This window comes from Variovorax sp. VRV01, from assembly GCF_014852545.1.
Classification (GTDB): Bacteria; Pseudomonadota; Gammaproteobacteria; order Burkholderiales; family Burkholderiaceae_C; genus Variovorax; species Variovorax beijingensis_A.
On the sequence record NZ_JACVBS010000027.1, the window covers coordinates 1 to 56,456 of the forward strand.

The following is a 56,456-nucleotide window of genomic DNA, read 5'->3' on the forward strand; positions in this document are numbered from 1 at the left end:
CGAAGACGGTGATGTCGTACAGGTCGGGCGCGAGCTTCAGGAGCTCCTCCAGCGTGCGCACGCCGGCCATGCCGTTGCCGACCATCACGAGCTTGAGTTTCTTCATCATGGGTGGGCCTTTCGGGGATTAAGCAATCGGAAGCGCACGGCGCGCGTAGAGAATCGCGCCATGAGCTTTGAAGTGGACATCGGCTACAGCAGCCAGCGCGGACCGCGCGACGTGAACGAAGACTTCGCGGGCGCCGTGAACGCACCGCCGGGCGAGGAGTCGCGCGGGCTCATCGCGGCCATTGCCGATGGCGTGTCCACCGGCGGGCGCGGCCTCGAGGCGGCGCAGACCACCGTCATGGGCCTGCTGGCCGACTACTTCGCGACGCCCGACACCTGGGAGCCGACTGCCGCGCTCGACCGCCTGGTCGCGGCGCAGAACGCCTGGCTCGCCGACCACAACCGCCGGCGGCAGGGCGGCGCCACCGCGCTCACCACGCTGACGGCGCTGGTGCTGCACGGCCAGAGCTACACGCTCGCGCACGTGGGCGACACGCGCGCCTGGCGCGTGCGCGCCGGCGGCGAGCCGGCCATGCCGCTGACCCAGGACCATGCCTTCGAACACCCCGACATGCGCAGCCGCCTGACGCGCGCCATCGGCCTCGACGACCAGGTGCGTGTCGACTACGCGCAGGGCGACGTGCGCGTGGGCGACTGCTTCGTGCTCAGCACCGACGGCGTGCACGGCGTGCTCAAGCCGCAGCGCCTGGCCGCGCTGGCCCTGCAGGGCGGTGCCGAGGAGGCGAGCGAGGCGCTGGTGCGCGCGGCGCTCGATGCCGGCACGCGCGACAACGCGACCGCGCTGGTCATCCGCGTCGTCGGCCTCGATGTGCGGCAGCTCGACGACGAGCTCGGCGATGGCCGCCGCCTGGCGCCGCCGCCTTTCTTGAAGGTGGGCGACGTGCTCGACGGCTACGTTGTCACCGGGCTGGTGGCCGACACCGGCGTGCACCTGCTCTACCAGGCGCGCAATGCGGCCACGCGCGAACTGGTGGCGCTCAAGACGCTGCATCCCTCGCGCGCCAGCGACCCGCAGGAGCGCGCGATGCTCGCGCACGAGGCCTGGCTGGGCCAGCGCGTGGGCAACAGCGGATTCGTGCGCGTGCACGAGCGCGCCGAGAACGCCAGTGCGCTCTACATCGTGTTCGACTGGCACGGCGGGCGCACGCTGGAGCAGATGCGCAAGTCCGGCACGCGCGGCGCGGTGGCCGAGGTGGTTGCCGCGGCCATCGATGTCACCAAGGCCCTGGGCCGGCTGCACCGCCACGGCGTGGTGCATCGCGACATCAAGCCCGGCAACCTGCACCTGGGCGACGACGGCCGCTGGCGCATCCTCGACCTCGGCGTGGCGCTGTCGGGCCGCGAAGGCGCGGCCCAGCGGGAGCTGCATGCCGGCACGCCCAGCTACATCAACCCCGAACAGTGGGAGGGCGCCGAAGCCGACACCGCGAGCGACCTGTTCGCGCTCGGCGTCACGCTGTACCAGTGGCTCGGCGGCCACCTGCCCTATGGCGAGATCGAGCCCTACCAGGTGGCGCGCTACCGGCGCGATCCGGCTGCGCTCTCGCGCCTGCGGCCCGACGTGCCCGTGTGGCTCGACCACCTGGTGCGCAAGGCCGTCGCGCGCGATCCGCGCGAGCGCTTCGAAACCGCCGAGGAAATGCTGCTCGCCCTGGAGCGCGGCGCTTCCCGCCCCGTGAGCGCGCCCGCCGCCACGCCGCTGATCCGCCGCGATCCGGCTGCGCTCTACAAGATCGCGCTGGCCGTGTCGCTGCTGTTCAACGCACTGCTCGTGGTGTGGCTGCTGTTTCTGCCACGTTGAGAGATGGGATGGCGCGCGCTTCATCGGATGCCTTTTTGTCTACGGCCGCGCTCCGCGCTTAACTTCGCCGGAGGCGAAGTTAGCCTGCGACGAAAAGGCGGTCGTGCGGGCACGGCCGCCTTTTTCGGCCCAGGTGCGGGTCCAGCGGATCTGCATCACGCGCATGACGCCCAGCATCACCAGCGACAGCGCGCCGAAGAACACGAAGCCCCAGACGTAGCTGCCCAGGTACTGCTTCGACAGGCCCATGGCGTTGGGCACCAAGCCGCCGCCCAGCGCGCCGATCTCCCCGATCATCGAGCCGGCCACCGCGGTGCTCGTGGGCCAGCGCAGCGGCACCAGCTGGAACAGCGCGCCGTTGCCCGCACCCAGCGCGGCGAAGCACACGATCAGCAGCAGCGTGGTGAGCGCGAGCGATGCCGACGAGATGCCCACCAGCACGAGCCCGAGCGCCACCACCAGCAGCACCACGGTCAACGTGTTGACGCCGCCCCAGCGGTCGGAGATCCAGCCGCCGACGATGCGCACCGCGGCGCCCATGAAGGCGGCCAGCATCGTGAGCTGGCCGGCCTGCACCTTGCTCACGCCGAACTGGTCGTAGTAGTAGGAGGGCAGGAAGGTGGTGAGCCCGATGAAGCCGCCGAAGGTCACGCCATAGATCAGGCTGAACACCCAGCCGTCCTTCTCGAACAGGCAGGCGATGTGTTCGCGGAAGCTGGCGTGGCTGTCGACGTCGGGTGGTTCCTTGGCAAAGACGATCATCACGATCATCGGCACGAGGATGGCGCCGGCCGCCACGCCGTACACCGCCTGCCAGCCGAGCCACTGCGCGAGCGGCGGCGCCACCAGCACCGACACCGCCGTGCCCACGTTGCCGGCGCCCACCAGGCCCATTGCCAGGCCCTTGTGCTGCGGCGGGAACCAGCCCGAGCCCAGCGACAGCGCCACGCCGAAGCTTGCGCCCGCAATGCCCAGCAGCACGCCCATGGCGAGCAGGTCGTTGAAGCTCTTCACGAAGAAGAAGCCGAACAGCATCGCCACCGCGATCAGGCCCATCTCGACCAGCGTCGCGTTCTTGCGGCCGATGTACTGCGACAGGATGCCGAGCGGAAAGCGCATCAGCGCGCCCGCGATGATCGGCACCGACAGCATCAGCCCCTTTTGTGCGGGCGAGAGGTCGAAGCTCTCGCCGATGAAGGGCGCCATCGCGCCGTTGAGCACCCAGATGCAGCACGAAAACGAGAAGTACAGGAAGGACGCAAACAGCGTCGGCCCGTGGCCGGAATGCAGAAAGGTCTTGAAGCTGGACATGGCGTTCAATCGTGCGAAATGCCGCGGCGCGGCCTTGCAGGAGCCGTGTCGGCGGACGGGGTTGGGGCGGGATGCCGGCGGCGGACGCTGTCGGCGTGGGGGTGCTTCCCGGCACGTGCAGTGCCGGGATGGATGCAGGAGCCTGCAGCCTCACCAAAGCGGTGCTTCGTTACACCGCACCCCGTTCGATGCAAGAGGCGTGCCTGCGAAAACGCGCGGGCCTGGCCTATGCTTGCGCTGCTCTCCGACACCTCGCCATGATTTCCCTTCTCGCCGTTCTGCCCAATGAATTCGCCGGCTCCGCGCCCTTGCCGGAGCTGCCGGAGCCGCTGCGGCTGGCGCTGGAGGGGACGAATGCCACCATGCTCGGAGTGGCCACCTGCCACACGCTGGTGCAGCAGGTGGGTGCGCTTGCACCGCAACAGGCATGGGTCCATCTGCCCGAGCCGGCGGATCAGCTGCCGGCGCTGGTCGAAGCACTGCAGGCCTGGGGCGGCGCGCCGCCTTGCGCGCTGAGCCTGGCCAGCGCGCCGCTGAGCAGAGAACAGCACGAGGCGCTGGCTGCGCTCGGCGTGCATGCCTGGGCGCCCATCGATGCGCTGGACGCCGTGTCGCTTGCTGCACTGCTCGCCCGCGCGCAGGCCCGCTGGCAGCGCGAGGCCGCGCTGCGCACCGAGCTCGACGCGCTGCGCACGCGCATGGACGAGCGCAAGTGGGTCGACCGCGCCAAGGGCCTGCTGATGTCGGCGCGCGGCATCGGCGAAGACGAAGCCTTCGGCCTGCTGCGCGGTGCCGCAATGCATGCCAACCTGCGGCTGGGCGAGGTGTCTCGCTCGGTCATCGAGGCCGCGCAGTGGGCCGATGCGATCAACCGCGCCGGCCAGCTGCGCATGCTCTCGCAGCGGCTGGTGCGCGTGGCGGCGCAGCTGCTGTCGGGCATCGACGTGCAGCGCGCGCGGGTTCTGCGCACGCAGTCGACCGAGCGGGTGCAGCAGAACCTCGATCATCTGGGCACCCTCGAGCTGGGCGCGGCCGGCGTGCTCGCGCTGGGCGAAGTGCAGGCCGCCTGGAGCGCGCTCGCCGCGTCGCTGGCCGCGCGTCCCGCGCAGCAGGGGCTGGCCGAGATCGACGCGCGTGGCGAGGCCTTGCTGTCGGCGGCCGAGGCCATGACGGAGGCGCTGGAAGCATCCGGCGCGCGGCGTGCGCTGCGCATCGTCAACATCTGCGGGCGCCAGCGCATGCGCGCGCAGCGCCTGGCGAAGGACGCATTGCTCGCGTCGATCATCGGGGCAGAGGCTTCGCGCGGCCGGCTGCTGCCGACCATGAACGAGTTCGAGGCCGCGCTGCTGGAGCTGGAGCGCGCGCCCCTCAGTTCACCCGAGATCCGCGCCGCGCTGGCGGCCGCGCGCGACGAATGGCTGCGCCTGGTAGGCGGCGTGCAGGCGCTCGAAAGCCCCGAAGGCCGCGCAACGCTGGTGCGTTCGAGCGAGGCGCTCGTCGACACCTTCGAGCGCCTCACGGGTTGGTACGAGCACAGCCTGCAGGTCATCATGTCCTGAGCCTGGCTCACTCCCAGTCTGCGCGCACTTCGTGTCGCTTCGCCAACCCCCTCACCGGGGGCAACACCAGCGGCCCGGCGAAGCCGGTTCCGCGGTGTTCCACGAAGGGCTGGCATCGCGTCATGCGCCTTGCGCGCCGGGTCAGGCTGCGACTTTTTCTACGTGCGCCTGGCGCGTGTAGAGGAAATCGATCACCGCCTTGCGGGCGTGCACATAGGCCGGGTCCTCGGCCAGCTCGACGCGGTTGCGCGGCCGGGCGATGTCGACCTTCAGCACCTCGCCGATGGTGGCGGCCGGGCCGTTGGTGAGCATCACGATGCGGTCGGAGAGCAGCACCGCCTCGTCGACGTCGTGCGTGACCATGACGACGGTGCTCTGCGTCTTCTGGACGATGGCGAGCAGTTCGTCCTGCAGCTTGGCGCGCGTGAGCGCGTCGAGGGCGCCGAAGGGCTCGTCCATCAGCAGCACCTTGGGTTCCATCGACAGCGCGCGCGCAATGCCCACGCGCTGCTTCATGCCGCCGGAGATTTCGCCGGGGCGCTTCTGCGCGGCGGCCGAGAGGCCGACCATCGCCAGCGCCGCATCGGTGCGCGCGCGCAGCTGCGCCTTGCCTTCGCTGGCGGCAAAGACGCGCTCGACCGCGAGGTACACGTTCTCGAAGCAGGTGAGCCAGGGCAGCAGCGAGTGGTTCTGGAACACCACCGCGCGCTCGGGGCCGGGGCCCTTGATTTCCCTGTTCGCGCACAGCAGCACGCCCTGCGTTGGCGTGGTCAGGCCGGCGATGAGGTTCAGCAGCGTCGACTTGCCGCAGCCCGAATGGCCAATTAGCGTGACGAACTCGCCCTTGGCCACGTTCAGGTTGACGCCCTGCAGCGCAAGGAAGCTGCCCTTGGCGGTCTTGAAGCGCTGCTCGACGTTGTGGATCTCGATGTACTTCGAATCATCGTTCATGACTTCACCTCTTCGAACGTGAATGCGGTTGCAAGCTTGATGAGCGCGAACTCCAGCACCAGGCCGACGATGCCGATCACGAAGATCGCGATGATGATGTTGGCGACGTTGAGGTTGTTCCACTCGTCCCACACCCAGAAGCCGATGCCCACGCCGCCGGTCAGCATTTCGGCCGCGACGATCACCAGCCAGGCGGTGCCCACGGCCAGGCGCACGCCGGTCAGCATGTAGGGCAGCACGGCCGGGAACAGAATTTTCGTGAAGATCTTCCACTCCGACAGGTTCAGCACCTTCGCCACGTTCATGTAGTCGCTCGGCACGCGCTGCACGCCCACCGCGGTGTTGATCACCATCGGCCAGATCGAGCAGATGAAGATGGTCCAGATGGCCGCCGGGTTGGCACCCTTGAACACCAGCAGGCCGATCGGCAGCCAGGCGAGCGGCGAGACCGGGCGCAGCAGGCTGATGAGCGGATTGAACATGCGCGAAAGGAACTCGAAGCGCCCGATCGCAAAGCCCGCCGGAATGCCGACCGCCGCGGCCAGCCCGAAGCCCAGCGCCACGCGCTGCAGCGACGAGAGTACGTTCCAGCCCACGCCCTGGTCGTTCGGCCCCTTGCTGTAGAACGGATCGCTGAACACCGTGAGCGCCTGCTGCCAGGTGGCCAGCGGCGATGGAAAGCCGGTGGTGCTCTTCATGGCCACCAGCTCCCAGATCAGCACCAGCAGGCCGAAGCCCGCGAGCGGCGGCAGCACGCGCATCCAGAAGGCGCGCAGGTCGATGGGGGTGCGCGGCTTGGGCTCCCTGGCGGCAGCGGCGGGTTGCGAGGGCGCCTCGGCGCGGGGCACACCCTCGCTCCGACCCTCTCCCGCACGCGGGAGAGGAAGGGATGCGTCCATCGGCGAATGAAATACAGCGCTGACCATGATGTGTTTCTCCTCAGGCATGCAGCTTGAAAGACTCGGCGTACTTCTTCGGATCCTTGCCGTCCCACACGGTGCCGTCGAACAGCTTGCTGCTGCGCATCACGTCCTTGGGCACCGGGGTCTGCGTGGCGGCGGCGGCCTGCTTGTAGATGTCGATGCGGTTGATCTCGGTGGCCACCTTCAGGTAGTCCGGATGCTCCTTCAGCAGGCCCCAGCGCTTGTGCTGCGTGAGGAACCACATGCCGTCCGACAGGTAGGGAAAGCTCACGGCGCCGCCGTTGTAGAACTTCATGTGGTTGGGGTCGTCCCAGCTCTTGCCCATGCCGTTGACGTAGCGCCCCAGGATGCGCTGGTTGATCGCGTCCACACTGGTGTTGACGTAGCTCTTGTCCGCGATGGTCTCGGCCATCTTGTTCTTGTTCTGCAGGCCGGTGTCGATCCACTTGCCGGCCTCGATGATGGCCGCGGTGACGGCGCGCGCGGTGTTGGGGTACTTCTTGACGAAGTCGGCCGTGGTGCCGAGCACCTTCTCGGGGTGGTCCTTCCAGATGTCCTGCGTCGTGATGGCCGTCACGCCGATGCCGTCCATGATCGCGCGCTGGCCCCAGGGCTCGCCCACGCAGTAGCCGTCCATGTTGCCCACGCGCATGTTGGCCACCATCTGCGGCGGCGGCACCGTGATGTTCTTGACGTCCTTGAAGGGGTCGATGCCGGCCGATGCAAGCCAGTAGTAGAGCCACATTGCATGCGTGCCAGTGGGAAAGGTCTGCGCGAAGGTGTATTCGCGCTTCTCGCTCGCGATCAGCTTGGCGAGCGAGGCAGCATCGACCGCGCCCTTGTCGGCCAGCTTCTTCGAGAGCGTGATGGCCTGGCCGTTGTTGTTGAGCGTCATGAGCACGGCCATGTCCTTCTTCGGGCCGCTCAGGCCCAGGTGCATGCCGTAGACCAGGCCGTAGAGCACGTGCGCCATGTCCAGGTCGCCGTTGGAGAGCTTGTCGCGCACGCCGGCCCAGCTGGCTTCCTTGCTGGGCACGATCTTCACGCCGTACTTCTTGTCGATGCCCAGCACCGAGGCCATCACCACGCTGGCGCAGTCGGTCAGCGGGATGAAGCCGATCTTCACTTCTTCCTTCTCGGGCTTGTCGGAGCCCTGGGCCCAGACTGCGGCACGCAGCGCAGGATTGACTCCCACGGCGCCGATGGCGGCGGCTTGCAGTACGCGGCGGCGGCTGAGGCGGGTTTTCAGCGGGTCGGTCATGTGGCGGGCTCCGGTTGAAGAACAACAAACAAAGGAAGGCAAAAAACAAAAAGGCGTCCCGCACCGCGCAGGGGCTGCTCGAAAACGAGCCCTTGCGGGATGGGGGACGCCTTTGTCCGATCTCGGCGGGCAACACCCGCCGTTGGGTGCCACCTGCCTGGGACCCGAAGGTCCATGTACTACTTCAGCAAACTGTGTGCCAGCTTTTGCCGCCGCCAATTGCTATCGAATCGGCAGCAGGAGAGCGGTTGCCGGCATGAGCGCAAGGGCCACAGGGCGGAAATCCGGATGCATGCACGGTTGTTGTGCACTGCACCAATCCGAACGCTTTTTGGGGCGGCGCTCAGCGCCGGGGCGCCGCATCGAGCGGCAGGTAGTCGGCCATCGCGAGCATCGACTCGGCCACGTCGACCAGGCGGCGCTTCTGGTTCATGGCGGTCTGCAGCAGCATCTTGTGCGCTTCGTTCTCGCTCATGCGGCGGTGCGCCATCAAGAGGCCCTTGGCGCGCTCGACCAGCTTGCGCTCGTTGAGGGAGGCGCGCACGGTCTCGAGCTCGTCGCCCATGGCCTGCAGCCGGCGCGACTGCTCCTGGACCATGTCGAGCACCGAGCGCTCCAGGTGGCGGCCGTATTGCGCGGGCTCGGTGGCCCGGGTGTCGGCGTCGTCGAAGAACAGCGCGCCCTCGGGCTGCGGCGCGAGGTTGCCGAGCACCTGCTGGTAGCGCTGCAGTTCGCTGCGCGCCTGCGCGGTCTTGCGCGCGCAGAGATCGCGCAGGTCGGCGGCCAGCCGGTCCTCGACGGTTTTCATGGCGTCGATGCGGCGCGTGCACCAGTCGAACCAGGCCTGGCTCAGCCGCGGGTCGGGAGCGGCCGCCGAGGCCGTCTGGGCCGGGCTCACGCTCATGCGGCGCTGGCGCTCGATCTCGGCCATGACAGCCTCGGACTGGCTTTGGTGCCAGAGCGCCAGCACGCCGCTGCTCGAAAACTCGGTGAAGACCTGGAAGCAGCGCTCCTGCAGTTCGATGAGATGCAGCCATTGCTGGCGCTGCGCCTCGTCGCTGCGGCCCACGGCCAGCGAGGCGGCGCCGAAAGCACGCTCCTGGCCGGCGAATTCCTTGCCCTGCATGAAATTGAACATCGCCACCAGCAGGCGCGAGATCTCGGGATCGGTGGCGCCGTCGGCTGCCTCGAACACCACCGCCAGCAGGCCGGCCACGAGCTTGGCGAAGGCGGCGGTGGCCTGCGCGGGCGTCAGCTCAAGCGCGCCGATGCGGCGGCGCAGGGCGGGCAGGCCGTCCAGTCCCGGAAGCACCCAGGCGATGCGGCTGAAGAGGCGGGCGCTGTTGCCTGCGGTGGCGCCGGGGTGCGCTTCGGTCTCGAGCTGGTCGAACCCGGCGCGCACCTCCTGCTCGAGCGCCAGGCATTCGGCGATCTGCGGATCGCGCTGCTCGGCGAAGCGGCCGCCGCGCGAGGCGAGGAACACGTTGGACATGCCGCGCTCCCGCTGCAGCGCATGGACCAGCCGCGCGATCAGGCCGACCAGGTCGCTGGTGCGCGCGAGCTGGTCCAGCTCGTCGATTTCGCACCTTCGGGCGGCGATCAGAAAACTCAGTCCGGATTTCATGGCGGGGGAGGGGGAGCACAAGGCCCGCTGCAACATCCGTGCCGCACGGGCATTCCGCGCCGCCTACACTCCCGGGCATGCTCCTCCTGGGAATCGAATCATCCTGCGACGAAACCGGCGTGGCGCTGGTGGAAACGCATGGCGACGCACTGCCGCTGCTGCGTTCGCACGCGCTGCACAGCCAGATCGCCATGCACCAGGCTTATGGCGGCGTGGTGCCCGAACTGGCCAGCCGCGACCACATCCGCCGCGTGCTGCCGTTGACCGAGGCCGTGATGGCCGAAGCAGGCCGCTCGCTGGCCGAGATCGACGTGGTCGCCTACACGCGCGGGCCGGGCCTGGCCGGGGCCTTGCTGGTGGGCGCCGGCGTGGCCTGCGCGCTGGGCGCGGCGCTGGGCAAGCCGGTGCTCGGGGTGCATCACCTCGAGGGGCACCTGCTGTCGCCGTTCCTGAGCGCCGATCCGCCGGAATTCCCGTTCGTGGCGCTGCTCGTGTCGGGCGGCCATACGCAGCTGATGCGGGTCGACGGCGTGGGTCGCTACGAGCTTCTGGGCGAAACCATCGACGATGCGGCCGGCGAGGCCTTCGACAAGAGTGCCAAGCTCATGGGTCTGCCTTATCCAGGCGGCCCCTGGCTGGCCAAGCTGGCCGAGGCGGGCAACCCCGCGGCGTTCAAGCTGCCGCGGCCGCTGCTGCACAGCGGCGACCTCGATTTTTCGTTCGCGGGCCTGAAGACGGCGGTGCTGACGCAGGCCAAGAAGCTCGGCGCTGAACTCGAAGCGAACAAGGCCGACCTGGCCGCGTCCACGCAGGCGGCGATCGTCGAGGTGCTGCTGAAGAAATCGCTGGCCGCGCTCGGGCAGACGGGCCTCAAGCGGCTGGTGGTGGCCGGCGGCGTGGGCGCGAACCGCAGCCTGCGGGAGCAGCTGAACGCCGCCTGCGCCAGGCGCGGCGTGCGCGTGCACTATCCGGAAATGCACCTGTGCACCGACAACGGCGCCATGATTGCGATGGCGGCCGCCATGCGGCTGCAGTCGGGCCTGGCCCAGGCGAGCGAGCGCTATGCCTTCGACGTCAAGCCGCGATGGCCCATGGCTTCGCTGATGGCGCCATCCGAGACGCCGCGGCCGGTGCCCGCGTAGCCGCCGACGGGCGCGAGCGGCCGAGCGACGGCAACGGCAGCACGTCGAGCACATTGCGCCAGAGCTGGCGCCATTGCGGCCAGTCGTGGCCGCCCTCGGTGGTGAAGACGCGGCCTTCGGGCAGGGCGTCCGCCAGCAGCTTGTGGTTGCTGGCAAAGCGGTCGCTGAGGCCGAAGCCGAGGTAGAGCTGGGGCAGGCTCTGCGACTTCTGCGGCTCCAGGTACTGCTGGAACCAGGGCCAGAGTTTGCGGTCGACTTCCTCGTCGGGCAGGGGGCCAGCCGGCGCCTGCCAGGTGCGCAGGCCGCCGGCCTTGAGGATCTCGGCGCCCAGCACGCGGCGCCCCAGGTAGGGCGCCAGCGCGACGATGCCGTCGACCGAGCCCGGCCGCGACAGCTCGTGGATCAGCGCGCCGAAGCCGCCAATGGAAATGCCGACCAGCCAGATCGACTTGTAGCCCCTGGCGCGCTGCGGCTCGATGACGTCCGCATGCAGGCGCTCGCTGAGCGTCTGGTCGTAGTAGTAGGAAACATCGGCATCCACCAGCAGCGAGTCGGCCGCCAGGTGGCGCTCGCGCACGGCGCTGATGAAGCCCTCGCGCTCGAACTCGTCAGGTTTCAGGTAGGCGCCCGGAAGGAAGACCAGGAGCGTATCGGACCGTTCATCGTCTTTGGCTGACTTGAGGTGCGTGATCATGGCGTGCCTTGAGGGGCACCCGAATCCGCACCGTCATGGATTCGGTGCGTCTGTCGAAACGCCCACGAAGAAAGAAAATGTGAAAACGTCACATGATGTGACGTTATTCGCTGTCGTATTGTGATTAGGGAGCGTCTTCAAAGTCAAAAACAATAGATAACGACACTTTCCTCTTGTGGGCTTTGCAGGCTCAGTTGATCTGCAGCTGCGAAACCTGGCTGACCGGCACCCGCTTGCCCAGCTTCAGCGTGAGCACGCCGTTCTCGAGCTTGGCTTCGCTCGAGGACACGTCGATGTCCAGCGGCAATTCGTAGGCCGCCTTGAACTGGCGCTTGGCTTCTGCCTTGCTGTCGATGCGGACCACGGCGCCTTCGATGCCGATGGCGAGGTCTTCGCGCGAGAGGCCCGGCACGTCGACGGAAAGCGTCCAGCTCTTGTCGTCCTGCTCGACGAGCGGCGAGGGGCGCGTGCCGGCGAAGGCCTCGTTGACGAAGCGCTCGAAGGCGCGGTCGTACGAACGGGGTGCAAAGCGGGCGGTGCGAAGGGTGGGTGCGAAAAACATGTGAGAACTCCTGAATGAACACAATGGGGACAAGGAATGTGTGTCCCTTACACTGCGCGGCCATTCCATCCTGAGTGCCGCTTGTCACCTCATCTAGGCACAGCCGCACTCGTTTCAAGACAATGAATCCTCCCTTTATTTGGCGTCGCAAGGCCTTGAAATTTGCGGCGCTGGCGCTATGCGCGGCGCCCTTCGCAGCACAGGCGCAGGCAGCGCCCGCGCCGATCCGCCTCGCGCTGATCGAAAGCATGAGCGGGCCGTTCGCCAACACCGGCGAGGCGGTGTTCCGCAACCTGCTGTGGGCCGTGGAGCGCGTGAATGCGCGCGGCGGCATCAAGCTGTCCGGCGGCGCGCGGCCGCTGCAGCTCGACCGCTACGACAGCAAGGGGCAGAACGAGGAAGCGCTGTCGGCGCTGCGCGCAGCCATCGACGACGGCGCGCGCATCGTGCTGCAGGGCAACTCGTCGGCCACTGCCGCGGCGCTGATCGATGCCATCGAGAAGAACAACGAGCGCGACCCCGCGCGGCGCGTGATCTTCCTCAACTACGCGGCGGTCGACCCGGCGCTGACCAACGAGCGCTGCAGCTTCTGGCACTTCCGCTTCGACGCGCATGCCGACATGCGCGTGGCCGCGCTCATGCAAGTGGTGAAGGACGATGCAGCCATCAAGCGCGCCTACCTGATCGGGCAGGACTACAGCTTCGGCCAGGCGGTGCTGCGCGAATCGAAACGCCAGCTTGGCGTGCAGCGGCCCGACATCGAGATCGTCGGGGAAGAACTCCATCCGATGGGCAAGGTGAAGGACTTCGCGCCCTACGCCAGCAAGATCATTGCGAGCGGTGCGCAGGCGGTGTTCACCGGCAACTGGGGCAACGACCTCACGCTGCTCGTGAAGGCTGCGCGCGAGGCCGGCTTCAACGGCAGCTTCTATACCTTCTACGGCAACGCGCTCGGTGCGCCGGCAGCCATCGGCGACGCCGGCATCGGCCGCGTGATCGCGGTGGCCGACTGGCTGCCCAATGTGCAGAGCGCGCAGTCCGAGGCCTTCTACCGCGCCTTCCGCGCGCGCTTTCCCAAGCCCGCCGACGACTATGTGCACATGCGCATGCAACTGCTCGTGGAGTCGCTCGCGCAATCGATCGCGCGCGCGGGCAGCGTCGACGCGGTGGCCGTGGCGCGCGCGCTCGAGCAGGCCGACGTGAGCCTCTACGGACAGCGCGGCCGCATGCGCGCGGCGGACCACCAGTTCCAGCAGCAGCTGGTGGTCGGCGTGATGGACAAGCAGGGCAGTCCGGGCGTGCAGTTCGATGTCGAGGGGTCGGGCTACGGCTTTCGCGTGGTCAAGACCATCGCCCCCGAGCGCGCCGAGCTGCCGACCACCTGCAAGATGAAACGAATCTAGGAAACCAAGACATGCGTGAAGCCATCCACAACCTCGAAGCCTCCAAGATCCGCGAGGTGGCCAATGCAGGGCTCGGCCGCGACGACGTGCTCGCGTTCTGGTTCGGCGAAAGCGACGAGGTTACGCCCGAGGTGATCCGCCAGGCGGCCATCGATTCGCTGCAGCGCGGCGAAACCTTCTATGCGCACAACCTCGGCCTGCCCGAACTGCGCGAGGCCATTGCACGCTACACCAGCGCGCTGCATCCCGCGGTCGATGCGTCGCGCATCGCCGTCACATCCGGCGGCGTCAGCGCGCTGATGTTGGCGGTGCAGGCGCTGGTCGATGCGGGCGACGAGGTGGTCGCGATCACGCCCGTGTGGCCCAACCTCACGGCGCAGCCCGCGATCCTCGGCGCCCACGTGCGCACGGTGCCGCTGGTCCCCGCCGATGGTGAATGGACGCTCGACCTGGCCGCGCTGCGCAAGGCGGTCACGCCAGGGACCCGGCTGTTGATCGTCAACGCGCCCAACAACCCGACCGGCTGGACCATGACGCGCGAAGAGCAGCAGGCCGTGCTCGACCACTGCCGCGAAACCGGCACCTGGATCCTGGCCGACGAGGTGTACGAGCGGCTGTACTTTGAGCCCACCCCGAACGGCTGCGCGCCGAGCTTCCTCGATATTTCCAGGCCGGACGACCAGCTGGTGGTGACGCACAGCTTCTCGAAGAGCTTCCTCATGACCGGCTGGCGCCTCGGCTGGCTCGTGCTGCCGCCCGCGCTGGTCGACGGCATCGGCAAGCTGATCGAGTTCAACACCTCCTGCGCCAGCGTCTTCACGCAGCGCGCCGCCGTCGCCGCCATCGCGCACACCGCGGAGATCACGCCCCGCGTGGTGGCCCACCTGAAGCAGTGCCGTGACACCCTCGTGCCCCTGCTGGCCGCACTGCCCGGCGTGCAGGTGGCCCCCGCCAAGGGCGGCATGTACGCCTTCTTCCGCCTCGAAGGCTTCGGCGACTCCCTCGACCTCGCCAAGCGCCTGGTCGTCGAGGCCGGCCTCGGCCTGGCCCCCGGCAATGCCTTCGCCCCCGAGGCCCAGGGCTGGCTGCGCTGGTGCTTTGCCTCCAAAGATCCCCAGCGCCTTGTCCAGGGCGTCGAGCGCCTCAAGACCTGGCTCGCCGCTCAGAAATAGCGAGGCCGAAGGCGAGCCCTCCGTTCCAGGGATGCCGCGGAACCGGCCCCGCCGGGCCGCAGGCGTCGCCCCCGGTAGGGGGAGGGAGGAGCGACACGAAGTGCGCGGAGCCTGGGGGCGAGCTATAATTCCATGGCTTTGCATACGCAAGGCGCACGGTGAGGGCAGTTCCAGCGCTCACCGCAAGTCAAACATCCCGGAACAAAGGAAATTCAATGATCGCAGCCTCCATCAAGGCCGAAGTCGTCAAGGACAACGCCCGTGCCGCCAACGACACCGGCAGCCCCGAAGTGCAAGTCGCACTGCTGACCGCCCGTATCAACGAGCTCACCCCCCACTTCAAGACGCACGCCAAGGACCACCACGGCCGTCGCGGCCTGCTGCGCATGGTGAGCCGCCGCCGCAAGCTCCTGGACTACCTCAAGTCCAAGGATGCCGACCGCTACACCGCGCTGATCGCCAAGCTGGGTCTGCGCAAGTAAATCGAATCGCATGAAAAAACGCCTGGGTTAGTCCGCTAGCTCAGGCGTTTTTTACTTCGCGATCCACTTTCGGAGTGCCAAAACAGAGCGAAGCTGTGTCATTCCAATGAAGTTCCCGCCGAGCTTCGCTGGAATGGCATCGTGTTCTGAGAAGCCTCCGTCCCTGCGGAACCTGCGCCCAATGCAGGTCATCCGCTCTCAAAACAGGAGCAAAACATGAGCCTCTTCAACAAAGTCACCAAGTCCTTCCAATGGGGCGACAAGACCGTCGTCATGGAAACGGGTGAAATCGCCCGCCAAGCCAGTGGCGCCGTGGTGGTCGACATCGACGGCACCGTGATCCTCGCGACCGTGGTGGCCTCCAAGACCGCCAAGCCCGGCCAGGACTTCTTCCCGCTGACCGTCGACTACATCGAGAAGACCTACGCCGCAGGCAAGATCCCCGGCAGCTTCTTCAAGCGCGAAGCCAAGCCCAGCGAACACGAAACCCTGACCAGCCGCCTGATCGACCGTCCGATCCGCCCGCTGTTCCCTGAAGGCTTCCTGAACGAAGTGCACGTGGTCATCCACACGCTGTCGCTCAACCCCGAAGTCGACGCCGACATCGCCGCCATGATCGGCGTGAGCGCTGCGCTGTCGATCTCCGGCATTCCGTTCAGCGGCCCGATCGGCGCCGCCCGCGTGGGCTACATCAACGGCCAGTACGTGCTGAATCCGGGCCAGACCGCCCGCAAGGATTCGCAGATGGACCTCGTCGTGGCCGGCACCGAAGCCGCCGTGCTGATGGTCGAATCCGAAGCCCTGCAGCTCAGCGAAGAAATCATGCTGGGCGGCGTGGTGTTCGGCCATGAGCAGGCCAACATCGCGATCAACGCGATCCATGAACTCGTGCGCGACGCCGGCAAGCCGGTGTGGGACTGGCAGGCACCGGCCGAAGACGAAGCCTTCGTCGCCAAGGTCAAGAGCCTGGCCGAGGAAAAGCTGCGCGCCGTGTATCAAATCCGCAGCAAGCAGGCCCGCACGCAGGCCCTGCGCGAAGCCAACGCCAGCGTGATGAACGCGCTGAAGGAAAGCGGCGAACCCTTCGACGCCGGCAAGGTCAACGACCTGCTGTTCTCGATCGAAGCCAAGATCGTGCGCAGCCAGATCCTCTCGGGCGAACCCCGCATCGACGGCCGCGACACGCGCACCGTGCGCCCCATCGAGATCCGCAATTCCGTGCTGCCGCGCACCCACGGCTCGGCGCTGTTCACGCGTGGCGAGACCCAGGGCCTGGTCGTGACCACGCTCGGCACCGAGCGCGACGCGCAGCGCATCGACGCGCTGGCCGGCGAGTACGAAGACCGCTTCCTGTTCCACTACAACATGCCTCCCTTCGCCACCGGCGAAGTGGGCCGCATGGGCTCGACCAAGCGCCGCGAAATCGGCCACGGCCGCCTCGCCAAGCGCGCGCTCGTCGCCGTGCTGCCGACCAAGGAAGAATTCCCCTACACCATCCGCGTGGTGTCGGAAATCACCGAATCCAACGGCTCCTCGTCGATGGCCTCGGTGTGCGGCGGCTGCCTCTCGATGATGGACGCCGGCGTGCCGATGAAGGCCCACGTGGCCGGCATCGCCATGGGCCTGATCAAGGAAGACAACCGCTTCGCGGTGCTGACCGACATCCTGGGCGACGAAGATCACCTGGGCGACATGGACTTCAAGGTGGCCGGCACGACCAACGGCATCACCGCGCTGCAGATGGACATCAAGATCCAGGGCATCACCAAGGAAATCATGCAGGTCGCACTGGCCCAGGCCAAGGAGGCGCGCATGCACATCCTCGGCAAGATGCAGGAAGCCATGGGCGAAGCCAAGACCGAGGTGTCGCAGTTCGCACCGCGCCTGACCACGCTGAAGATCAACCCCGAGAAGATCCGCGACGTGATCGGCAAGGGCGGCGCCGTCATCCGCGGCCTGCAGGAAGAAACCGGCACGACGATCAACATCGACGAGGACGGCACCATCACCATCGCCTCGACCGACCCTGAAAAGGCCGAGTTCGCCAAGAAGCGCATCGAGCAGATCACGGCCGAAGTCGAAATCGGCAAGGTCTACGAAGGCCCGGTCACCAAGATCCTGGACTTCGGCGCGCTCATCAACCTGCTGCCCGGCAAGGACGGCCTGCTGCACATCAGCCAGATCGCGCACGAGCGCGTCGAGAAGGTGACCGACTACCTGAGCGAAGGCCAGATCGTCAAGGTCAAGGTGCTCGAGACCGACGAAAAGGGCCGCGTCAAGCTGTCCATGAAGGCCCTGACCGAGCGTCCGGCCGGCATGGAATACAGCGAGCGCCCGCCCCGTGAAGACCGTGGCGACCGCGGCGGCGAGCGCCGCGAGCGCTCGGACCGTGGCGGTGATCGCGGTGGCGATCGCGGCGAGCGTGCTCCGCGCTTCAACAACGAGCAGCAGCAGCCGCGCAACGAGCAGCCGCAGGCGCCCGTCGGCGAGTACGCACCGCGCGAATCGCAAGAGTAAGAAAGAAGGCGCGACGGCAGCCATGCCGTTGCCAATCCTTTTTTGATTCGCTAACCGCGCCCTGAAACGGGCGTTGCAGGCCAAAGACCATGAAAGCCATTGAAATCACTTCGTACGGCGCCCCCGAGGTGCTGCGCGCCGTGGAGCGCCCCGATCCGGTGGCCGGCGTGGGCGAACTGCTGATCCGCGTCGCGGCCAGCGGCGTGAACCGTCCGGACGTGCTGCAGCGCAAGGGGCACTACCCGGTTCCGCCGGGCGCCTCCGACCTGCCGGGCCTTGAGGTGGCCGGCGAGATCGTGTCGGGCGACGCTGCGGCGCTGGCCGAGGCGGGGTTCAAGATCGGCGACCGCGTCTGCGCGCTGATCGCGGGCGGCGGCTATGCCCAGCTGTGCGTGGCCCCCGTGGCGCAATGCCTGCCGGTGCCCAAGGGTTGGAGCGACATCGAGGCGGCCTCGCTGCCCGAGACCTTCTTCACCGTCTGGAGCAACGTGTTCGAGCGCGGCCGCCTGCAGAAGGGCGAAACCCTGCTGATCCAGGGCGGAACGAGTGGCATCGGCGTGACGGCCATCCAGATCGCCAAGGCGCTGGGCGCCACCGTGATCGCCACGGCCGGCAGCGATGACAAGTGCGAGGCCTGCAGGAAGCTGGGCGCCGACCACGCCATCAACTACCGCACGAGCGACTTCGCCGAAGAGGCGAAGAAGCTCACCGGCGGCAAGGGCGTGGACGTGGTGCTGGACATGGTCGCGGGCGACTACGTGGCGCGCGAGATCGAATGCATGGCCGAAGACGGCCGGCTCGTGATCATCGCGGTGCAGGGCGGCGTCAAGAGCGACTTCAACGCGGGCCTGGTGCTGCGCAAGCGGCTGGTGATCACCGGCTCCACGCTGCGTCCGCGGCCGGTGGCCTTCAAGGGGGCCATCGCCAAGGCGCTGCGCGAGAAGGTCTGGCCGCTGCTCGAAAGCGGCGCGGTCAAGCCCGTGATCCACAGCACCTTTGCGGCAGACGGCGAACCCAGCGGCGCGGCGCAGGCGCATGCGCTGATGGAATCCAACCAGCACATCGGCAAGATCGTGCTGACATGGTGACGGACGACAACACGATGACCACGAAAAAGAAGCTGATCGCGGGCAACTGGAAGATGAACGGCGGCCTCGCTGCCAACGAGGCGCTGGTGAAGGCCCTGCAGCAGGGGCTGGCCGCGGCGCCGGCCGGCTGCGACATCGCGCTGTGCGCGCCGGCCCCGTATTTCGCGCAGCTGCAGTCGCTGCTGGCGGGCTCCACGGCCATGGCGCTGGGCGCACAGGACATCTCGGCGCATCCGCAAGGTGCGTTCACGGGTGAGCATTCGGCGGCCATGCTGAAGGATTTCGGCGTGCGCTATGCGATCGTCGGCCATTCGGAGCGCCGCCAATACCACGGCGAGACCGACGAGGCGGTGGCGGCCAAGACGGCGGCTGCGCTCGCGAACGGCATCACGCCGATCGTCTGCGTGGGCGAAACGCTGGCCGAGCGCGAAGCAGGGCGCACCGAAGAGGTCGTCAAGCGCCAGCTGGCCGCGGTGATCCACGTCAATGGCCATTGCATCAGCGAGATCGTCGTGGCCTACGAGCCGGTCTGGGCCATCGGCACCGGCAAGACGGCGACGCCGGAACAGGCGCAGGCGGTGCATGCCGTGCTGCGCGCGCAGCTGCACCATGCCGCGAGCGAGCACGCCGCCGGCATCTGCATTCTTTATGGCGGCAGCATGAACGCGGCCAACGCCGCGCAGCTGCTGGCGCAGCCCGACATCGACGGCGGGCTGATCGGCGGCGCGTCGCTCAAGGCCCCCGACTTTTTGCAGATCATTTCCGCCGCTTCCCGCTGAACGCGGGCCGTGGCCGACATCAATTAGGAGTAAGAACGAATGAATGTGGTCCTCAATCTACTGGTCGGCGTGCAGATGCTGTCGGCCCTTGCAATGATCGGGCTGATCCTGATCCAGCACGGCAAGGGCGCCGACATGGGCGCGGCCTTCGGCAGCGGCAGCGCGGGCAGCCTGTTCGGTGCGAGCGGCAGCGCGAATTTCCTTTCGCGCACCACGGCAGTGCTGGCGGCGGTCTTCTTTGCCTGCACCTTGCTGCTGGCCTACTTCAGCCACGCACGGCCGGTGGGCGGCGGCAGCCTGCTGGAGCGCGCGGCTGTCGGTACGCCGGCAACGCCCGCTTCGGGCGCTGCAGGGCAGATTCCGGGCGGCACCTCGGGCGCAGCGCCTGCCGGTGCACCTGCTTCGGCGCCTGCCGCACCCGTTTCGGGCGCGGGCCAGATCCCGAACAAATAATCAAGTTGTTTTCATGAAGCTGTCGGTGAGAAACTGCTTCATTTCAGGGTAAACTCTAAAGCTGTTCGGAAAGCCAAACACCTTTCCAGGTACCTCATGCCATCCGAACAAAAAACCGCGGTCGTGGTGAAATTGGTAGACACGCTATCTTGAGGGGGTAGTGGCGAAAGCTGTGCGAGTTCGAGTCTCGCCGACCGCACCAAATCTCACCGGCAGAAAACCTCATCCAGAGTGTTTTCCTGCCGGTGGCAAGCGGTGAAAAATCTCCCGATGAACCTCGATTCCTATCTCCCCGTCCTCTTGTTCATTTTGGTCGGTGTCGGTGTAGGCGTCGCACCGCAAGTCATCGGCTACATCCTGGGTCCCAACCGGCCCGACGCAGCGAAGAACGCTCCCTACGAGTGCGGCTTCGAGGCCTTCGAGGATGCGCGCATGAAATTCGACGTGCGCTATTACCTCGTTGCCATTCTCTTCATCCTGTTCGATCTCGAGATTGCCTTTCTCTTTCCATGGGCGATTGCGCTCAAGGAAATCGGCGCCGTCGGCTTCTGGGCCATGATGATCTTTCTCGCCATCCTCGTCGTGGGCTTCGCCTACGAGTGGAAAAAAGGCGCGCTCGACTGGGAATGACAAGGAATCGACAAAATGGCCATTGAAGGCGTCATGAAGGAAGGCTTCGTCACCACCACCTACGACTCGGTGGTGAACTGGGCGAAGACCGGATCACTTTGGCCGATGACTTTCGGTCTGGCCTGCTGTGCCGTCGAAATGATGCACGCAGGCGCAGCCCGCTACGACATCGACCGTTTCGGCATGCTGTTCCGGCCCAGCCCGCGCCAGTCCGATCTGATGATCGTGGCCGGCACGCTGTGCAACAAGATGGCGCCGGCGCTGCGCAAGGTCTACGACCAGATGCCGGAGCCGCGCTGGGTTCTTTCCATGGGCTCCTGCGCCAACGGCGGCGGCTACTACCACTACAGCTATTCGGTGGTGCGCGGCTGCGACCGCATCGTGCCGGTGGATGTCTACGTGCCGGGTTGCCCGCCCACCGCCGAAGCGCTGCTTTACGGCGTGATCCAGCTGCAGCAGAAGATTCGCCGCACCAACACCATTGCGCGCGCCTGAGGGATTGCCGACGATGACTGATTTTGCAATTTCGCCGGAGGTGCTGCGCGCCACCATTGCCGAGACCCTGGGCGCCAAGGCCAGGAGCGTCACGGTTGCGCTCGGCGAGGTGACCGTGGTGGTCGGTGCTGCCGACTACATCGAAGCCGCCATGCTGCTGCGCGATGCGCCCGGCTGTCGCTTCGAGCAGCTGATCGACCTCTGCGGCATGGACTACTCCGACTACCGCGAAGGCGAGTGGCAGGGCGAGCGCTATGGCGTCGTCACGCACCTGCTGTCGGTGAGTCTCAACCAGCGCGTGCGCCTCAAGGTGTTTGCGCCGAACGAAGACCTGCCCGTGGTCGATTCGCTCCAGCCCGTCTGGAATGCCGCCACCTGGTTCGAGCGCGAAGCCTTCGACCTCTATGGCATCGTGTTCGAAGGCCACGACGACCTGCGCCGCATCCTGACCGACTACGGCTTCATCGGCCATCCGTTCCGCAAGGACTTCCCGGTGTCGGGCCATGTCGAAATGCGCTACGACGAAGAGCAGAAGCGCGTGGTCTACCAGCCGGTATCGATCGAGCCGCGGGAAATTACCCCGCGCGTGATTCGCGAAGACAACTACGGCAGCGGTTTGCATTGATATGGCCGAAATCAAGAACTACACACTCAACTTCGGTCCCCAGCATCCTGCGGCCCACGGCGTGCTGCGCCTGGTGCTCGAGCTCGACGGCGAAGTGATCCAGCGCGCCGATCCGCACATCGGCCTCCTGCACCGTGCGACCGAGAAGCTTGCCGAATCGCGTACCTTCATCCAGTCGCTGCCCTACATGGACCGTCTCGACTACGTGTCGATGATGTCCAACGAGCACGCCTACTGCCTGGCCATCGAGCGGATGCTGGGCCTGGACGTGCCGATTCGCGCGCAGTACATCCGCGTGATGTTCGCCGAGATCACCCGGCTGCTGAACCACCTGCTGTGGCTCGGCGCGCACGGTCTCGACTGCGGCGCGATGAACATGCTCATCTACTGCTTCCGCGAGCGTGAAGACCTGTTCGACATGTACGAAGCCGTGTCGGGCGCGCGCATGCATGCGGCGTACTTCCGTCCGGGCGGCGTCTACCGCGACCTGCCCGATGCGATGCCGCAGTACAAGGTCAGCAAGATCAAGAACGCGAAGGCCATCGAGAAGCTCAACGAGAACCGCCAGGGTTCGCTGCTCGACTTCATCGACGATTTCTGCAAGCGCTTCCCCGGCATGGTCGACGAGTACGAGACGCTGCTCACCGACAACCGCATCTGGAAGCAGCGCACCGTCGGCATCGGCGTGGTGACGCCGGAGCGCGCGCTGAACCTCGGCTTCACCGGCCCCATGCTGCGCGGCTCGGGCGTCGAATGGGACCTGCGCAAGAAGCAGCCCTACGACGTCTACGACCAGATGCGGTTCGACGTGCCGGTCGGCAAGACCGGCGACTGCTACGACCGCTACCTCGTGCGCGTGGAAGAAATGCGCCAGGCCAACAAGATCATCCAGCAGTGCTCGGCCTGGCTGCGCGCCAACCCCGGCCCGGTGATCACCGACAACCACAAGGTCGCTGCGCCCGCGCGCGAGTCGATGAAGGCGAACATGGAGGAGCTGATCCACCATTTCAAGCTCTTCACCGAAGGCTTCCATGTGCCCGAAGGCGAGGCCTATGCCGCCGTCGAGCACCCGAAGGGCGAGTTCGGCATCTACCTGGTGAGCGACGGCGCCAACAAGCCGTACCGCCTGAAGATCCGCGCGCCCGGCTTCCCGCACCTCGCCGCCCTCGACGAAATGTCGCGCGGCCACATGATCGCCGACGCTGTCGCGGTGATCGGCACGATGGACATCGTGTTCGGCGAAATCGACAGGTGAGAAAGAGCGAATGACGACTTCCTCGACCCACCATGACACGGCGCCCTCGGCGCCTTCTGCTCCTCTGAAGCCTGCGATTCTCGAGCGCTTTGCGCGCGAAGTCGCCAAGTACCCTGAAGCCGGCAAGCAGTCGGCCGTGATGGCCTGCCTGGCCATCGTGCAGCAGGACGAAGGCTTCATCAGCATGCAGCGCGAGCGCGAGATCGCCGAGTACCTCGGCATGGCGCCCATCGCCGTGCACGAGGTCACGACCTTCTACAACATGTACAACCAGCATCCGGTGGGCAAGTTCAAGCTCAACGTGTGCACCAACCTGCCGTGCCAGCTGCGCGACGGCGTCACTGCGCTGGTCCACCTCGAGAAGAAGCTCGGCATCAAGATGGGCGAAACCACGGCCGACGGCATGTTCACGCTGCAGCAGAGCGAATGCCTGGGCGCCTGCGCCGATTCGCCCGTGATGCTGGTCAACGACCGCACCATGTGCAGCTTCATGAGCAACGAGAAGCTCGACCAGCTCATCGACGGCCTGCGCGGCTCCACCAAAGGGGAGGCTGCCTGATGTCGCCCGAACAAGTGCTCCAGCAATTCCAGGCCACGGGCGTCCAGACCTGTTTCCATGGCCGCCACATCGAGCCGCAGATCTATGCCGGCCTCGACGGCACCAACTGGCGCCTGGCCGACTACGAGGCGCGCGGCGGCTACAAGGCGCTGCGCAAGATCCTCACCGAGGGCCTCACGCCCGACCAGGTGATCGCCGAAGTCAAGGCCTCGGGCCTGCGCGGCCGCGGCGGCGCAGGCTTCCCCACGGGCCTGAAGTGGAGCTTCATGCCGCGCCAGTTCCCGGGCCAGAAGTACCTCGTCTGCAATTCGGACGAAGGCGAGCCGGGCACCTGCAAGGACCGCGACATCCTGCAGTTCAATCCGCACATCGTGATCGAAGGCATGGCCATCGCCGCGTATGCGATGGGCATCAGCGTGGGCTACAACTACATCCACGGCGAGATCTTCCAGAGCTACGACCGCTTCGAGGAAGCGCTCGAAGAGGCGCGCGCCGCCGGCTACCTCGGCGACAAGATCATGGGCAGCACGTACAACTTCCAGTTGCATGCCGCCCACGGCTTCGGCGCCTACATCTGCGGCGAGGAAACCGCGCTGCTCGAATCGCTGGAAGGCAAGAAGGGCCAGCCGCGCTTCAAGCCGCCGTTCCCGGCGAGCTTCGGCCTGTACGGCAAGCCAACCACCATCAACAACACCGAGACCTTCGCGGCGGTGCCCTGGATCATCAACAATGGCGGCCAGGCCTACCTCGAATGCGGCAAGCCGAACAACGGCGGCACCAAGATCTATTCGGTGAGCGGCGACGTCGAGCTGCCCGGCAACTACGAAGTGCCGATGGGCACGCCGTTCTCCAAGCTGCTCGAGCTGTGCGGCGGCGTTCGCAAGGGCCGCACGCTCAAGGCCGTGATCCCCGGCGGATCGTCGTCGCCGGTGCTGCCGGCTTCGATCATGATGGAATGCACGATGGACTACGACTCCATCGCCAAGGCCGGCTCCATGCTGGGCTCGGGTGCGGTGATCGTGATGGACGACAGCCGCTCGATGGTCGAGTCGCTGCGGCGCCTCTCGTACTTCTACATGCACGAATCCTGCGGCCAGTGCACGCCGTGCCGCGAAGGCACGGGCTGGCTGTACCGCGTGGTGGACCGCATCCACAACGGGCAGGGCAGGGCGTCGGATATGGACCTCTTGAACTCCGTGGCCGACAACATTCAGGGCCGCACCATCTGCGCGCTCGGCGACGCGGCGGCCATGCCGGTGCGCGCCATGATCAAGCACTTCCGTCACGAGTTCGAGGCCCTGATTCCGGGCTACGTCCCGAAAGCGCCCGTCAAGGCCTGAGCGCGAGAAGAAACATACTCATGATCGAAATCGAACTCGACGGCAAGAAGGTCGAAGTGACCGAAGGCAGCATGGTGATGCATGCGGCCGACAAGGCGGGCACCTACATCCCGCACTTCTGCTATCACAAGAAGCTCAGCATCGCGGCCAACTGCCGCATGTGCCTGGTCGACGTGGAAAAGGCGCCCAAGCCGATGCCGGCCTGCGCCACGCCCGTCACGCAGGGCATGATCGTTCGCACCAAGAGCGAAAAGGCCATCAAGGCGCAGCAGTCGGTCATGGAGTTCCTCCTGATCAACCACCCGCTCGATTGCCCGATCTGCGACCAGGGCGGCGAGTGCCAGCTGCAGGACCTGGCCGTGGGCTACGGCGGTTCTTCTTCGCGCTACGAAGAAGAAAAGCGCGTCGTCTTCCACAAGGACGTCGGTCCGCTGATCAGCATGGAAGAAATGAGCCGCTGCATCCATTGCACGCGCTGCGTCCGCTTCGGCCAGGAAGTGGCCGGCGTGATGGAGCTCGGCATGACCCAGCGCGGCGAGCACTCCGAAATCGAAACCTTCCTCGGCGATTCGGTCGACTCCGAGCTGTCGGGCAACATGATCGACATCTGCCCGGTCGGCGCGCTCACGAGCAAGCCGTTCCGCTACAGCGCCCGTACCTGGGAGCTGTCGCGCCGCAAGTCGGTGAGCCCGCACGACTCCACCGGCGCCAACCTGATCGTCCAGGTCAAGAGCAACCGCGTGATGCGCGTGGTGCCGCTCGAGAACGAAGAAGTCAACGAGTGCTGGATCGCCGACCGCGACCGCTTCTCGTACGAAGCGCTCAACGGCCCGGAACGCCTCACGCAGCCCATGCTCAAGCAGGGCGGCCAGTGGCACCAGGTCGACTGGCAGACCGCGCTCGAATACGTGGCCAACGGCCTCAAGCAGATCAAGGCCGACCACGGTGCGCAAAGCATCGGCACGCTGGTGAGCCCGCACAGCACGCTCGAAGAGCTGCAGCTGGCCGCCATGCTCACGCGTGAGCTCGGCAGCGACAACATCGACTACCGCCTGCGCAATGCCGAATTCACGGCCTTCGAAGGCGTGCGCTGGCTCGGCACCTCGATCGCATCGCTCACGCAATTGCAGCGCGTGCTGGTCGTCGGTTCGAACCTGCGCAAGGACCATCCGCTGTTCGCGCAGCGCATCCGCCAGGCCGTGCGCAAGGGCGCCGCGCTGTCGGTGATCACCTCGGCCGGCCTGATGGCCGACCGCGACGCCTGGGCCATCAGCGTAGCGCAATCGACCATCGCCGAAGCCGACCAATGGGTCGAGGCGCTGGCCGCCGTGGCCGCTGCCATCGGCAAGACCAACGGTGCGGCTGCACCGCTGGCACCGAAGAACGAACCCGATGCCGCCGCGCAAGCCATTGCCGCCTCGCTGCTGAGCGGCGAGCGCAAGGCCATCCTGCTCGGCAACGCCGCCGCCCACCATGCGCAAGCGAGCAGCCTGCTGGCCCTCGCCAACTGGATCGGCGCGCAGACCGGCGCCACCGTCGGCTACCTGACCGAAGCCGCCAACACCGTGGGCGCGCAGCTCGTCGGCGCGTTCCCGAAGAACGGCGGCCTCGATGCCGGCCGCATGCTGGCCGCGGGCTCGGGCCTCAAGGCCGTGCTGCTGCTCAACAACGAACCGGTGTTCGACTCGGCTGCGGGCGCCGCAGCCGCCGACGTCATCGGCAATGCACAGATGGTCGTCACGCTGAGCCCCTTCAAGGCCAACCTCGAGTTCAGCGACGTGCTGCTGCCGATCGCGCCGTTCACCGAAACACCGGGCACCTTCGTCAATGCCGAAGGCCGCGTGCAGGGTTTCCATGCCGTCGTGAAGCCGCAAGGCGAAACGCGTCCGGCCTGGAAGGTGCTGCGCGTGCTGGCCAACCTGCTCGGTCTGCCGGGCTTCGCATTCGAATCGACGGCTGACGTGCTGCGCACCATCGGCGACAACGGCGCCGTGCCTGCCAACGCGCTGAACAACGCCACCGCGGCCAAGGCCGTCGCTTCCAGCGGCGCCGCTCCCGCTCCCGTGGTCGCGAGCATCTATCAACTCGACTCGATCGTGCGCCGCGCACCGTCGCTGCAACTCACCGCCGATGCGCGCAACGCATCGGCTGCTCCGGCCCGTGCCGAGGAGGCATTGGCATGATCGACGCAGTGCATGCTTTCGGCCAGGGACTGGTCCACGCGGGCTGGTGGACGGGCCTGGCCTGGCCGGTGATCTGGACGCTGATCAAGATCATCGTGGTCGTGCTTCCGCTGATGGGGGCCGTGGCCTACCTCACGCTGTGGGAGCGCAAGGCGATCGGCTTCACGCAGATCCGCATCGGCCCGAACCGCATCGGGCCGCTGGGCCTGCTGCAGCCCATCGCCGACGCGCTCAAGCTGATGACCAAGGAAATCATTCTTCCGACGGTCGCCAACAAGGGCCTGTTCCTGCTCGGCCCGATCATGACCATCATGCCGGCGCTCGTCGCATGGGCTGTGATTCCCTTCGGTCCGGACGTGGCGCTGGCCAACATCAACGCCGGCCTGCTGTTCGTGATGGCCATCACCTCGCTCGAGGTCTACGGCGTGATCATCGCGGGCTGGGCTTCGAACTCGAAGTACGCCTTCCTGGGCGCGCTGCGCGCCTCGGCACAGATGGTGAGCTACGAGATTGCGATGGGCTTCTGCTTCGTCGTGGTGCTGATGGTCTCGGCCAGCCTGAACATGACCGACATCGTGACAGGGCAGGGCAAGGGCACCTTCGCATCGATGGGCATCGGCTTCCTGTCGTGGAACTGGCTGTCGCTGCTGCCGATCTTCGTCGTCTACTTCATCTCGGGCCTGGCGGAAACCAACCGCCACCCCTTCGACGTGGTCGAAGGCGAGTCCGAGATCGTTGCGGGCCACATGATCGAGTACTCGGGCATGAGCTTCGCGATGTTCTTCCTGGCCGAGTACGCCAACATGTGGCTGGTCTCGATCCTGTGCACCGTGCTGTTCCTCGGCGGATGGCTGCCGCCGTTCGAGTTCCTGAGCTTCATCCCGGGCTGGATCTGGCTCGGTGCCAAGACCTTCTGCGTGGTCACCATGTTCCTGTGGGTCCGATCCACCTTCCCGCGCTTCCGCTATGACCAGATCATGCGGCTCGGCTGGAAGATCTTCATCCCGGTCACGCTCGTGTGGCTGGTCGTGGTCGGTGCCTGGATGCAGACCCCGTTCAACATCTGGAAATAACTGGAAGCGCCAACATCATGACTGCTGCGCATACCGCCGGCGCGCTCGCGCGCCCTTCCAAGCTCGCGTCCGCCCCGTTCTCGCTCAAGGACTTCCTGGGCAGCTTCATGCTGTTCGAACTGTTCAAGGGCCTGGCCATCACTGGCAAGTACGCCTTCGCCCGCAAGATCACGGTGCAGTTTCCCGAAGAAAAAACGCCGCTGTCGCCGCGCTTTCGCGGCCTGCACGCGTTGCGCCGCTATGAGAACGGCGAAGAGCGCTGCATCGCCTGCAAGCTCTGCGAAGCCGTGTGCCCGGCGCTGGCCATCACCATCGAATCCGATGTGCGCGACGACGGTTCGCGCCGCACCACGCGCTACGACATCGACCTGACCAAGTGCATCTTCTGCGGCTTCTGCGAAGAGAGCTGCCCGGTCGATTCGATCGTCGAGACCCACATCTTCGAATACCACGGCGAAAAGCGCGGCGACCTGTACTTCACCAAGGACATGCTGCTGGCCGTGGGCGACCGCTACGAAAAAGAAATCGCAGCGAACAAGGCGGCCGACGCCAAGTACCGCTGATCCCGATCAGTCCGAACCCCGTACCAATTCGAATTCCAATGGACGTCAAGACCGGTCTGTTCTATCTCTTTGCCGCGGTGCTGCTGTTCGCAGCCTTCCGCGTCATCACCGCCCGCAATCCCGTGTACGCCGCGCTGTACCTGGTGCTGGCCTTCTTCCAGGCTTCGGCGATCTGGCTGCTGCTGCGCGCCGAGTTCCTGGCAATCTCGCTGGTGCTCGTCTACGTGGGGGCGGTGATGGTGCTGTTCCTGTTCGTCGTGATGATGCTGGACATCAACGTCGACGGCCTGCGGCAGGGTTTCTGGAAGCACTTTCCGCTGGCAGCCGGCGTGGGCGCGCTCATTGCGCTCGAAATGGCCGCCGTGCTGATGGGCGGCTTCCGCCTGGCGGAGCCGCCGCGCGCCGGAGCCGCCATGGCGGCCGGCAACTCGAACACGCTCGAGCTCGGCAAGCTGCTGTACTCCGAGTACCTGTATCCGCTGGAGATCGCGGCCGTCATCCTGCTCGTGGCCATCGTGGCCGCCATCGCGCTGACGCTGCGCACCCGCAAGGACAGCAAGTACGTCAACCCGTCCGACCAGGTGCGCGTGAAGGCGCGGGACCGCGTGCGCATCGTGCAGATGCCGGTCACGCGCGCCGCCGAGCCCGTGGCGGAAGCAGACGCAGCAGCGGCAAAGGAAAACAAGGCATGACGCTCACGCTCGGACACTTTCTATCGCTCGGCGCCATGCTCTTCGCGCTGTCGGTGATCGGCATCTTCCTGAACCGCAAGAACCTCATCGTGCTGCTGATGGCCATCGAGCTGATGCTGCTCGCGGTAAACATGAACTTCGTTGCGTTCTCGTACTACCTGGGCGACATGCACGGCCAGATCTTCGTGTTCTTCATCCTGACGGTGGCCGCGGCCGAGTCGGCCATCGGCCTTGCGCTGCTGGTCCTGCTGTTCCGCAACAAGTCGAACATCAACGTGGACGAACTCAACTCGCTCAAGGGTTGAAATCAGTATGAGCGCAACCCTTTCCGCATCCGCCCTGCTGGCCGTGCCGCTGGCACCCCTGGTCGGCGCCGTCGTCGCCGGCCTGTTCGGCACCAAGTTCGGCGGCAATCACATCGGCCGCAAGGTCACGCATTCGCTGACCATCCTCGGCGTGCTCGTCGCCTTCATCATCTCGGCCATGACGCTCAAGAGCGTGGTGGCCGATGGCGCGCGCTTCAACGCCACCATCTACGAATGGATGGTGGTGGGCGGCCTGAAGATGGAAATCGGCTTCCTGGTCGACGGCCTCACGGCCATGATGATGTGCGTGGTGAGCTTCGTCTCGCTGATGGTGCACATCTACACCATCGGCTACATGGAAGAAGACGAGGGCTACAACCGCTTCTTCGCCTACATCTCGCTCTTCACCTTCTCGATGCTGATGCTCGTCATGAGCAACAACATGCTCCAGCTGTTCTTCGGCTGGGAAGCGGTGGGCCTGGTGTCGTACCTGCTGATCGGCTTCTGGTTCAACCGGCCTACGGCGATCTTCGCGAACATGAAGGCCTTCCTGGTCAACCGCGTGGGCGACTTCGGCTTCATCCTGGGCATCGGCCTGATCGCCGCCTATGCCGGCACGCTGAACTACGGCGAGGCCTTCGCCAAGGCCAACACGCTGGCCGGCATCACCTTCCCCGGCACCGAGTGGATGCTGGTGACCGTGATCTGCATCTGCCTGTTCATCGGCGCCATGGGCAAGAGCGCGCAGTTCCCGCTGCATGTGTGGCTGCCCGACTCGATGGAAGGCCCGACGCCCATCTCCGCGCTGATCCACGCCGCGACCATGGTCACGGCCGGCATCTTCATGGTGGCGCGCATGTCGCCGCTGTTCGAACTCAGCGACACGGCGCTCTCGTTCATCCTGGTGATCGGTGCCATCACGGCGCTGTTCATGGGGTTCCTCGGCATCATCCAGAACGACATCAAGCGCGTGGTGGCGTATTCGACGCTCTCGCAGCTGGGCTACATGACCGTGGCGCTCGGTGCCTCGGCCTACTCGGTCGCGGTGTTCCATCTGATGACGCATGCCTTCTTCAAGGCGCTGCTGTTCCTCGGCGCGGGCTCGGTGATCATCGGCATGCACCACAACCAGGACATCCGATGGATGGGCGGCGTGCGCAAGTACATGCCGATCACCTGGATCACCTCGCTCCTGGGTTCGCTCGCGCTGATCGGCACGCCGTTCTTCGCCGGCTTCTACTCGAAGGACAGCATCATCGAAGCGGTGCACGAAAGCCACCTGTGGGGCGCACAGTTCGCCTACTACGCGGTGCTGGCCGGCGTGTTCGTGACGGCGTTCTATTCGTTCCGTATGTATTTCCTGGTGTTCCACGGCAAGGAGCGCTACGACCAGAATCCCGACGCGCACCACCATGACGAACATGCGGAGCACGACGACGATCACGGCCACGGCGACAAGCCGCACGAATCGCCCTGGGTGGTGTGGCTGCCGCTGGTGCTGCTCGCGATCCCGTCGGTGGTGATCGGCTTCATGACGATCGAGCCGATGCTGTTCGGCGAGTTCTTCAAGAACGCGATCATCGTGGACGGCACACGGCACCACGCCATGAAGGAACTGGAAGAGGCCTTCCACGGCCCGGTGGCCATGGCCATCCACGGTCTGCAGGCGGCGCCGTTCTGGCTGGCACTGGCTGGCGTGGTCCTGTCCTGGTACATGTACATGATCAATCCGGCGCTGCCGGCCGCGATCAAGCGCGTCTTCGGCCCGATCTACCGCCTGCTCGAGAACAAGTACTACATGGACTGGTTCAACGAGAACGTCGTCGCCCGCGCCACGCGTGGGCTCGGCACCGGGCTGTGGAAGGGCGGCGACCAGGCGCTGATCGACGGCGCGGTGGTCAATGGCTCATGGAAGGTCGTGGGCCGCATCTCGGGCGCCGTACGCTGGCTGCAGTCGGGCTACATCTATCACTACGCCTTCGCGATGCTGCTCGGCATCTTCATCCTGATGACGTACTTCGTCTGGTTCAAGCGCTGAGTCAAGCGCTGGAGAAAAACAAAAATGGGTTTGTTGAGCCTTGCCATCTGGGTGCCGATCGCATTCGGTGTCGCGTTGCTGGCGTTCGGCCGTGACGAGCATGCCAGGGGCGTGCGCTGGGTCGCGCTGGTCGGCGCGATCGTGAGCTTCCTGGTGACCGTACCGCTCTACACGGGCTTCCAGAACGGCACCGCCGCGATGCAGTTCGTCGAGAAGGCCGGCTGGATCGCGCGCTTCAATGTCAACTATCACCTCGGCATCGACGGCCTGTCGATCTGGCTGGTGCTGTTGACTTCGTTCACCACCGTGGTGGTCGTGATCTCGGCCTGGGAAGTGATCACCGAGCGCGTCAACCAGTACATGGCCGCGTTCCTGATTCTCTCGGGCTTCATGATCGGCGTGTTCGCCGCGCTCGACGGCATCCTGTTCTACGTGTTCTTCGAAGCCACGCTGATCCCGATGTACCTCATCATCGGCATCTGGGGCGGCCCGAACAAGATCTACGCGGCCTTCAAGTTCTTCATCTACACCCTGCTCGGCTCGCTGCTGACGCTGGTGGCACTGATCTACCTGTACAACAAGTCGGGCGGCAGCTTCGACATCCTGAGCTGGCACAAGCTGCCGCTGGGCTCGACAGCGCAGACCTTCCTGTTCTTCGCATTCTTTGCCGCCTTTGCCGTCAAGGTGCCGATGTGGCCGGTCCATACCTGGCTGCCGGACGTGCACGTCGAGGCCCCCACCGGCGGCTCGGCCGTGCTGGCCGCCATCATGCTGAAGCTCGGCGCCTACGGCTTCCTGCGCTTCTCGTTGCCGATCGCGCCCGACGCATCGCACGAATGGGCCTGGCTCATGATCGCGCTGTCGCTGATCGCGGTGATCTACGTCGGCCTGGTGGCGCTGGTGCAGGAAGACATGAAGAAGCTCGTGGCCTACTCGTCGGTCGCCCACATGGGCTTCGTGACGCTCGGCTTCTTCATCTTCAACGAACTGGGCGTGTCCGGCGGCATCGTGCAGATGATTGCCCACGGCTTCGTGTCGGGCGCCATGTTCCTTGGCATCGGCGTGCTCTACGACCGCGTGCATTCGCGCCAGATTGCCGACTATGGCGGCGTGGTCAACACCATGCCCAAGTTCGCCGCATTCGCGCTGCTGTTCGCCATGGCCAATTGCGGCCTGCCGGGCACCGCCGGTTTCGTGGGCGAATGGATGGTCATCCTGGGTGCAGTCAAGTCCAACTTCTGGCTCGGCTTCGGAGCCGCCACGGCGCTGATCTTCGGCGCGGCCTACACCCTCTGGATGTACAAGCGCGTGTACCTCGGCCCGGTCGGCAACGACCACGTCAAGGAACTCACCGACATCAATGCCCGCGAATTCCTGATGCTGTCGCTGCTGGCCATTGCCGTGCTGTGGATGGGCATCCATCCGAAGCCGTTCACCGACGTGATGGACGCTTCCGTGACCGAGCTTCTTCGCCACGTGGCGATTTCGAAGCTGCCCTCCTGATGCCACGCTGAAGAAGAGAACGAGATGATTGACAAACTCAGCTGGGTCGCGATCTACCCCGAAATCGTGCTGCTGGTCATGGCCTGCATCATTGCGCTGGTCGACCTGTCGAGCACCAGTGCGCAGCGCACGCGCACCTACATCCTGACGCTGCTCACGCTGGCCGTGGTGGCCGTGCTGACCGGCCTGGCCGGCAACGAGGGCAAGACGGTCTACGGCTTCGGCGGCATGGTCGTGAGCGATCCCATGGGCAACTGGCTCAAGTGCTTTGCCACGGTGGCCCTGATGGTCACGCTGGTCTACGGCCGGCCCTACGCGGCCGACCGCGACATGCTGCGCGGCGGCGAGATGTTCACCATCAGCATGTTCGCGCTGCTGGGCATGTTCGTGATGATCTCGGGCAGCAACTTCCTCCTGATCTACCTCGGGCTCGAACTGCTCACGCTGTCCAGCTATGCGCTGGTGGCGCTGCGCCGCGACAACGCGGTGGCCAGCGAAGCAGCCATGAAGTACTTCGTGCTCGGCGCCATGGCCAGCGGCTTCCTGCTCTATGGCCTGTCGATGCTCTACGGCGCGACCGGCTCGCTCGACACCAACGAAGTGTTCAAGATCATCGCCAGCGGCAAGGTGAACCACCAGGTGCTGGTGTTCGGCCTCGTGTTCATCGTGGCGGGCCTGGCCTTCAAGGTGGGGGCGGCGCCTTTCCACATGTGGGTGCCCGACGTGTACCAGGGCGCACCGACGGCGGTCACGCTGCTGATCGGCGCGGCGCCCGAGCTGGCCGCCTTCGCCATCATCATCCGCCTGCTGGTGGAAGGGCTGCTGCCGCTGGCCATCGACTGGCAGCAGATGCTGGCACTCTTGGCCATCGCCTCGCTGCTGGTGGGCAATCTGGCCGCCATCGCGCAGACCAACCTCAAGCGCATGCTGGCCTACTCGACCATTGCGCAGATGGGTTTCATGCTGCTCGGCCTGGTGGCGGGCGTGGTCAACGGCAACACCTACAACGCACAGTTCGCCTACAGCGCCTCGATGTTCTACATCGTGACCTACGTGCTGACCACGCTGGCGAGCTTCGGCATCATCCTGCTGCTGGCGCGCGAGGGGTTCGAAAGCGAAGAAATCACCGACCTGGCCGGCCTGAACCAGCGCAGCCCGCTGTACGCCGGCGTGATGGCGATCGCGATGTTCTCGCTCGCGGGCCTGCCGCCGCTGGTCGGGTTCTACGCCAAGCTGGCGGTGCTGCAGGCGCTGATCGCCTCGGGCCAGGCGCTCTACATCGGCCTGGCGGTGTTCGCGGTGGTCATGTCGCTGATTGGCGCCTTCTACTACCTGCGCGTGGTCAAGGTCATGTACTTCGACGCGCCGGTCACGGCCAGCACCGTGTCGGCGCCGCGCGACGTGCGCACAGTGCTGTCGATCAACGGCCTGCTGATCCTCGTGCTGGGCATCGTGCCCGGCGGCCTCATGACGCTGTGCGCCAAGGCCATCGTGGCCACGCTGGCGAACTGATCCCGGCCTGCCCACGGTGTCGCAAACCGCATCGGTCTGGGTCGTTCTCCTGGTGGCGCTGGTGGCGGCCAACCTGCCGTTCTGCAACGACCGGCTCTTCGGCGTCGTGCCCCTGGCCACGCGGCCCAAGCCGCTGGCAGTGCGGCTCGCCGAACTGGTGGTGCTGTATTTCGCCGCGGGCGGCGTGGGCTTGCTGTTCGAAAGTCGGGCAGGGCAGATCGCCTCGCAGGGCTGGGAGTTCTATGCGGTGACCGGCGCGCTTTTCATCGTGCTGGCCTTTCCAGGGTTCACCTGGCGCTACCTCATGAAGCACAGGCACGGATGACCGACATGACTTCTCCCATCGCCGATTCGCACCTGAAGGAAGAACGCACGGCCAGCGACCTGCTGGTCAAAGGCAACTTCCTCCAGGTCTGCCGCGACACCGTGCGCCTGCCCGACGGCCACAGCGCCACGCGCGAGTACGTGATCCATCCGGGCGCGGTGGTGGTGATTCCACTGCTCGACGACGGCCGCGTGGTGCTGGAGCGGCAGTACCGTTATCCGGTGGGGCATGTGATGGTCGAGTTTCCGGCCGGCAAGCTCGATGCGGGCGAAGATCCGCTGGTGTGCGGCCAGCGCGAACTGCTCGAGGAAACCGGCTACACCGCGAGCGAATGGGCCTACGCCGGCGCCATGCACCTCGCCGTGGCCTATTCCACCGAGATCATCCACATCTACTTTGCGCGCGGCCTGTCGCTCGGCAAGCGGCAGCTCGACCACGGCGAGTTCCTGGACGTGTTCACGGCCACGCCGGCCGAAGTCGCACTCTGGTGCCGCGACGGCACGCTCACCGATGCCAAGTCGCTGACCTGCATGCTGTGGCTGCAGAACGTTCTTTCGGGCGCATGGTCACTCGATTGGCGAGCCACCGCTTCGCAAGGCGGCGCGGGATAATCCGCGCATGAAGGTTCTCGATCTGCGCTGCTCGCATGGCCACGGCTTCGAAGGCTGGTTTGCGTCCAATGAAGCTTTCGAAACCCAGCTGGCCGCCGGACTGGTGGAATGCCCGGTGTGTGCCGACACGCGCATCGTCAAGCTGCTGAGCGCGCCGCGCCTGAACCTGGGCAACGCGAAGGCGCCGGCAGAGGCCGCTGCTGCGTCGACATCGGCATCTTCGGCACCCGCCAAGGCCCAGGCACCGGCCGAACAATCTCCCGAGGCCCGCTGGATGCGCGCCGTGCGCGAGGTTCTCGCAAAGACCGAGGACGTGGGCGACCGTTTTGCCGACGAGGCGCGCAGGATGCACTACGGCGAAGCCGAAGAACGCGGGATCCGCGGCCAGGCGACCCGCGAGCAGACCGAAGCGCTGCTCGAAGAGGGCATTCCGGTGATGGCCCTGCCCATCCCTGCGGCGCTCAAGGAAACGCTGCAGTAGCCTGCAGCCGGCCCATCAAGCCGTGAACTGCAGGGCGGCCAGGCGGGCATAGACCCCGCCTTGCGCCACCAGCGTGGCGTGTGTTCCCTGTTCGACAATGCCGCCATGGTCCAGCACGATGATGCGGTCGGCCTTCTGCACGGTGGCCAGGCGGTGCGCAATCACGAGCGTCGTACGGCCTTCCATGGCCGATTCGAGCGCCGCCTGCACCATGCGTTCGCTCTCGGCATCGAGTGCGCTGGTGGCTTCGTCGAGCAGCAGCAGCGGCGGGTTCTTGAGAATGGCGCGCGCAATTGCAATGCGCTGGCGCTGTCCGCCCGACAGGCGCACCCCGCGCTCGCCCAGGAAGGTGTCATAGCCCTCGGGCAGCGCCTGCAGGAAATCGTGCGCAAAGGCCGCGCGCGCGGCGGCATGCACCTCGTCGGCCGTGGCGTCGGGGCGGCCGTAGCGGATGTTCTCGAAGGCGCTGGCCGAGAAGATCACGGCGTCCTGCGGCACCAGGCCGATGCGGGTGCGAAGCTCGGGCAGCGCGAGCGAGGCCAGCGGCGCGCCGTCGAGCAGCAGGCGGCCGGACTGCGGATCGTAGTAGCGCAGCAGCAGTTGGAACACCGTGCTCTTGCCGGCACCGCTCGATCCCACCAGGGCGACCGTTTCGCCGGGCGCGATGTCGAGGCTGAAGTCCTTGAGCGCCGGCGTGCCGGGCCGCGAGGGGTAGTGGAAAGTCACCGCCTCGAGCTTGACCGCGCTGCCCGCCGCCGGGACGGGCGCAGCCACCGGATCGGGCGGTGAAACGATGGCCGCCGGGGCATGCAGCAGTTCCATCAGGCGCTCGGTCGCGCCGGCTGCGCGCAGCAGGTCGCCATAGACCTCGCCGAGCACTGCGGTCGCGCTGGCAAGAATGGCCACGTACACCACGGTCTGGCCCAGGTGGCCGGCCGTGATGTCGCCGCGCAGCACCGCCTGCGTGCCCTGGTAGAGGCCCCAGAGCAGCGCCGCCGAGGTGGCGATGATGATGAAGGCCACCAGCACCGAGCGCGCCTTGGTGCGGCGCACCGCGGTCTTGAAGGCGTTTTCGGTCGAGGCCTTGAAGCGGCCGGCCTCGCGCGATTCGGCCGTGTAGCTTTGCACCACCGGAATCGCATTGAGCACCTCGGCCGCGATGGCGCTCGAATCGGCCACCCGGTCCTGGCTCGCGCGCGAGAGCTTGCGCACGCGCCGGCCGAACCACATGCTCGGCAGCACCACCAGCACCAGGATGCCCAGCACCTGGACCATCACGTAGGGATTGGTCCACACCAGCACCGCCAGCGCGCCCACGCCCATGACGGCATTGCGCAGGCCCATGCTCAGCGACGAGCCGACCACGGTCTGCACCAGCGTGGTGTCGGCCGTCAGGCGCGACAGCACTTCGCCGGTCTGCGTGGTCTCGAAGAAGGCCGGGCTCTGGCGCAGCACATGGCCGTAGACCGCGTTGCGCAGATCGGCCGTGACGCGTTCGCCGAGCCAGCTCACCGTGTAGAAGCGCGCGGCCGAAAAAAGGCCGAGCGCCACGGCCACCGCGAAGAGGGCGCCGAAGTGCTCGCGCAGCGCCATGGTCTGGGCGCCCTTGTCCGCGCTGATCAAGCCGCCATCAATCAGGCTGCGCAATGCGATAGGAAACACCAGCGTGGTGATGGCCGCCATCACCAAAAAAATGCCCGCGAGGACGATCTGGACGCGGTAGGGCCGGAGAAAAGGGCTCAGGCCCGACAGCGATCGGGGCGAGCCCTTGGCCGGTGAAGACAGGGGGGAGGAAGCCATGGCCCCGATTCTACCGACCCTTGCCGTCGCAAAGGCATCCTTGACAATAATTGACTGGGCAAGTAATATTGCGGCCATGAGCGATGCAGACAACCCGCAAGTCCCCCCGGCCTCCGGCAACGCCGGGGGCCAGCCGGCCGACTTCTACCGCGCCGAAACCTACCAGACCGAGGAAAGCATCGGGTATTTGATGCGCCGTATCCTGGGGGCGGTGGCCCAGGCAGTGGAAACCCGCATGTGCGAGCCCGGCGGTCCGACCTTTCCCCAATGGCTGCCGCTCTACAAGCTGCATGTCGGCGCGGCCACCACGGTGGCCGAACTGGCCCGCGCCTGCGAGCTCGATGCCGGCGCCATGACGCGCCTGCTGGACCGCCTCGAGGCCAAGGGCCTGTGCCGCCGCGTGCGCTCGCTGGAGGACCGCCGTGTGGTCAACATCGAGCTCACCGACGAAGGCCGCGCGGCCGCCAAGGAGGTGCCGTACGTGCTGAGCCGGGTACAGAACGAGTACTTGGCGGGTTTCACCAAGGAAGAGTGGGAGCAACTCAAGAGCTACCTGCGCCGGATCTTCGACAACGCCCAGGCCCTTGCGGCCCGTGGAGATAAAAATGACTGATTCCTTCGCCGTGCGCGCCGCGCGCCGCACCCCCATCGTGGCCGCCGCACTGCTGGTGGTGGCATTGGCCGGCTGTGCCGACATGGCAGGCATCGGCTCCGAGGCCAGGCTGCGCGATGCCTCGTCGCTGGGCATCGCGCCCGACAGCGCCGCGGTGCCGGCCTCCCGCCTCGACGGCCAATGGTGGCAGGCCTTCGGCGACACGCAGCTCAACACGCTGATCGACCGGGCCGTGGCCGGCAATCCGAACCTGCAGGTGGCACAGGCCCGCCTTGCGCGCGCCCAGGCCTCGGCGGACATCGCCGGCGCCGCGCTACAGCCGCAGGTCAAGGGCGACCTCGACCTGAAACGCCAGAAGTTCAACAGCAACTACATCTACCCGGCGCCGCTCGGCGGCTCCACGCAGAACATCGGCCTGCTGCAGCTCGGCGCCAGCTGGGAACTCGACTTCTTCGGCAAGAACCGCAGCGCGCTCGACACCGCCATCGGCGCGGCCAATGCCGCGGCTGCCGATGCGGATGCCGCCCGCGTGCTGCTGGCCAGCAACGTGGCGCGCAGCTATTTCCAGTGGGCGCGCCTGAACGACCAGCTTGCCGTGGCGCGGCGCACGCTGGCCCAGCGCGACGAAACGCTCAAGCTCGTGCGCGACCGCGTGTCCGCTGGCCTGGACACCCGACTCGAACTGCGCCAGAGCGAAGGCGGCCTGCCCGAGGCGCGCCAGCAGATCGAAGCCCTCGACGAGCAGATCGCGCTGCAACAGCATGCGCTCGACGCGCTCGTGGGCCAGCCCAACGTATCGCAATCGCTCAAGCCGCCGGCGCTCGAGAAGCTCAAGCCGATGGCGCTGCAGGCCAACATTCCGGCCGACCTGCTGGGCCGCCGCGCCGATATCGCCGCCGCGCGCTGGCGCGTCGAAGCCGCCACCAGCGACGTGAAGAACGCCAGGACGCTCTTCTATCCCAACGTGAACCTCACCGCCTTCGCGGGCTTCCAGAGCCTGGGTTTCGGCAAGCTGCTCAAGTCGGGCAGCGAGCAGTGGGGCGTGGGCCCTGCCATCAGCCTGCCGATCTTCGAAGGCGGCAAGCTGCGCGCCAACCTGCGCGGCAAGTCGGCCGACCTCGACGTGGCCATCGAGAGCTACAACGCCGCAGTCATCGATGCCGTGCGCGACGCGTCCGACCAGGTCACGAGCGCGCAGTCGATCGCACGCCAGCAGGCCGAGCAGCGCGCCGCGCAGACAGCCGCCGAAGGCGCCTACGACATCGCCGTGCAGCGCTACCGCGCGGGCCTGGGCAACTACCTCAACGTGCTGACCGCCGAAACCGCCGTGCTCGCGCAGCGCCGGCTGGCGGTCGATCTGGCCGCGCGCGCGCTCGACACGCAGGTGGGCCTGGCGCGCGCGCTCGGCGGCGGCTGGCAGCCGCCGGCAACCGCCACCGCCGCGGCGCCCGCGCCGTCCGCATCGAACTGAACTGAACCGACTTTTTTCGTCTTCGGAAAGAACTCCATCATGAGCGACAACAACACTCCGACGCCCGCTGCAGCCAACGCTTCCGCAGCTCCCGAAGCACCCGCCGGCAACGGCAAGCGCCGCCGCGCCCTGACCGCGCTGGCGGCCGTGGTGATCGTTGCCGGCGGCGGCTGGGGCCTCTACGAATGGCTGGTGGCCAGCCACTACGAGGACACCGACAACGCCTACGTGCAGGGCAACGTGATCCAGATCACGCCGCAGATCGGCGGTACCGTCATGGCCATCAATGCCGATGACACCGACTTCGTGAAGGCCGGCCAGCCGCTGGTGCAGCTGGACCCCGCTGATGCGAAGGTGGCGCTCGAGCAGGCCGAGGCCGCGCTCGCGCAGGCGGTGCGCCAGGTGCGCACGCTCTACGCCAACAACGGATCGCTGGCCGCGCAGGTCACGCTGCGCCAGTCCGACATCGTCAAGGCGCAGAGCGACATCGCCAAGGCGCAGGACGACCTGCAGCGCCGCCGCGCGCTCTCGGGCAACGGCGCGGTCTCGAAGGAAGAACTCAACCATGCCGAGACGGCGCTCGACAACGCCAGGAGCCAGCTCGCCGCCGCGCAGGCCGGCGTGGTGGCCGCGCGCGAAGCGCTGGCCAGCAACCAGTCGCTGACCGAGGGCACCAGCGTGGCCCAGCACCCGAGCGTGCTGGCGGCCGCCGCCAAGGTGCGCGAGGCCTACCTGGCCACGCAGCGCGTCGCGCTGCCGGCGCCGGTCGACGGCTACGTGGCCAAGCGCACCGTGCAGCTCGGCCAGCGCGTGGCCGCCGGCACGCCGATGATGTCGATCGTGCCGCTGAACCAGCTGTGGGTCGACGCCAACTTCAAGGAAGTGCAGCTGCGCAACATCCGCATCGACCAGCCCGTAAAGCTCAGGGCCGACGTCTACGGCAAGAAGGTGGAATACACCGGCAAGGTCGCGGGCCTGGGCGTGGGTACCGGCAGCGCCTTTGCGCTGCTGCCCGCGCAGAATGCCACCGGCAACTGGATCAAGGTGGTGCAGCGCGTGCCCGTGCGCATTGCGCTCGATCCGGAGCAGCTCAAGGCCAATCCGCTGCGCATCGGCCTCTCGATGGACGCCGAGATCGACATCTCGCAGAAGAGCGGCAAGATGCTGGCCGACGCGCCGCGCCCCACCGCCATCTCGCAGACGCAGGTCTACAGCAAGCTCGACCAGGGGGCCGACGCCGAAGTCGACCGCATCGTGGCCGCCAATCTCGGCCGCGGCGCGCCGGCCGCCTCTGCGGCACCTGCGGCGGCGGGGCGCTCCGCCGTGCCCGCGGCCGCCGCCGGCGCTGCGGCGCAGGCTGCTTCGCAATCCCATCCCGGCTGATCGCCGTCCACGGAACCCGAGGCAAAGCCAATGGCCACTGCTGCTCCCGCTTACGTCGCGCATCCGCCGCTCGAGGGCGCCGCCCGCATCTGGGGCACCGTCGCGCTGTCGGCCGCCACCTTCATGAACGTGCTCGATTCGTCGATCGCGAACGTGTCGCTGCCGGCCATCTCGGGCGACCTCGGCGTGAGCACCACGCAAGGCACCTGGGTCATCACCAGCTTCGCGGTGGCCAACGCCATCGCGGTGCCGCTCACCGGCTTCATGACGCAGCGCTTCGGCCAGGTGCGCCTGTTCATGGCCAGCGTGATCCTGTTCATGATCAGCTCGCTGCTGTGCGGCCTGGCGCCGAACATGACCACGCTGATCCTGTTCCGCGCGCTGCAGGGCTTCGTCGCGGGGCCGATGATCCCGCTGTCGCAGACGCTGCTGCTGTCGAGCTATCCGCGCGCCAAGGCGGGCCTCGCGATGGCGATGTGGTCGATGACCACGCTGGTCGCGCCGGTGATGGGGCCGCTCTTGGGCGGCTGGATCACCGACAACATCTCATGGCCGTGGATCTTCTACATCAACATCCCGGTGGGCATCGTGGCCGCGGCCATCACCTGGGCGCTGTACCACAAGCGCGAGAGCAACACGCACAAGGTGCCGATCGACGCCATCGGCCTGGCGCTGCTGGTGCTGTGGGTGGGCTCGCTGCAGCTCATGCTCGACAAGGGCAAGGAACTCGACTGGTTCCACTCGGCCGAGATCATCACGATGGCCGTGGTGGCCATCGTCGGCTTTGCCTTCTTCCTGGTCTGGGAGCTGACCGACAAGCACCCGGTGGTCGACCTGTCGCTGTTCAAGCGCCGCAACTTCTGGTCGGGCGCCGTGGCCACGGCCGTGGCCTACGGCCTGTTCTTCGGCAACGTGGTGCTGCTGCCGCTGTGGCTGCAGCAGTGGATGGGCTACACCGCCACGCAGGCGGGAATGATCATGGCGCCAGTGGGGCTGCTGGCGATCTTCTTCTCGCCGGTGGTGGGCCTCACGGTGTCCAAGATCGACCCGCGCCGCTACGCGACCTTCTCGTTCCTGGTGTTCGCACTGGTGTTGTGGATGCGCTCGAACTTCAACACGCAGGCCGACTTCGTGACGATCATCATCCCGACGATCATCCAGGGCATCGCGATGGCGTTCTTCTTCATTCCGCTGGTGACCATCACGCTCTCGGGCCTCACGCCCGACCGCATACCGGCCGCCTCGGGGCTGTCGAACTTCCTGCGCATCACCGCGGGCGCCATGGGCACGTCGATCGCCACCACGCTGTGGGAGAACCGCGCGGCCCTGCACCACGCGCAGCTTGCGGAGTCGGTGAACCCGGGCAACAACGCCGCGGCCAGCGCAATGTCGGGGCTGGCGGGCAGCGGCCTGAGCACCGAGCAGGTGATGGGCCAGATCAACCGCATCGTCGACCAGCAGTCGTTCATGCTGGCCACCAACGACATCTTCTATGCGTCGGCGATCCTGTTCCTGCTGCTGATTCCGCTGGTGTGGCTGGCCAGGCCGCAGCGCGGCGGTGCCGGCGGCGACGCCGCAGCCGGCGCGCATTGACCGGGCTCTCCCCCAGGCTACGCGCACTTCGTGTCGCTTCTCCTTCCCCCTCACCGGGGGCAACACCAGCGGCCCGGCAAAGCCGGTTCCGCGGTGTTTCACGAAGGGCACGTGTCCCTATTCAAGCGCCGAGTGCGCGCAATACGTCGTGGCATGCGCCCATGGTGTGATAGTCGGTCTTGCCGGCCGGGCTCTTCTCGTCGCTGATCTTGCGGTTGTCGGGCGCGAGGATGCGGTACCACGCGCCATGCCGGTGGTCGACGAAATGTGCCCAGCTGTAGGCCCAGATGCGGTCGTACCAGCCCCAGTAGCCGGCATCGCCGGTGCGCACGGCCAGCAGGGCCGCGGCGGCAAAACTCTCGGCCTGCACCCAGAAGTACTTGTCGCCGTCGCACACCGCGCCATCGGGGCCGAAGCCATAGGCGAGGCCGCCATGCGCCGCGTCCCAGCCGCGCTGCATCGCGGTGTCGAAGAAGTGCCTGGCGCGCGGCACGGCCCAATCCGCTTCGCGGCCCGCGGCAACGAGCGCGCGCTCCAACTGCAGCAGCAGCTTGGCCCACTCGGTCAGGTGCCCGGTCTGGAAGCCCCAGGGCCGGAAGATGTTGCTCCTGTCGCCGCGGTTGTAGTCCCAGTCGACCGACCAGTCCTTGCGGTAGTGCTCCCAGACCAGCCCGCCGGCCAGCGCGGCCTGCCGCCCCGTGACCGACTCCGCGAGCGCGAGCGCGCGATCGAGGTAGCGCGCCTCCCGTGTGGCCTCGAAGGCCGCAAGCATCGCCTCGCAGGCATGCATGTTGGCGTTCTGGCCGCGGTACGCGCCCACGTGCCAGTCGGGGGTGGCTTCGTCGGCATAGAGCGCGTGCTGCGGCTCCCAGAAATGCTGTTCCATCAGCTGCCAGGTGGCCTCGAGCCCCGGGCGCGCCTCTTCGATGCCGGCCATGAGCGCATGCGCATGCGCGAGCAGGACGAAGGCCATGCCGTAGCAATGCTGCGTGCCGTCCTGCACGGCGGCGCGGCCGTCGTGCCAGTCGATCTGCCATGCGTAGCCGCCGCCCGGCTGCGCATGCGCGCGCTGCACGAAAGCCAGGCCGTGGCGCGCAGCGTCGAGGTGCTTCGGATCGCCGTAGCGCCGATACGCCGTCGCATGGTTGAAGACGAAGCGCGTGCTGCTGACGAGGTGGCGCGTGCGCCGGTCGTACACGGTGCCGTCGTTCTTGAAGAAGTGGAAGAAGCCACCTGATGGGTCGCGGCTGACCGGCTCGTAGAACGCCAGCGTGTGCTGGATGTGGCCGGTCAGGAATTCGGGCGAGCGGAAGTTCGGCATGGGCATGAGGGTTCGAACCGATGAGTCATTGTCATTGTGACGACAGTCGTGCGCTCCCGGAGACGGTCACCGACGGCAGGTTGCACTGCAGCATAGGCATTTGCCCCAGTATGCAAGCGGGAGGCGGCCACGAACAATCGGTCCGCGCTCGACAGTGGCGCAATGAGATGGACCGCATGACCGACATATCTTTCCTGAACTCGGGCGACTTCGCGAGATGAGCGACGTCATCCTCGAAACACGCCAGCTCACCAAGGAGTTCAAGGGGTTCACTGCGGTCAGCAAGGTCGATCTCTCGGTGGTACGCGGCTCGATCCATGCGCTGATCGGCCCGAACGGCGCCGGCAAGACCACCTGCTTCAATCTGCTCACCAAGTTTCTCGAGCCCACCAGCGGCACGATCCTGTTCAACGGGCACGACATCACGGGCGAGCGTCCTGCGCAGATCGCGCGGCGCGGCATCATCCGTTCGTTCCAGATCTCGGCGGTGTTTCCGCACCTCACGCTGCTGGAGAACGTGCGCCTCGGACTGCAGCGCGCGCTCGGCACCTCGTACCACTTCTGGAAGAGCGAGAAGACGCTCGAGCCGCTCAACACGCGCGCCCGCGAACTGCTCGACGAAGTCGGCCTGGCGCACGAGGCCGACGAACTCACGGTGAACCTGCCCTACGGCCACAAGCGCGCGCTCGAGATCGCCACCACGCTGGCCATGGACCCCGAACTGATGCTGCTCGACGAACCCACGCAGGGCATGGGCCATGAAGACGTGCACCGCGTGGCCGAACTCATCAAGCGCGTGTCGGCCGGCCGCACCATCCTGATGGTCGAGCACAACATGAGCGTGGTCTCGACCATTGCCGACACCATCACCGTGCTTCAGCGCGGTGCCGTGCTGGCTGAAGGCCCCTATGCCGAAGTCTCAAAGAATCCGCAGGTGATGGAGGCCTACATGGGCACGACCGACGGCCAGCTGCAGGGTGCCCATTGAGATGAACCCCCACGCTCCTCACTTCGTGTATGCGCTGCCCCCCGAGGGGGCGCGGGCCTCCTTTGGGGCGGCCCGGCAGGAGACCCGATGACCGCGGCCCTGGAAATCAAGGATCTGCACGCCTGGTACGGCGAATCGCACGTGCTGCACGGCGTGAACATGGTGGTGCAGCCCGGCGAGGTCGTCACGCTGCTCGGGCGCAACGGCGCGGGGCGCACCAGCACGCTGCGCGCCATCATGGGCCTGACCGGCTCGCGCAAGGGCAGCATCGAAGTCAACGGCGTGCAGACCATCGGCATGGCCACGCACCGCATCGCGCACCTGGGCATCGGCTATTGCCCCGAGGAGCGCGGCATCTTCGCGAGCCTCTCGGCCGAGGAGAACCTGCTGCTGCCGCCGCCGCTCAAGAGCTCGAAGGGCGTGGGGCAGGGCATGTCGGTGGCCGAGATCTACGAGATGTTCCCCAACCTGGCCGAGCGCCGCCACAGCCCGGGCACGCGGCTTTCGGGCGGCGAGCAGCAGATGCTGGCGGTGGCGCGCATTCTGCGCACCGGCGCCAAGCTGCTGCTGCTCGACGAGATCTCCGAAGGCCTGGCGCCCGTCATCGTGCAGGCGCTCGCGCGGATGATCCACACGCTGCGCGCCAAGGGCTACACCATCGTGATGGTGGAGCAGAACTTCCGCTTTGCCGCGCCGCTGGCCGACCGCTTCTACGTGATGGAGCACGGCCGCATGGTCGAGGCCTTCGGCGCCAGGGAGCTCGACGCCAAGATGCCCGTGCTCAGCGAACTGCTGGGCGTGTAGGCGCGTCCGCGCCACTTTTTTTACGCTGACTCTCTCAACCATTCCAGGAGACACCATGCAAACCAAGCTCAAAATCATCGCTCTCATGCTCGGGGCCGCGGGTCTTGCGAGCCATGCCGTGCAGGCGCAGGAGAAGGTCGTCATCGGCTACATCAGCGACCTGTCGGGCCTGTACGCCGACCTGGAAGGCAAGGGCGGCGCAACGGCCATCCAGATGGCCATCGACGACATGGGCGGCAAGGTGCTCGGCCAGCCGGTGGAGGTGCTGAGCGTCGACCACCAGAACAAGCCCGACATCGCCGCCTCCAAGGCGCGCGAGTGGATCGACACGGCCGGTGCCACGATGATCTTCGCAGGCACCAATTCGGGCGTGGCGCTGGCCACCGCCAAGGTGGCGCAGGAAAAGAAGCGCGTGTTCTTCACCAACGGCGCGGCCACCTCGGCGCTGACCAACGCGCAGTGCAGCCCCTACACCGTGCACTACGCCTACGACACCGTCGCGCTGGCCAAGAGCACCGGCGGCGCGGTGGTCGACACCGGCGGCAAGAGCTGGTTCTTCCTGACGGCCGACTATGCCTTCGGCCATGCGCTCGAAGCCGACACCGCCAAGGTCGTCAAGGCCAAGGGCGGCTCGGTGGTGGGCACGGTGCGCGCGCCGCTCAATGCATCGGACTTCTCGTCCTTCCTGCTGCAGGCGCAGAACTCCAAGGCGCAGGTGCTGGGCCTGGCCAACGCCGGCGGCGACTTCATCAACTCGATGAAGGCATCGAAGGAATTCGGCATCGACAAGTCGATGAAGATCGCGGGCCTGCTGGTGTTCCTCACCGACGTGAAGAGCCTGGGCCTGCCGGCCACGCAGGGCCTGCTGCACACCACCAGCTGGTACTGGGACGCCGACGACGAGTCGCGCAAGTGGGCCGCGCGCTACGAAGCCAAGACCAAGAACAAGCCGACCGACATCCAGGCCGCCGACTACTCGGCCACCATGGCCTACCTCAAGGCCGTGGAGGCGGTGAAGAGCACCGATGCCGACAAGGTCATGGCCTACCTCAAGAAGACGCCGATCAACGACTTCTACGCCAAGGGCGTGATCCGCGCCGACGGCCGCATGGTGCACGACATGCTGCTGGCCGAGGTCAAGAAGCCGTCCGAATCCAAGGGTCCGTGGGACCTGCTGAAGATCGTCAAGAAGGTGCCGGGCGACCAGGTCTACACGACCAAGGAAGAAAGCACCTGCGCGCTCTGGAAGTAATTGTTGCTTGAGCGGGAGGCTGCCGTACACGGCGGCCCCCGCGCGAAGCCGCTGCCACCTTTCTGAACCTCGATTCCATACACGATGAACATTTCCATGCCTGCCCTGTTGAGCCAGCTCCTGCTGGGGCTGGTCAACGGGTCGTTCTACGCGATCCTGAGCCTGGGGCTGGCGGTGATCTTCGGGCTGCTCAACGTCATCAACTTCGCGCATGGCGCGCTGTTCATGATGGGGGCGGTGCTGTCGTGGATGGCGATGAACTACTTCAACGTCAACTACTGGGTCATGCTGGTGGCGGCACCGATCATCGTCGGCCTGTTCGGCGTGCTGATCGAGCGGCTGCTGCTGCGCTGGATCTACAAGCTCGACCACCTCTACGGCCTCCTGCTCACGCTCGGTCTCACGCTGCTGATCGAAGGCGGCTTCCGCTCGGTGTACGGCGTCTCCGGCCTGGCCTACAGCACGCCCGAGGCGCTGAGCGGCGGCACCAACCTGGGCTTCATGTTCCTGCCCAACTACCGCGCGTGGGTGGTGGTGGCGTCGCTGGTGGTGTGCTTTGCCACCTGGTATGCGATCGAGAAGACGCGGCTGGGCGCCTACCTGCGCGCCGGCACCGAGAACCCGCGGCTGGTCGAGGCCTTCGGCGTCAACGTGCCGCTGATGGTGACGCTGACCTACGGCTTCGGCGTGGCGCTGGCGGCCTTTGCCGGCGTGCTCGCGGCGCCGGTGATCCAGATCTCGCCGCTGATGGGGCAGAACCTGATCATCATCGTGTTCGCGGTGGTCGTGATCGGCGGCATGGGCTCGATCATGGGCGCCATCCTCACGGGCCTGGGGCTCGGCGTGATCGAGGGCCTGACCAAGGTGTTCTATCCGGAGGCTTCGGCCACCGTGGTGTTCGTGATCATGGTCGTGGTGCTGCTGATCCGTCCGGCCGGCCTGTTCGGCAGCGAGAAGTGAAGTCCATGAAGAAAATATCGCTCGTCGTCTACGGGGTGCTGCTGCTGGCGCTCGTCGCCGCACCCTTCATCGGCTTCTATCCGGTGTTCGTGATGAAGGTGCTGTGCTTTGCGCTCTTCGCCTGCGCCTTCAACCTGCTGCTGGGCTACACCGGCATGCTGTCCTTCGGCCATGCCGCGTTCCTGGGCGGCTCGGCCTATCTCACGGGCCATGCGCTCAAGGTCTGGCACCTCACGCCCGAGCTCGGGCTGATCGCGGGCACGCTGGCCGGTGCGCTGCTCGGGCTGGTGTTCGGCTGGCTGGCGATTCGCCGCCAGGGCATCTATTTCTCGATGATCACGCTGGCGCTCGCGCAGATGATGTACTTCGTCGCGCTGCAGGCGCCGTTCACGGGCGGCGAGGACGGGCTGCAGAGCGTGCCGCGCGGCAAGCTCTTCGGCCTCATCGACCTGCGCGACGACCTCACGATGTACTACGTCGCACTGGTGATCGTGGTCGCGGCCTTCCTGCTCATCGCGCGCACCGTGCATTCGCCGTTCGGGCAGGTGCTCAAGGGCATCAAGGAGAACGAGCCGCGCGCCATCTCGCTCGGCTACGACGTCAACCGCTTCAAGCTGCTGGCCTTCGTGATCTCGGCCGCGCTGTCGGGCCTGGCCGGCTCGCTGAAGACGCTGGTGCTCGGCTTCGCTTCGCTGAGCGACGTGCACTGGACCGCTTCGGGCCACGTGATCCTGATGACGCTGGTGGGTGGCCTCGGCACGCTGTCGGGCCCGCTGGTGGGCTCGGCGGTGGTGGTGCTGCTGGAAAACAAGGTGGGCGATTTCGGCAGCTTCATGGCGCACCTCACCGGGGTCGACTGGTTCAATACGCTCGGCGAGTCGGTCACCATGGTCACGGGCCTGATCTTCGTGATCTGCGTGCTGGCGTTCCGCAGGGGCATCATGGGCGAGGTCATCGCTTTCCTCGATCGCCGCAAGGGCAGGAAAGCCTGAAACGAAAGAAGGCGGACCCTCCTGTCCGCCTTCTTCGCTTCTGGAGGAGCCGGCCCGTTCAAGGCAGTGCCGTGATGCGGTTGGCCGCGGGCGGCGCCAGCGGGCTGTTCGCCTTGATGTAGGCCTCGAGGGCGTCCACGTCCTGGTCGCCGCCGAGCGTGTCGGTGCCCTGGTTGAAGACCGTGAAGTTGTCGCCGCCGGTGGCCAGGAAGCTGTTCATCGTCACGCGGTAGCTCGCGCCGTCGCTCATCGCGGTTCCGTTGAGCGCCATGTTGCTGATGCGCGAGCCCGCGGGCGCCGAGAGGCTGTAGCTGTAGCTCAGGCTGCGCGAAGGCAGCAGCACCCGCGGCGAAGCGACCGTGTTGCTGCCGCTGTTGAACTGCTGCTCGAGCACGGCCTTGATCTGCGCGCCGGTCATCGTTTTCACCACCAGGCTGTTGCCGAAGGGCTGCACGCTGAAGATCTGGCCATAGGTCACGCTGCCGTCGCCGGCCGGCACGAGATCGGCACGCACGCCGCCCGGGTTCATGAACGCGATCTGCGCGCCGCCCTTGTTGCTGGCGCTGGTCGCGGCGAGCTGCGCATCGGCGATCAGGTTGCCCAGCACGCTTTCGCGCGAGGCCGTCTGCGTGCGCGTGGCCGGGCCGGAGAGCGTGCCCACCACCCGCTGCACCAGCGGCGCCGCGACCGACAGGTACTGGCTGACGAGCGCGGCCACTTCCTGGTTCTTGCCGAACACCGGGTACTGGTCGGTCACGGCCACCGTGTTCGCGCCGCTGGTGTAGGCCTCGCCCTGGACGATCACGTTGTCGGCCGACTTGGCCGTGACCTTGCGGGTGCGCGTGTCGATCGTCAGGTTGATGTCGGTCAGCAGGGTGCCGTACTGGCCGGCGCTGGTCAGCAGGAAGGGCTTGGCCGGATTGGTCTTGCCGTAGTCGCAGACGTAGGAGCGGTGCGTGTGGCCCGAGATCACCACGTCGACCGAGGCGTCGAGCTTGTCTAGGATCGGCAGGATGTCGCCGCTCAGGCCGGCGCAGCTCTTGTCGTTGTAGCCGACCGTGGTCGTGCCGCCTTCGTGGACCACGACCACGATGGCGTCCGCGCCCTGGGCCTTCAGCTGGGGGATCAGCGCATTGGCCGTATCCGCCTCGTCCTTGAAGCTCAGGCCCGCGACACCGGCCGGCGTCACGATGCTGGGCGTGCCCTTGAGCGTCATGCCGATGAATGCCACCTTCACCGTGGCGCCGTCCTTGGTGAAGCTCTTCATGCCCGTGGCGGGAAACAGCGTGGTGCCGTCGGTCTTCACGGTGTTGGCCGCCAGGAAGCCGAAGTTGGCACCCGGGAAGGCCTTGTTCACGCGGCAGGGCTCCAGCGGCGTGTTCTTGGCGCAGCCGCCATTCTTCATGCGCAGCAGTTCGGTCTGGCCCTTGTCGAATTCGTGGTTGCCGACCGCGTTGAAGTCGATCTTCATCGCGTTCACGGCTTCGATGGTGGGCTCGTCGAGGAACAGCGCTGAAACCAACGGCGAGGCTCCGATCATGTCGCCGGCCGAGACCACGGCATTGTTCTCGTTCTTCGCCTTGAGCGACGCGATGGCCGAAGCGAGGTACGCGGCGCCGCCCGCGGGCACCGCGACCGTGCCGCCCTGCCTGGCCGGCGCGGTGATGGAAAGCCGGGGCGGCTCGAGGTTGCCGTGCAGGTCGTTGAAGGCAATGAGCTTCACGTCCATGCTGCCGGGCGTGGCGGGAGCCGGCGCCGGGGAGGGCGCCGGTGTTGGTGCGGGCGGCGGAATGAAGGGAATGAACCCGTTCGAATTGCTGCTGCTTCCGCCGCAGGCGGACAAGGTGGCCAGGACCACCCCCGCTATGGCGAGATGTTTCAACGATGCGTGCATGAGCCTCTCCTCTTTGGATGGAATGCAGCGCATGCTGGACATGGCAGATGACGTCGCCATGACCGCCCCGCGCAGGAAGAATGATCAGGGCAGCGGAACCACGCGAATGGCCACACCGGGGCCGAAGGCGCGCCGCAGCAGCTCGCTGGCCTGGGCGCTCTGCGCATCGCCGGGCGACTGCACGGCCAGCCATCCATCGGTGGCTCGCCGCTGCAGGTGCCAGCCCTCCTGCCCGATGCGGATCAGGCTGGCGAGCGAAGCGGCGTCCGCGATGGGCAGCGCCGTGGGCACGATGTCGAGCCAGTCCACCACCTGGTCGGCTTCGCCGCCGAGCCGCGCGGTCGCGCCGTCCACCAGCGCGCGCTGCGTGGCCGCATCCCTGACAGTGCCTTGCAGGATGATGCCGTTGCCGTGCCAGCGGATTTCAAGCGCTGCGGTCGTTGCCGCTGGGGCAGGCCGCGCCGCTGCGAACACCCACGCGGCGCCCGCGGCGGCCAGCAGCACCGTCAGCAGCGCGATGAGCCGGGATCGTCTGTTCATTCAAGCCTTGTTGGCGCACGACCATCGTGCAAACGTCGAATGCCGAGTTCAGGGGGCCCGCATGACGGCGTGATGACAGACAGGGCGGCGCGGCCTCAGAGCCGCAAGGGTGCGGCGTAGCCGGTCATCTCCAGGTAGCCGCGGCCGACGCGGCGGCCTTGCGCATCGACGAGGTCACTCAGGCCTTCCCAGTACACACCGCCGGTGGAGCCGCGGCTGTCGAGTTCCTGGTCGTCGAGCAGCGCGCGCACCTCGAAGCCACCCGATGGGGTCTGCACGCGCCACCGGGTCGGGTACTTCGCCTGCGTGCGCGGGCTGGTCCACGTATCCGCACCTTCGAAGTGCACCTCGTCGTTACTGAAAACGCGCAGCACCCCATCGCGCGTGCGAAATGATCCGCCGGCCCACAGCGCACTGCCGTCGCGGCGCCGCAGGCGAAAGGCGGTGAGGGCGCTGCCGTCGTCCAGGTTCATGCCGATCCAGTCCCAGCCCACGGCCTCGGGATGCATCAGCGCCTCGCTCCATTCATGGTCGAGCCAGGCGGTGCCATCGACGTCGAAGGCCTGGCCCTTGAGCGCCAGCTTGCCCTGTGTCCTGAGCTGGGGCTCGCTGTAGTAGTAGCTCGCCTGTGCCTCTTCGGGGCCCTTGCGCGAGAGCCCGGCCTTGCCTTGCAGCAGCACCGGCTGGGTGGGCGTGAAGCGCAGCTCGAGCGAGAACTCGCCGGCCGGAATGCGCGCCGAATAGCTGCCGCTTTTTTCGCGCACCAGCGACCAGTCGCGCAGGCGCACGTCGGTGTCGGCTTCGCTGGCCGATGCGATGCCGAAGCCCGCGCGCGCAATGCGCTGGTCGTGCAGCAGCACGCGGCCTTCGAGATCGGTGACGGCCGCATGCGCGAACACGAGGTGCCTGGCCGCGAAGGCCGAGCGCAGGCCCTGCGCCGCATCGACGCGCGAACGGAAGAAGGTCACCTGGAAGCCGAATCCGCGTCCTGCCGCGGTCTTCGCGTGGCCCGTGATGTACCACCACTCGGTCTGCAGGTCGGAGTGGCTGCCGTAGTCGCGCGGGAACTGCAGGGTGCGCGCGGGCAGCGCCCAGCCCGCGGGCGCGGCGGCCAGCGCCGCGAGCAGCAGGCTGCGGCGCGAGAACCCGTGGAGCGCGGCCGGCGGCGTCACCCCGCGACCAGTGCGTCGATGCGCTGCTGCGCCGGGCCGATGTCGCCGAACGCGTTCTGCACCCAGGCCGCATCGTGGTAGCTCGGCAGATAGCGCTCGCCCGCATCGCAAAGCAGCGAAAGAATGGAACCCTGCCGGCCGGCCGCGCACATCTCATGGGCAACGGCCAGCATGCCGACGAAGTTGGTGCCGGTCGACGGCCCCACCTTGCGGCCGAGCAGCGTCGAGAGCGCATGCATCGCGGCCACCGAATCGAGGTTGGGCACCTCGATCATGCGGTCGACCAGCGAGCGGATGAAGCTCGGCTCCACGCGCGGCCGGCCGATGCCTTCGATGCGCGAGCCCGCCGCCGTCAGCGCGGCGTCGCCGGTGCGGTGGTAGGCCGAGAACACCGAGCCTTCGGGATCGGGCACGCACACCTGCGTGTCGTGGCAGCGGTAGCGCACATAGCGCCCGATGGTGGCGCTGGTGCCGCCGGTGCCCGCCCCCACCACGATCCAGGCCGGCACCGGATGCCGCTCGCGCGCCATCTGCTGGAACATGCTTTCGGCAATGTTGTTGTTGCCGCGCCAGTCGGTGGCGCGCTCGGCGTACGTGAACTGGTCCATGTAGTGGCCGCCGGTCTGCTCGGCGAGCGCGTGCGCTTCCTCGTAGACCTGCGCCGCATGGTCGACGAAGTGGCAGCGCGCGCCATAGAAGGCGATCTGCGCGACCTTCTCGGGCGAGGTGCTGCGCGGCATCACGGCGATGAAGGGCAGCCCCAGCAGCCGCGCGAAATAGGCTTCGCTGACCGCCGTCGAGCCGCTCGAGGCCTCGACGATGGTGGTGCCCTCGCGCACCCAGCCGTTGCACAGCGCATAGAGGAAGAGCGAACGCGCGAGCCGGTGCTTGAGGCTGCCGGTGGGATGGGTCGACTCGTCCTTCAGGTAGAGGTCGATGCCGACCGCGGCAAGCGCGGGCAGCGGCAGCGGGATCAGGTGCGTGTCGGCGCTGCGCTGGTAGTCAGCCTCGATGCGGCGGATCGCGCCGCCAAGCCAGCCGCCGCAGGAGGAAGAGAAGGGTGTTTGCTGCATGTAGGAGGAAGTCTACAAGTCATCCCTCGCAGCACCCAGCGAACGCGCAAATCGGGATACTGTGCGCTGCCAAATTCCACCCGGCAGGAGACAAGACGCATGAGAACAAGACACCTGCGCCCCACGTCGCGGCGCTCGTTAGGTCAAAGGCATTCCATTGGCGCCACAGCGCTCGCGGCCCTCGTGCTCGCGGGCTGTGCATCGGGGCCTCCGGGTGTGCAGACGCCACCGCGCGCGCCGTCGTCCTTCGCGGTGCCCGGCCTGGAGAAGCCGGCCGAGGTGCTGGTCGACCGCTGGGGCGTGCCGCATCTCTATGCCGGCACGCTCTACGACGCCTTCGTTGCGCAGGGCTTCATTGCCGCGCGCGACCGGCTCTGGCAGATGGACCTCTGGCGCAAGCGCGGCCTCGGCGAAATGGCCAGGGACTTCGGCCCCGCCTGGGTCGAGAGCGACCGCGCCGCGCGCGCCGTGCTCTACCGCGGCGACATGTACCGCGAATGGCTGGCCTACGGCTCCGATGCCAAGCGCGTGGCCGAGGCCTTCACGGCCGGCGTCAACGCCTATGTGGCGCAGGTGCGCGCGCAGCCGGCGCTGCTGCCGAAGGAATTCGCGCTGCTGGGCTACCAGCCGTCGCTCTGGTCGGCCGAGGACGTGGTGCGCATTCGCCATCACGGCCTCACGCTCAACTTCACGTCCGAGATCGACCGCGCGCGCGCCTTCTGTGCCGGTGGCCAGGGCATCAAGGCCGACTGGCTGCGCCGCGAGCTCGATCCGCCGGTCACGCCCAAGGTGCCCGCGGGGCTCGACCCCTGCACCCTTCCGGCGGCCGAGTTGCGCGCCGCCTACCTGCGCGCCACCGAGCCGCCGCGCTTCACCAAGGACAACACGCGGCTGGCCGGCACCGCGACCGCGTCCGCGCTCCTGCCGCCCGGCAGCGCCGAAGCCGCGGCACGCAGCGCCGAAGAGGAGCAAGAGCGGCAGCAGGCTCTGCAAGGCGATCCGACGGCCGCCTATGGCAGCAACAACTGGGTCATCGCGCCGAGGCTCACGGCCACCGGGCGCCCGATCCTCGCCAACGATCCGCACCGCGCCCACGGCGCCCCGAGCCTGCGCTACATGGCGCATCTCAGCGCGCCCGGCATGGACGCCATCGGCGCTGGCGAGCCCTTCCTGCCGGGCCTTTCGATCGGCCACAACGGCACTATCGCCTTCGGCCTCACGCGCTTCTACATGGACCAGGAAGACCTGTACGTGTACCAGCTGAATCCGAAAAACCCCAACGAATACCGCTACCAGGGCCGATGGGAGCCGATGACGCGCGTCACCGAGCGCATCGCGGTGCGCGGCGAGAGCGCGCCGCGCGAGGTGGTGAACACCTTCACGCGCCACGGCCCGGTGCTGCTGTCCGAGCCCGGCAAGCGGCGTGCCTTCGCGCTGCGCGCCGCATGGCTCGAGCCCGGCATGGCGCCGTACTTCGGTTCGATGGACTACATGCGCGCGCAGAACTGGGACCAGTTCCGCGCCGCCATGAACCGCTGGGGTGCGCCCGGCGAGAACCAGGTCTATGCCGACCGCCATGGCAACGTCGGCTGGATACCTGGCGGCCTCACGCCGATCCGCCCCAACTGGGACGGCCTGATGCCGGTGCCGGGCGATGGCCGCTACGAGTGGTCGGGCTTTCGCAACGGCGACGAACTGCCCTCGGAGTTCAATCCCGCGCGCGGCTACGTCGTGACCGCGAACGAGAACAACATTCCGCCCGATCATCCGGCCGCGAAGAAAGGCATCGGCTACGAATGGAGCGACGGTGCGCGTGCGCGCCGGCTCAAGGATCTGTTCGAGAAGAAAGCGGCCTCGGGCTCGCGCTTCACGCTAGAAGATTCGGAGCGCATGCAGAACGACATCGTTGCCACGCCGGCCCAGCGGCTGCTCAAGCTGCTGGCTGGCCTGCGCAGCGACGATGCGCGCACGGCTGCCGGGCTGCGGCTGCTGCAAGGCTGGGACGGCACCATGGACCGCGACAGCGCCGCCGCTGCGCTGTACGAGGTGTGGAGCGCCAAGACGCTGCGCGCGGCAGTGCTCAAGGCCGGTGCGGGCGAAGCCGCGGCCTCGCTGGCTGCGCCGGGAGACAACACGCGCATGGTGCTGCTGCTGGAGAACCCTTTCGGATGGGTCAGCGATGCGCAGCGCGATGCGCTCCTGCTGGAAACCCTGCCGCCCGCGATGCAGGAACTCACGGCCAAGCTCGGGCCCGACATGTCGGCGTGGAAGTGGGGCGCGCTGCACCGCGCGGAGTTCCGCCATCCGCTCGGCGGCGTGGTCGACGCGGCCACGCGCAAGAAGCTGGAAGTCGGCGACTGGCCGATGTCGGGTTCGGCCTTCACGCCCATGGCGGCGAGCTACCGCGCGAATGACTACAAGCTCGCGTCGGGGGCTTCGTTCCGGATGGTGCTGGATGTGGGGAATTGGGATGCCTCGCGGGCGATCAATACGCCGGGGCAGTCGGGGGATTCCGACAGTCCGCACTATCGGGATCTGGCGCCGCTCTGGCTTGAGGGGAAGTATGTGCCGCTGGTGTACAGCCGCTCTGCGGTGGAGAGGGAGACTGTGGAGCGGATT

General features: G+C 66.9%; 50 protein-coding genes and 1 tRNA gene (1 of these 51 running past the window's edge). 38 read left to right on the top strand and 13 right to left on the bottom strand.

Features of this window, described 5'->3' with window-relative positions:
- The first annotated feature begins 169 nt into the window (after window positions 1-169).
- Window positions 170-1,870, top strand: a complete 1,701-nt coding sequence (locus tag IB278_RS30575; RefSeq protein WP_192327701.1) for a bifunctional protein-serine/threonine kinase/phosphatase — start codon at window positions 170-172, stop codon at window positions 1,868-1,870.
- A 39-nt stretch (window positions 1,871-1,909) separates the two neighbouring features.
- Here IB278_RS30575 and IB278_RS30580 read toward each other — a convergent pair whose 3' ends face one another.
- Complete coding sequence (locus IB278_RS30580; protein ID WP_145747540.1) at window positions 1,910-3,181, bottom strand: MFS transporter; 1,272 nt, start codon at window positions 3,179-3,181, stop codon at window positions 1,910-1,912.
- A gap of 257 nt (window positions 3,182-3,438) precedes the next feature.
- Between IB278_RS30580 and IB278_RS30585 the strand changes: the two genes are divergently transcribed.
- Window positions 3,439-4,740 (top strand): ANTAR domain-containing protein, encoded by a 1,302-nt coding sequence (locus IB278_RS30585; protein WP_145747541.1) that lies wholly within the window; start codon window positions 3,439-3,441, stop codon window positions 4,738-4,740.
- A gap of 141 nt (window positions 4,741-4,881) precedes the next feature.
- Here the strand turns inward: IB278_RS30585 and IB278_RS30590 are convergent, their stop codons facing one another.
- The 4 genes from IB278_RS30590 to IB278_RS30605 all read right to left on the bottom strand — a co-directional run bounded on the left by IB278_RS30590 (window position 4,882) and on the right by IB278_RS30605 (window position 9,499).
- Window positions 4,882-5,691 carry an ABC transporter ATP-binding protein gene (locus IB278_RS30590; RefSeq protein ID WP_192327704.1) on the bottom strand — a complete coding sequence of 270 codons (810 nt, stop codon included), beginning with the start codon at window positions 5,689-5,691 and terminating at the stop codon, window positions 4,882-4,884.
- A complete protein-coding gene (gene ntrB, locus IB278_RS30595; RefSeq protein WP_192327707.1) occupies window positions 5,688-6,617 on the bottom strand; it encodes a nitrate ABC transporter permease in 930 nt (309 codons plus the stop codon). Before ntrB ends, IB278_RS30590 begins: the two co-directional genes overlap by 4 nt.
- A 13-nt stretch (window positions 6,618-6,630) precedes the next feature.
- The gene (locus IB278_RS30600; RefSeq protein WP_145747543.1) at window positions 6,631-7,875 is read right to left on the bottom strand and encodes a CmpA/NrtA family ABC transporter substrate-binding protein; all 1,245 of its coding nucleotides are present in this window, start codon (window positions 7,873-7,875) and stop codon (window positions 6,631-6,633) included.
- Between the two features lie 343 nt (window positions 7,876-8,218).
- On the bottom strand, window positions 8,219-9,499 hold the full coding sequence (locus IB278_RS30605; protein ID WP_192327710.1) for a nitrate regulatory protein: 1,281 nt from the start codon (window positions 9,497-9,499) through the stop codon (window positions 8,219-8,221).
- Between the two features lie 77 nt (window positions 9,500-9,576).
- Here IB278_RS30605 and tsaD point away from each other — a divergent pair, with 77 nt between their 5' ends.
- Entirely contained in the window at window positions 9,577-10,641 is a 1,065-nt protein-coding gene (gene tsaD / locus IB278_RS30610; protein WP_192327712.1) for a tRNA (adenosine(37)-N6)-threonylcarbamoyltransferase complex transferase subunit TsaD, read from the top strand.
- Here the strand turns inward: tsaD and IB278_RS30615 are convergent.
- Both IB278_RS30615 and IB278_RS30620 read right to left on the bottom strand, forming a co-directional pair.
- Window positions 10,574-11,335: an alpha/beta hydrolase-fold protein gene (locus IB278_RS30615; RefSeq protein ID WP_145747546.1), complete on the bottom strand. Its 762-nt coding sequence runs from the start codon at window positions 11,333-11,335 to the stop codon at window positions 10,574-10,576. The two genes, tsaD and IB278_RS30615, sit on opposite strands and share 68 nt — an antisense overlap.
- A gap of 190 nt (window positions 11,336-11,525) precedes the next feature.
- Window positions 11,526-11,897: an Hsp20/alpha crystallin family protein gene (locus IB278_RS30620; RefSeq protein ID WP_145747547.1), complete on the bottom strand. Its 372-nt coding sequence runs from the start codon at window positions 11,895-11,897 to the stop codon at window positions 11,526-11,528.
- A 122-nt stretch (window positions 11,898-12,019) separates the two neighbouring features.
- Here IB278_RS30620 and IB278_RS30625 point away from each other — a divergent pair, with 122 nt between their 5' ends.
- From IB278_RS30625 to IB278_RS30745, 25 genes are all read left to right on the top strand, one after another.
- Window positions 12,020-13,300 (top strand): branched-chain amino acid ABC transporter substrate-binding protein, encoded by a 1,281-nt coding sequence (locus tag IB278_RS30625; RefSeq protein ID WP_192327715.1) that lies wholly within the window; start codon window positions 12,020-12,022, stop codon window positions 13,298-13,300.
- An 11-nt stretch (window positions 13,301-13,311) separates the two neighbouring features.
- On the top strand, window positions 13,312-14,472 hold the full coding sequence (locus tag IB278_RS30630) for a pyridoxal phosphate-dependent aminotransferase (RefSeq protein ID WP_192327718.1): 1,161 nt from the start codon (window positions 13,312-13,314) through the stop codon (window positions 14,470-14,472).
- A gap of 215 nt (window positions 14,473-14,687) precedes the next feature.
- The gene (gene rpsO / locus IB278_RS30635) at window positions 14,688-14,954 is read left to right on the top strand and encodes a 30S ribosomal protein S15 (protein WP_007837783.1); all 267 of its coding nucleotides are present in this window, start codon (window positions 14,688-14,690) and stop codon (window positions 14,952-14,954) included.
- A 216-nt stretch (window positions 14,955-15,170) separates the two neighbouring features.
- On the top strand, window positions 15,171-17,471 hold the full coding sequence (pnp, locus tag IB278_RS30640) for a polyribonucleotide nucleotidyltransferase (RefSeq protein WP_145747550.1): 2,301 nt from the start codon (window positions 15,171-15,173) through the stop codon (window positions 17,469-17,471).
- Between the two features lie 89 nt (window positions 17,472-17,560).
- A complete protein-coding gene (locus IB278_RS30645; RefSeq protein ID WP_145747551.1) occupies window positions 17,561-18,559 on the top strand; it encodes an NAD(P)H-quinone oxidoreductase in 999 nt (332 codons plus the stop codon).
- Window positions 18,553-19,338, top strand: coding sequence for a triose-phosphate isomerase (gene tpiA / locus IB278_RS30650; protein WP_145747552.1), 786 nt, complete (start codon window positions 18,553-18,555; stop codon window positions 19,336-19,338). The genes IB278_RS30645 and tpiA overlap by 7 nt, the downstream gene beginning before the upstream one ends.
- A gap of 39 nt (window positions 19,339-19,377) precedes the next feature.
- Window positions 19,378-19,791, top strand: coding sequence for a preprotein translocase subunit SecG (secG, locus tag IB278_RS30655; RefSeq protein ID WP_145747553.1), 414 nt, complete (start codon window positions 19,378-19,380; stop codon window positions 19,789-19,791).
- 117 nt (window positions 19,792-19,908) lie between these two features.
- Window positions 19,909-19,993: transfer RNA gene (locus IB278_RS30660), tRNA-Leu, on the top strand.
- A gap of 68 nt (window positions 19,994-20,061) precedes the next feature.
- Window positions 20,062-20,421 carry an NADH-quinone oxidoreductase subunit A gene (locus tag IB278_RS30665; protein ID WP_012748607.1) on the top strand — a complete coding sequence of 120 codons (360 nt, stop codon included), beginning with the start codon at window positions 20,062-20,064 and terminating at the stop codon, window positions 20,419-20,421.
- Window positions 20,422-20,436: 15 nt separating this feature from the next.
- Window positions 20,437-20,916, top strand: coding sequence for a NuoB/complex I 20 kDa subunit family protein (locus IB278_RS30670; RefSeq protein ID WP_012748606.1), 480 nt, complete (start codon window positions 20,437-20,439; stop codon window positions 20,914-20,916).
- A gap of 13 nt (window positions 20,917-20,929) precedes the next feature.
- Window positions 20,930-21,541: an NADH-quinone oxidoreductase subunit C gene (locus IB278_RS30675; protein ID WP_145747554.1), complete on the top strand. Its 612-nt coding sequence runs from the start codon at window positions 20,930-20,932 to the stop codon at window positions 21,539-21,541.
- A gap of 1 nt (window position 21,542) precedes the next feature.
- Entirely contained in the window at window positions 21,543-22,796 is a 1,254-nt protein-coding gene (locus tag IB278_RS30680) for an NADH-quinone oxidoreductase subunit D (protein WP_192327721.1), read from the top strand.
- A gap of 10 nt (window positions 22,797-22,806) precedes the next feature.
- Entirely contained in the window at window positions 22,807-23,355 is a 549-nt protein-coding gene (nuoE, locus tag IB278_RS30685; protein ID WP_225613275.1) for an NADH-quinone oxidoreductase subunit NuoE, read from the top strand.
- Window positions 23,355-24,695 carry an NADH-quinone oxidoreductase subunit NuoF gene (gene nuoF, locus IB278_RS30690; protein ID WP_145747556.1) on the top strand — a complete coding sequence of 447 codons (1,341 nt, stop codon included), beginning with the start codon at window positions 23,355-23,357 and terminating at the stop codon, window positions 24,693-24,695. The genes nuoE and nuoF overlap by 1 nt, the downstream gene beginning before the upstream one ends.
- A 20-nt stretch (window positions 24,696-24,715) precedes the next feature.
- Window positions 24,716-26,878, top strand: coding sequence for an NADH-quinone oxidoreductase subunit NuoG (nuoG, locus tag IB278_RS30695; protein ID WP_192327724.1), 2,163 nt, complete (start codon window positions 24,716-24,718; stop codon window positions 26,876-26,878).
- A complete protein-coding gene (gene nuoH, locus IB278_RS30700) occupies window positions 26,875-27,951 on the top strand; it encodes an NADH-quinone oxidoreductase subunit NuoH (RefSeq protein ID WP_192327726.1) in 1,077 nt (358 codons plus the stop codon). The genes nuoG and nuoH overlap by 4 nt, the downstream gene beginning before the upstream one ends.
- A 17-nt stretch (window positions 27,952-27,968) precedes the next feature.
- The gene (nuoI, locus tag IB278_RS30705; protein WP_012748599.1) at window positions 27,969-28,514 is read left to right on the top strand and encodes an NADH-quinone oxidoreductase subunit NuoI; all 546 of its coding nucleotides are present in this window, start codon (window positions 27,969-27,971) and stop codon (window positions 28,512-28,514) included.
- A gap of 38 nt (window positions 28,515-28,552) precedes the next feature.
- On the top strand, window positions 28,553-29,206 hold the full coding sequence (locus IB278_RS30710) for an NADH-quinone oxidoreductase subunit J (RefSeq protein WP_192327729.1): 654 nt from the start codon (window positions 28,553-28,555) through the stop codon (window positions 29,204-29,206).
- Complete coding sequence (nuoK, locus tag IB278_RS30715) at window positions 29,203-29,511, top strand: NADH-quinone oxidoreductase subunit NuoK (protein WP_012748597.1); 309 nt, start codon at window positions 29,203-29,205, stop codon at window positions 29,509-29,511. The genes IB278_RS30710 and nuoK overlap by 4 nt, the downstream gene beginning before the upstream one ends.
- Before the next feature lie 7 nt (window positions 29,512-29,518).
- Window positions 29,519-31,549: an NADH-quinone oxidoreductase subunit L gene (nuoL, locus tag IB278_RS30720; RefSeq protein WP_192327732.1), complete on the top strand. Its 2,031-nt coding sequence runs from the start codon at window positions 29,519-29,521 to the stop codon at window positions 31,547-31,549.
- Window positions 31,550-31,573: 24 nt separating this feature from the next.
- Window positions 31,574-33,052, top strand: coding sequence for an NADH-quinone oxidoreductase subunit M (locus IB278_RS30725; protein ID WP_145747560.1), 1,479 nt, complete (start codon window positions 31,574-31,576; stop codon window positions 33,050-33,052).
- Between the two features lie 24 nt (window positions 33,053-33,076).
- The gene (gene nuoN / locus IB278_RS30730; protein ID WP_145747561.1) at window positions 33,077-34,564 is read left to right on the top strand and encodes an NADH-quinone oxidoreductase subunit NuoN; all 1,488 of its coding nucleotides are present in this window, start codon (window positions 33,077-33,079) and stop codon (window positions 34,562-34,564) included.
- Between the two features lie 16 nt (window positions 34,565-34,580).
- A complete protein-coding gene (locus IB278_RS30735; RefSeq protein WP_192327734.1) occupies window positions 34,581-34,889 on the top strand; it encodes a DUF2818 family protein in 309 nt (102 codons plus the stop codon).
- A gap of 5 nt (window positions 34,890-34,894) precedes the next feature.
- Entirely contained in the window at window positions 34,895-35,500 is a 606-nt protein-coding gene (locus IB278_RS30740; protein ID WP_412556339.1) for an NUDIX domain-containing protein, read from the top strand.
- A gap of 7 nt (window positions 35,501-35,507) precedes the next feature.
- The gene (locus IB278_RS30745) at window positions 35,508-35,981 is read left to right on the top strand and encodes a DUF1178 family protein (RefSeq protein WP_192327739.1); all 474 of its coding nucleotides are present in this window, start codon (window positions 35,508-35,510) and stop codon (window positions 35,979-35,981) included.
- Between the two features lie 15 nt (window positions 35,982-35,996).
- Here the strand turns inward: IB278_RS30745 and IB278_RS30750 are convergent, their stop codons facing one another.
- A complete protein-coding gene (locus IB278_RS30750; protein WP_145747565.1) occupies window positions 35,997-37,781 on the bottom strand; it encodes an ABC transporter transmembrane domain-containing protein in 1,785 nt (594 codons plus the stop codon).
- 76 nt (window positions 37,782-37,857) lie between these two features.
- Between IB278_RS30750 and IB278_RS30755 the strand changes: the two genes are divergently transcribed.
- The 4 genes from IB278_RS30755 to IB278_RS30770 are packed head-to-tail and all read left to right on the top strand — an operon-like array spanning window position 37,858 to window position 42,841.
- Complete coding sequence (locus IB278_RS30755; protein ID WP_145747566.1) at window positions 37,858-38,394, top strand: MarR family winged helix-turn-helix transcriptional regulator; 537 nt, start codon at window positions 37,858-37,860, stop codon at window positions 38,392-38,394.
- Window positions 38,387-39,865: an efflux transporter outer membrane subunit gene (locus IB278_RS30760; RefSeq protein ID WP_145747567.1), complete on the top strand. Its 1,479-nt coding sequence runs from the start codon at window positions 38,387-38,389 to the stop codon at window positions 39,863-39,865. The genes IB278_RS30755 and IB278_RS30760 overlap by 8 nt, the downstream gene beginning before the upstream one ends.
- 39 nt (window positions 39,866-39,904) lie before the next feature.
- On the top strand, window positions 39,905-41,248 hold the full coding sequence (locus IB278_RS30765; RefSeq protein ID WP_145747568.1) for an efflux RND transporter periplasmic adaptor subunit: 1,344 nt from the start codon (window positions 39,905-39,907) through the stop codon (window positions 41,246-41,248).
- 30 nt (window positions 41,249-41,278) lie between these two features.
- Window positions 41,279-42,841, top strand: coding sequence for a DHA2 family efflux MFS transporter permease subunit (locus IB278_RS30770; protein WP_145747569.1), 1,563 nt, complete (start codon window positions 41,279-41,281; stop codon window positions 42,839-42,841).
- Between the two features lie 121 nt (window positions 42,842-42,962).
- Here IB278_RS30770 and IB278_RS30775 read toward each other — a convergent pair whose 3' ends face one another.
- Complete coding sequence (locus IB278_RS30775; RefSeq protein WP_192327766.1) at window positions 42,963-44,162, bottom strand: AGE family epimerase/isomerase; 1,200 nt, start codon at window positions 44,160-44,162, stop codon at window positions 42,963-42,965.
- A gap of 217 nt (window positions 44,163-44,379) precedes the next feature.
- On the opposite strand from IB278_RS30775, the gene IB278_RS30780 reads away from it, so the two are divergent.
- The 5 genes from IB278_RS30780 to IB278_RS30800 all read left to right on the top strand — a co-directional run bounded on the left by IB278_RS30780 (window position 44,380) and on the right by IB278_RS30800 (window position 49,158).
- Entirely contained in the window at window positions 44,380-45,150 is a 771-nt protein-coding gene (locus tag IB278_RS30780; protein ID WP_145747570.1) for an ABC transporter ATP-binding protein, read from the top strand.
- Between the two features lie 87 nt (window positions 45,151-45,237).
- The gene (locus tag IB278_RS30785; protein ID WP_145747571.1) at window positions 45,238-45,954 is read left to right on the top strand and encodes an ABC transporter ATP-binding protein; all 717 of its coding nucleotides are present in this window, start codon (window positions 45,238-45,240) and stop codon (window positions 45,952-45,954) included.
- A gap of 55 nt (window positions 45,955-46,009) precedes the next feature.
- Window positions 46,010-47,206, top strand: coding sequence for an ABC transporter substrate-binding protein (locus tag IB278_RS30790; protein WP_012748582.1), 1,197 nt, complete (start codon window positions 46,010-46,012; stop codon window positions 47,204-47,206).
- Window positions 47,207-47,290: 84 nt separating this feature from the next.
- The gene (locus IB278_RS30795; RefSeq protein ID WP_145747572.1) at window positions 47,291-48,166 is read left to right on the top strand and encodes a branched-chain amino acid ABC transporter permease; all 876 of its coding nucleotides are present in this window, start codon (window positions 47,291-47,293) and stop codon (window positions 48,164-48,166) included.
- 5 nt (window positions 48,167-48,171) lie between these two features.
- Window positions 48,172-49,158 carry a branched-chain amino acid ABC transporter permease gene (locus tag IB278_RS30800; RefSeq protein ID WP_145747573.1) on the top strand — a complete coding sequence of 329 codons (987 nt, stop codon included), beginning with the start codon at window positions 48,172-48,174 and terminating at the stop codon, window positions 49,156-49,158.
- 58 nt (window positions 49,159-49,216) lie between these two features.
- Here the strand turns inward: IB278_RS30800 and IB278_RS30805 are convergent, their stop codons facing one another.
- From IB278_RS30805 to IB278_RS30820, 4 genes are all read right to left on the bottom strand, one after another.
- Window positions 49,217-51,052 carry a bifunctional metallophosphatase/5'-nucleotidase gene (locus tag IB278_RS30805; RefSeq protein ID WP_192327742.1) on the bottom strand — a complete coding sequence of 612 codons (1,836 nt, stop codon included), beginning with the start codon at window positions 51,050-51,052 and terminating at the stop codon, window positions 49,217-49,219.
- Window positions 51,053-51,136: 84 nt separating this feature from the next.
- Complete coding sequence (locus tag IB278_RS30810) at window positions 51,137-51,592, bottom strand: hypothetical protein (RefSeq protein WP_145747575.1); 456 nt, start codon at window positions 51,590-51,592, stop codon at window positions 51,137-51,139.
- 95 nt (window positions 51,593-51,687) lie between these two features.
- The gene (locus tag IB278_RS30815) at window positions 51,688-52,764 is read right to left on the bottom strand and encodes a lipocalin-like domain-containing protein (protein WP_192327745.1); all 1,077 of its coding nucleotides are present in this window, start codon (window positions 52,762-52,764) and stop codon (window positions 51,688-51,690) included.
- Window positions 52,761-53,837: a PLP-dependent cysteine synthase family protein gene (locus IB278_RS30820; RefSeq protein WP_145747577.1), complete on the bottom strand. Its 1,077-nt coding sequence runs from the start codon at window positions 53,835-53,837 to the stop codon at window positions 52,761-52,763. Before IB278_RS30820 ends, IB278_RS30815 begins: the two co-directional genes overlap by 4 nt.
- A gap of 99 nt (window positions 53,838-53,936) precedes the next feature.
- Between IB278_RS30820 and IB278_RS30825 the strand changes: the two genes are divergently transcribed.
- Window positions 53,937-56,456, top strand: partial view of a penicillin acylase family protein gene (locus tag IB278_RS30825; RefSeq protein ID WP_192327748.1) — the 5' portion only. The gene runs 24 nt beyond the window's last position; the window shows 2,520 of its 2,544 coding nt (coding positions 1-2,520); it begins with the start codon at window positions 53,937-53,939; the stop codon falls past the right edge of the window.

What these genes read in the sequence shown, in the direction of transcription:
- IB278_RS30575 (WP_192327701.1), top strand. Translation starts at nt 170, where the DNA reads ATGAGCTTTGAAGTGGACATCGGCTACAGCAGCCAGCGCGGACCGCGC.
- IB278_RS30580 (WP_145747540.1), bottom strand. Translation starts at nt 3,181, where the DNA reads ATGTCCAGCTTCAAGACCTTTCTGCATTCCGGCCACGGGCCGACGCTG.
- IB278_RS30585 (WP_145747541.1), top strand. Translation starts at nt 3,439, where the DNA reads ATGATTTCCCTTCTCGCCGTTCTGCCCAATGAATTCGCCGGCTCCGCG.
- IB278_RS30590 (WP_192327704.1), bottom strand. Translation starts at nt 5,691, where the DNA reads ATGAACGATGATTCGAAGTACATCGAGATCCACAACGTCGAGCAGCGC.
- ntrB (WP_192327707.1), bottom strand. Translation starts at nt 6,617, where the DNA reads ATGGTCAGCGCTGTATTTCATTCGCCGATGGACGCATCCCTTCCTCTC.
- IB278_RS30600 (WP_145747543.1), bottom strand. Translation starts at nt 7,875, where the DNA reads ATGACCGACCCGCTGAAAACCCGCCTCAGCCGCCGCCGCGTACTGCAA.
- IB278_RS30605 (WP_192327710.1), bottom strand. Translation starts at nt 9,499, where the DNA reads ATGAAATCCGGACTGAGTTTTCTGATCGCCGCCCGAAGGTGCGAAATC.
- tsaD (WP_192327712.1), top strand. Translation starts at nt 9,577, where the DNA reads ATGCTCCTCCTGGGAATCGAATCATCCTGCGACGAAACCGGCGTGGCG.
- IB278_RS30615 (WP_145747546.1), bottom strand. Translation starts at nt 11,335, where the DNA reads ATGATCACGCACCTCAAGTCAGCCAAAGACGATGAACGGTCCGATACG.
- IB278_RS30620 (WP_145747547.1), bottom strand. Translation starts at nt 11,897, where the DNA reads ATGTTTTTCGCACCCACCCTTCGCACCGCCCGCTTTGCACCCCGTTCG.
- IB278_RS30625 (WP_192327715.1), top strand. Translation starts at nt 12,020, where the DNA reads ATGAATCCTCCCTTTATTTGGCGTCGCAAGGCCTTGAAATTTGCGGCG.
- IB278_RS30630 (WP_192327718.1), top strand. Translation starts at nt 13,312, where the DNA reads ATGCGTGAAGCCATCCACAACCTCGAAGCCTCCAAGATCCGCGAGGTG.
- rpsO (WP_007837783.1), top strand. Translation starts at nt 14,688, where the DNA reads ATGATCGCAGCCTCCATCAAGGCCGAAGTCGTCAAGGACAACGCCCGT.
- pnp (WP_145747550.1), top strand. Translation starts at nt 15,171, where the DNA reads ATGAGCCTCTTCAACAAAGTCACCAAGTCCTTCCAATGGGGCGACAAG.
- IB278_RS30645 (WP_145747551.1), top strand. Translation starts at nt 17,561, where the DNA reads ATGAAAGCCATTGAAATCACTTCGTACGGCGCCCCCGAGGTGCTGCGC.
- tpiA (WP_145747552.1), top strand. Translation starts at nt 18,553, where the DNA reads ATGGTGACGGACGACAACACGATGACCACGAAAAAGAAGCTGATCGCG.
- secG (WP_145747553.1), top strand. Translation starts at nt 19,378, where the DNA reads ATGAATGTGGTCCTCAATCTACTGGTCGGCGTGCAGATGCTGTCGGCC.
- IB278_RS30665 (WP_012748607.1), top strand. Translation starts at nt 20,062, where the DNA reads ATGAACCTCGATTCCTATCTCCCCGTCCTCTTGTTCATTTTGGTCGGT.
- IB278_RS30670 (WP_012748606.1), top strand. Translation starts at nt 20,437, where the DNA reads ATGGCCATTGAAGGCGTCATGAAGGAAGGCTTCGTCACCACCACCTAC.
- IB278_RS30675 (WP_145747554.1), top strand. Translation starts at nt 20,930, where the DNA reads ATGACTGATTTTGCAATTTCGCCGGAGGTGCTGCGCGCCACCATTGCC.
- IB278_RS30680 (WP_192327721.1), top strand. Translation starts at nt 21,543, where the DNA reads ATGGCCGAAATCAAGAACTACACACTCAACTTCGGTCCCCAGCATCCT.
- nuoE (WP_225613275.1), top strand. Translation starts at nt 22,807, where the DNA reads ATGACGACTTCCTCGACCCACCATGACACGGCGCCCTCGGCGCCTTCT.
- nuoF (WP_145747556.1), top strand. Translation starts at nt 23,355, where the DNA reads ATGTCGCCCGAACAAGTGCTCCAGCAATTCCAGGCCACGGGCGTCCAG.
- nuoG (WP_192327724.1), top strand. Translation starts at nt 24,716, where the DNA reads ATGATCGAAATCGAACTCGACGGCAAGAAGGTCGAAGTGACCGAAGGC.
- nuoH (WP_192327726.1), top strand. Translation starts at nt 26,875, where the DNA reads ATGATCGACGCAGTGCATGCTTTCGGCCAGGGACTGGTCCACGCGGGC.
- nuoI (WP_012748599.1), top strand. Translation starts at nt 27,969, where the DNA reads ATGACTGCTGCGCATACCGCCGGCGCGCTCGCGCGCCCTTCCAAGCTC.
- IB278_RS30710 (WP_192327729.1), top strand. Translation starts at nt 28,553, where the DNA reads ATGGACGTCAAGACCGGTCTGTTCTATCTCTTTGCCGCGGTGCTGCTG.
- nuoK (WP_012748597.1), top strand. Translation starts at nt 29,203, where the DNA reads ATGACGCTCACGCTCGGACACTTTCTATCGCTCGGCGCCATGCTCTTC.
- nuoL (WP_192327732.1), top strand. Translation starts at nt 29,519, where the DNA reads ATGAGCGCAACCCTTTCCGCATCCGCCCTGCTGGCCGTGCCGCTGGCA.
- IB278_RS30725 (WP_145747560.1), top strand. Translation starts at nt 31,574, where the DNA reads ATGGGTTTGTTGAGCCTTGCCATCTGGGTGCCGATCGCATTCGGTGTC.
- nuoN (WP_145747561.1), top strand. Translation starts at nt 33,077, where the DNA reads ATGATTGACAAACTCAGCTGGGTCGCGATCTACCCCGAAATCGTGCTG.
- IB278_RS30740 (WP_412556339.1), top strand. Translation starts at nt 34,895, where the DNA reads ATGACTTCTCCCATCGCCGATTCGCACCTGAAGGAAGAACGCACGGCC.
- IB278_RS30745 (WP_192327739.1), top strand. Translation starts at nt 35,508, where the DNA reads ATGAAGGTTCTCGATCTGCGCTGCTCGCATGGCCACGGCTTCGAAGGC.
- IB278_RS30750 (WP_145747565.1), bottom strand. Translation starts at nt 37,781, where the DNA reads ATGGCTTCCTCCCCCCTGTCTTCACCGGCCAAGGGCTCGCCCCGATCG.
- IB278_RS30755 (WP_145747566.1), top strand. Translation starts at nt 37,858, where the DNA reads ATGAGCGATGCAGACAACCCGCAAGTCCCCCCGGCCTCCGGCAACGCC.
- IB278_RS30760 (WP_145747567.1), top strand. Translation starts at nt 38,387, where the DNA reads ATGACTGATTCCTTCGCCGTGCGCGCCGCGCGCCGCACCCCCATCGTG.
- IB278_RS30765 (WP_145747568.1), top strand. Translation starts at nt 39,905, where the DNA reads ATGAGCGACAACAACACTCCGACGCCCGCTGCAGCCAACGCTTCCGCA.
- IB278_RS30770 (WP_145747569.1), top strand. Translation starts at nt 41,279, where the DNA reads ATGGCCACTGCTGCTCCCGCTTACGTCGCGCATCCGCCGCTCGAGGGC.
- IB278_RS30775 (WP_192327766.1), bottom strand. Translation starts at nt 44,162, where the DNA reads ATGCCGAACTTCCGCTCGCCCGAATTCCTGACCGGCCACATCCAGCAC.
- IB278_RS30780 (WP_145747570.1), top strand. Translation starts at nt 44,380, where the DNA reads ATGAGCGACGTCATCCTCGAAACACGCCAGCTCACCAAGGAGTTCAAG.
- IB278_RS30785 (WP_145747571.1), top strand. Translation starts at nt 45,238, where the DNA reads ATGACCGCGGCCCTGGAAATCAAGGATCTGCACGCCTGGTACGGCGAA.
- IB278_RS30790 (WP_012748582.1), top strand. Translation starts at nt 46,010, where the DNA reads ATGCAAACCAAGCTCAAAATCATCGCTCTCATGCTCGGGGCCGCGGGT.
- IB278_RS30795 (WP_145747572.1), top strand. Translation starts at nt 47,291, where the DNA reads ATGAACATTTCCATGCCTGCCCTGTTGAGCCAGCTCCTGCTGGGGCTG.
- IB278_RS30800 (WP_145747573.1), top strand. Translation starts at nt 48,172, where the DNA reads ATGAAGAAAATATCGCTCGTCGTCTACGGGGTGCTGCTGCTGGCGCTC.
- IB278_RS30805 (WP_192327742.1), bottom strand. Translation starts at nt 51,052, where the DNA reads ATGCACGCATCGTTGAAACATCTCGCCATAGCGGGGGTGGTCCTGGCC.
- IB278_RS30810 (WP_145747575.1), bottom strand. Translation starts at nt 51,592, where the DNA reads ATGAACAGACGATCCCGGCTCATCGCGCTGCTGACGGTGCTGCTGGCC.
- IB278_RS30820 (WP_145747577.1), bottom strand. Translation starts at nt 53,837, where the DNA reads ATGCAGCAAACACCCTTCTCTTCCTCCTGCGGCGGCTGGCTTGGCGGC.